Source organism: Phycisphaeraceae bacterium, assembly GCA_019636655.1.
Taxonomy (GTDB): domain Bacteria; phylum Planctomycetota; class Phycisphaerae; order Phycisphaerales; family UBA1924; genus JAHBXB01.
This window is the reverse complement of the sequence record JAHBXB010000004.1, coordinates 115,344-171,688: the sequence shown is the minus strand read 5'-3', so window position 1 is coordinate 171,688 and position 56,345 is coordinate 115,344. Positions and strand designations below refer to the sequence as shown.

Here is a 56,345-nt window from a genome sequence, read left to right as displayed (position 1 = left end):
CGCGGACGGTGTCGACGGCGGAGACGATTGATGATGTGGCCAAGGAGATCCGGGAGCAGTTCCGACTGACGCCCGAGAGCCTGGCGGCGCTCAAGAGCGCGGTGAGCGAGGCGGGGGCGCCGAGCGAGGCGTGGACGATGGCGGTCGGGCGGCTGGTCGAACGGCTGACGTGGCGGCCGCTGCTGGACCAGCAGACGTGGCAGCGCGAGACGCAGTCGTTCAACAAGATGATCGAGCTGCGCGTGAGCACGACCGACGGGCTGGAGCGGCGGCTGGTGCCCTCGAACGAGGCCGTGAACATCGACGACGGCGCGAAGCTGGCGGAGACGATGCGGGCGTTGATCCGCGAGGCGGGCTTCGCGGCGCCGGTCTCCTCGGCGGTGCTGAGCCGGCTCACGGTCCTCCCCCGGCCGACGTACCGATTCGACCAGACGGCCACGACCGCGCGGCAGAACGAGGCGGCGGCCAAGGTGGCCCCGCGGATGATCAAGCCGGCGCCGGGGCAGGTGATCTTCGCCCGAGGCGACCGGCTGACGCCCAACGCGCTCGAGTTGTACCGGGCCGAGAAGAGCGAGTACCTGGCGCGGGCGGAGCGGTGGCAAGTGTGGCTGCCGCGGCTGAGCGTGGCCGGGGCGGTGACGGCCGTCACGCTTGCCCTGGCGGGGTACGCGGCGCTGTTCTGCCCGCGGATCCGTCGCCGGCCGGGGCGCGCGGCGGGGGTCGCGGGGCTGCTCGCGGGGATGCTGCTGGTGACGTGCTGGCTCGCGGCGGCGGACCCGAGGCTGGTGATCGTCGCGGCGGTCGCGCCAACGGTGTTCGCGACGGTGCTGCTGGTGATCGCGTACGACCAGCGGGTGGCGCTGGCCTTCGGGTGCCTGCAGGGCGTGCTGGTGTGCATCGCGCTGGAGGAGCCGATCGGGACGTACGCGCTGATCGTGACGGGCATCGGCGTGTGTGTGTGGATGCTCAAGGAGGTGCGGGATCGGTCGACGCTCGTCAAGATGGGCGTGGTGACTGGCCTGACGCTGGCGGGCGGGACGATCGTGGTCAGCCTCATCGACCGGCCGATGACCACCGCGTCGCTGGAACAGACGGTGCGCGATGCGGCGCTGGCGGGGAGCGGCGGGGTGCTGGTGTCGATGCTGGTGCTGTTCATCCTGCCGTGGATCGAGCGGGCCTTCGGGGTGGCGACGAGCCTGACGCTGATCGAGCTGCGAGATCCGAAGCAGCCGCTGCTGCGCGAGCTGCAGCAGCGTGCGCCGGGGACGTACAACCACTCGCTCAACGTCGCGAGCCTGGGAGAGGCCGCGGCGGAGTCGATCAAGGCCAACGGGCTGCTGGCGTACGTGGGGGCGCTGTACCACGACGTGGGCAAGATGAACAAGCCCGAGTACTTCGTGGAGAACCAGACGCCGGGGCTGAACAAGCACGACAAGCTCAGCCCGGCGATGAGCCTGCTGGTGATCGTGGGGCACGTGAAGGACGGCATGGAGCTCGCCCGGGAGTTCAACCTGCCCAAGGGGCTGCACCACTTCATCGAGGCGCACCACGGGACCACGCTGGTGGAGTACTTCTTCAACCGGGCGAGGAAGATGGCGGCGGGCGCGCCCGGCGGGGAGACGCAGGAGCCGCCGCAGGAGATCGAGTACCGCTACCCCGGGCCCAAGCCGCGCACCAAGGAGGTCGCCATCACGATGCTCTGCGACGCCGTGGAGAGCGCGGCGCGGAGCATGCCCAACCCGACGCCCAGCCGCATCGAGGCGATCGTGCGGGCGCTGGCGACCAAGCGGCTCATGGACGGGCAGTTCGACGACAGCGACCTGACGCTGCGGGAGCTCAACACGATCGTCGAGGCGGTGACGCGCACGCTGACGTCGATCTACCACGGCCGGATCGCGTACCCCGACGGGGTGGTGCCCGGCGTGGCCACCGGCGGCGGGCCGGGAGTCGCGGGGCCCAAGACGGGCGACGTCCGCCTCCAGGAGGCCGATCAGCCGACGCGGGCAGGCGAGGCGGTCGGCCGGGCGGGGTAGGCCGTCGACTCACGCAAGTTTGACCTTGAACACCGGCGCGGAGAGCCGGTAGATTGAGGTATGCAGAGCAAAGCCGCCACCGTTTCGGACTACCTCGCCGGGCTGCCCGAGGATCGATCACAGGCAATCCAGGCGGTTCGCAAGGTGATCCTGGCCAACCTCGGGAAGGGGTACCAGGAGGGCATGCAGTACGGCATGATCGGGTACTTCGTGCCCCACAGCGTGTACCCGGCAGGGTACCACTGCGACCCGAAGCAGCCGCTGCCGTTCGCCGGGCTGGCGTCGCAGAAGAACCACATGTCGGTCTACCTCATGTGCACGTACGGCAATGTGGAGCACCTGAAGTGGTTCCACCAGGCGTGGGCGAAGACGGGGAAGAAGCTCGACATGGGCAAGTCGTGCATCCGGTTCAAACGCGTGGAGGACCTGGCGCTGGACGTGATCGGCGAGGCGATCCAGCGCGTGCCGGTTCGGGCGTTCATCGAGCATTACGAGCGGGCGATCCTGACCAGCAACAAGGCGGCCGCGGCGAAGCGGGGGACGGTCAAGAAGGCAGCCGCTGCAAAGGCGCCCGCGAAGACCGTCCGCAAGACGACGGCGAAGAAGGCCGCCAAGGCGGGGGTGAGGCGGGCGGCTTCAGCGAGGTGAGCCGGGTACGGGGTGCTCGGGCCGCGACTGCATTGGCGGATCAAACGTCGCGCGGATCAGTCGCTCGACCTGGCGAGCATCAGTGATGCCCGTCAGCGTCATCCGGGCGTGGCCGCGTTGCCCTCCCGGGTACAGCAGCACATCGCCGCGGCCATCCCCGATGTCGACCCGCCGGATCTGGAGCGGGTGATCGGGTTCGAGCGCATCGAGGATCGCCCGCTGCGGTCGCTTGACCTCGAGTTTCAGCACCCGCGTGGTGGTGAGGGCGTACACGGTCCGGCGGGCCTGCCGCGCGGAGTACCAAGGAGCGAGAGCCACGGCCAGCGAAAATAACGTGAAGAACGTTCCCAATGACGCTGACCACCACACCGCGCTGTTGGTCGGACGGTCGCCCGGTCTCGACCATTGGATGAGCGGATCAATGCCGTGCAGTTGCTGCCAACTCAAAACGCTTCCAACAAAGAGGAACACCGAGAAGGCCGAGAGCACCGCGCAAAAGAACGCCGCGGGCCCTGCGGTCGTCCAAAACGCACGCCGCGCCGAGGGTTGGCCGCACCAGCGGAGTGTCTCGCCGGGATCGATCTCGGCCAGGAGGGCCTCACGAAGGGGGGCGGGGAGGTGGGACTCGATGGGATCGCTCACGCGAGGGGCATCCGTTCCTGGGCCGGCGTCGCCCGCGCCGGCGCCACTTGCCGTTTGAGCAGTTTCTCGAACACCGCACCGAGGATGGCGTAGACGACGACCACCCCGAACTCGAGGCCGGCGGCCGGCCACCGGATCTGGTCCTCGAACTGCTCCCGGGTCAGGCCGGGATGCCGGAGCGCCCAGACAAACGCCAGGATGATCACGCTCAGGAAAACCGCGGGCCACATCGTCAGCAACAGGCCCCCAAGCAACCGGAACTTCCAACTCGCCGCGGTGGCCTTGCTCATGGGCCTTCCCATGACCAGCATGTACAACGCCACGAGCGTGATCGCAATCTCAATACCAATGATCATGGCCATCTCCGCCCGAGAGGTTTGTTTCCGGAGCGGCGAGAGTCTCGCAAGGCGGGTGGCCGCTGTCAATCAGTTCGACGCCGGTACCTTGCATCAGGCATAGCGTCCACTTCTTAGGTTCGTCCCGTCAGGAACCAGCCTAGACAGATCGCGATCACGGCAAGGGTCCCTGCCGCCGCGGCGGCGCCGGCGCGGAACAGGCCGTCGATCGCCGTCGCCGGGCCGAAGTACCGGGTCATCTCGAGCGGCGTCGCCGCCCCATTGGCGACGGTGTAGACGAACGTCTCGACGTGGTCGTCGTCGGGTCGGCGGGTGAAGGTCACGGTTTCCGCGCCGCTGGGCTCTGCGCAGGTCGACACCGAGGCCCCCCAGAAGGACTTGCCCTGCGCCGCTTCGTACGCACGGAGAGAATCCGCGGCGTTCGAGGGGGTGGTGTACGTCGGGTCGGCCTTCCGCACCCACTGTTCGCCGTCGCTCGCGGCCACCCTGATCCATTCCCCCGCGGCGATCTCCGCCGCGGTGTTCCCGAGGGCGCGATGGAGCGTCGCGACCGGGGAGCCGTCAGGGGCGTCCAGCAGCGGCACAGATTCGTGCGCGGGGTACATGAGAAAGAGAAAGCCGTCCGGGACCGGCGTCCCGTCGAGGGCGGTCCATTCCGGCCGCGGACGGGACGCGGAGAGGATGAGCCAGAGTGCCGCGGCGAAGGATGCGAGCCACGCGGCGACTAGCACCACGATCCGCGCGGCGGCGCGTTTCGGCCTGAGGATGCTCATGTTCCGCGCCTCCGGAGGTTCACGACACGGCCGGGCCGGCCCCGGCCATAGGGGCGCCGCACTCGGGACACGCAGCCGTCGTGGGCAGGCCGGTTCTTGGGTAGCCGCAGCGGGGGCAGCAGCCGCGGCGTTCAAGCCGGAGAGCCTGACGTCGGCACAGCACGGCGCCCACAGCGCCAGCAAGGGCGATCAGCCAGAGCGGGCCCACACCTGCGAGACTCCACTCGGGCCTGTTGATGTGAAGAAGGACTCCCTCGATTCCATCGGCGTTGATCAGGTGCATGCGCGTGGGGCCGACACCGACGCCGCCTCCGGCCGGGCTCAAGCCTTGGAAGAACTCTGTCCATCGCGCGACGACACACCATGCGGCGATCGAGAGCATGGCGAGGGCAGCGAAGTACCAGGAACTCCTCCGCAGCGACCCTGCCGTCCATCGGCGGCGGGGCTTGTCGCGCGTTGGCTCGGCGGTGCTGTTCGCCATCGGCTTGGAGAGTACCACACGGGCGATCGCGTTCAGGCGTCCCGGCCGCACTCCGGGCAGACGGCCGCCGCGGGGAGGCCGGTACTTGGGTAGCCGCAGCCGTGGCAGCAGCCGCGGCGGTCGCACCGGTCAAGCCAGAGGAGAAGGCCTCGACACGCCGCGGCGCCTGCCGCGTTTCCAAGGGCGATCATCCAGATCGGGAACCACACCACCGCGACTCCACCCGGGTTGGGAGCGAAAAAGTACCCCCACCACCAGCTCATCGGGGTCTCGCGGCGAACCCATTGCCACTCCCACTGGGTATCCGGAGGCTGGCCTTCCCCAGCCGCCACCTCGGTGAGCCGCCAGTAATATACGTTCCCCGACTGGAGACCTGCGCTGCCCTTGAACGAACGACCCTTGTAGCCGACCGTCCACCGCGCACTGATGCACCACGCGGCGATGGAGAGGACGGCGAGGATGGCGAAGAACCACATGCCCGCCTGGAGCGACCGAGTGGGCCATCGGTGGCGGGGCACCTCGGACGTTGTCTCGGCAGCGCTGCTCGCCATCAGGGAACAGTACCTCCCCGGCGACGATCGGTTCACGTGGGCGATTTCGCTCAGGCGTCTCGGCCGCACTCCGGGCAGACGGCCGCCGCGGGGAGGCCGGTTCTTGGGTAGCCGCAGTGGAGACAGCAGCCGCGGCGGTCGAGCCGAAGAGCCTGACGTCGGCACAGCACGGCGCCCGCAACTCCGCCAAGGGCGGTCAGCCAGAGCGGGCACGACACATCGGAGTATCCGCCCGAGAGCGAGCGGTGGTAGGTGGGCCACGACCATCCCATCGGTGTCTCGCGGCGAAGCCAATGCCACGTCCACGGGGCGTCCGGAAGCTGGTCCACGGCAAACGCGTCGAGGGGTACCCGAACGTAGAGCACGTAGCCGGCGTCGACGCCGAAGCGGTCCAAGAAGGGGTGTCCCATGTAGAAAACCGTCCACCGCACACTGACGCCCCATGCGGTGACCGAGAGCACTGTGACGATGGCGAAGAACCACATCCCCACCCGCAGCGACCGAGCGGGCCATCGGCGGCGGGGCTTCTCGGGCGCTGGCTCGGCGGTGCTGTTCGCCATCGGCTTGGAGAGTACCACACGGGCAATCGCGCTCAGGCGTCCCGGCCGCATTCCGGGCAGACGGCCGTCGCGGGCAGGCCGGTTCTTGGGTAGCCGCAGTGGAGGCAGCAGCCGCGGCGGTGAGTTGGGTCAAGCCGATGGGCCAGGCCTCCGCACAGCACGGCGCCTGCAGCTCCGCCAAGAGCGATCAGCCAAAGCGGGCAGCGCACCATCCGGTAGGCGGTCGGGCCAGACAAGACGTAGAAAGGCCCATTCCAATCCATCCGGCGCACGCGGGCCTGGGTGTACTAATTCCGATGCCATCCCGGGGACGGAGCCAACTGCCGCCGCTTGGCGTCCGACGGCCACATGATCGAAACGCTGCCCGCATGAACGCCGAAGTAGCTCCCGAACTGGCCCGTGGTATAGACCCTCCACCGCACGCTGACGCACCACGCGGCGATCGAGAGCACGGTGAAGATGGCGAAGAACCACATGCCCACCCGCAGCGACCGTGCGGGCCATCGGCGGCGGCGGGTTATCGTGGGCACTGCCGGCATCAACTCGCCTCACGCCGAGTGAGCGTCACACCACCCGGTCTTCCTTCGCGATCCCCAGCGCCGGACGCACGTCCACCTGCACCATGACCTCGCCCTGCTTCTGCCGCGCGGCGTCCGCATCGGCGTAGTCGCTGTGGCAGCCCGCCTTGCCGGCGTCGGCGCCGACGGCCTTCTTGGTCTTGCTCGCGAGCCGGTGGATCTCATCGGGCGAGAGGACGCCGCGGCGCTCGAGGATCTCCCGCTGCTCGGGCGTGAGCGCGGCGGACTTCACGGGCCTGCCCCGCTCGAACCCCTCGGCCTTGCCGCTGGCGAACTCCTGGATCTCCTTGCTGATGCGGACGCTGCACCAGTCGTGCCCGCACATGGCGCAGAAGTCGGTGTCGACGTCGAGGTCCTCATCGTGGTAGGCCCGCGCGGTGTCGGGGTCGAAGGATAGTTCGAAGTGCTTCTCCCAGTTGAGCGCGGCGCGGGCCCGCGTCAGCTCGTCGTCGCGGTCGCGCGTCCCCGGGATGCCCAGGGCGACGTCCGCCGCGTGGGCGGCGATCTTGTAGGCGATGCAGCCTTGCTTCACATCGTCCTTCTTGGGGAGCCCCAGGTGCTCCTTGGGCGTGACGTAGCAGAGCATCGCGGCGCCGTGGTAGGCCATCGAGGTCGCGCCGATGCAGCTGGTGATGTGGTCGTAGCCGGGGAACATGTCCGTCACCAGCGGGCCCAGCACGTAGAAGGGCGCCCCGTGACAGAGCGTGCGCTGCACCTTGGCGTTGTACTCGATCTGGTCGAAGGGGACGTGGCCGGGGCCCTCGATCATGACCTGCACGCCCTTGCGCCAGGCGCGCTCGGTGAGCTCGCCGAGGGTCTCGAGTTCGGCGAGCTGGGCCGCATCGGTCGCATCCGCGAGGCCGCCGGGGCGCAGGCCGTCGCCGATGGAGAAGGTCACGTCGTACTCCCGCAGGATGTCGCAGATGTCGTCCCAGCGGGTGTACATGATGTTCTCGCTGTTGTGGACGAGCATCCACTTGGCGAGCAGCGAGCCGCCGCGGCTGACGATGCCGATCAGGCGGTTACGGACGTGCTTGAGGTGCGCCCGCCGGACGCCGGCGTGGATGGTGAAGTAGTCGACCCCCTGGCGGGCCTGGTGGTGCAGCGAGGCCTCGATCGTCGGCCAGTCCAGGTCCTCGATCTTCTTCCCGATGATCATCGAGTAGATGGGGACCGTGCCGATGGGGACGGTCGAGTGCCGGCAGAAGGCCTCGCGGCAGGCGTCGATGTCGCCGCCGGTGGAGAGGTCCATCACCGTGTCGGCCCCCCACTTCACCGCCCAGTCGAGCTTCTCGAGTTCCTCGTGCGTCCCCGAGGAGACGGGCGAGGCGCCCATGTTGGCGTTGATCTTGGTGAGGCTCGCCCGCCCGATCGCCATCGGGTCGAGGCGGTGCTTGAGGTGGTTGATGTTGGCGGGGATGACCATCCGCCCCGCGGCGACCTCGTCGCGGACCGCCTCGCCGCCGCGGCTGGGGAAGAGCTCGCCAAAGTGCGGCTCGCGCTCGGCGACCCGCTTCATCTGCGGCGTCACGATCCCCAGGCGGGCGTGCTCGAGCTGGGTGATCGGGGTGAAGCCGGCCGGGAGGGTCACGCGGACGCCCTGGCCGCGGGCGGTCTCGAAGGTGGCGACCCGGCAGCCCGGGGGCGGCGCCGCATCATCAGTTCCGGCGCCCGGTGCGTGGCTGAAGGAGGCCCGCCACCCATCGGGCAGGAAGTCCCACGCGGTCTTCTCGCTGGGCGCGGGCATGCCGGGGGTATCGGGAGAGGAGAACATCAGCGGCCCGCCCACATCGGGAGCGTTGGCGAACGAGCCGGGGGTGGTGACGGCGGCGGCGCGGCCGGGGTTGCGGGCGCCGTGGAGAGGCAGGGTCGGGGATTGAGTCGCGTTCAGCGTGGTCATGGTTCAGATCCGATTCGTAGGGGGAGAGCGGGATGAGCCCGCTCGGAACGGGAGAGCGCGGCCGCCGCGGCCGGCCTCAATCCCACCAGACGGCCCACCAGCGGTACCCCGGCGGCGGCGGCGGAACGCCGACCAGCCCGCTGGTGTCCGCCTCGTACACATCATCCGGGGAAAGACGCTCGAACCACCCGGCGATCTGCTCCTGGCTCGCCGTGGAGCAGACCAGGAGCGTGTCGACGAAGGGCCAGTCGGGATCGTCCATCACCTCGCAGACCTGGGCGAGGATACCGCCGACCTCGGGGCGGGCGCGGACCTGATCGACGGTGGCGCGGAACGCATCCATGCCCGGATGCTCGGAGAGGTTGCAGCCGATGGAGGCCTCGTCGTCGTTGCCATCGAAGAAGAGCCCCGACTCGACGCACGGCACGGCCCTGGGGTCCTCGTCGGACAGGCGCTGGATCTCGGCGATCAATGCAGCGCGTTTGTTGGATTCGGCCATCGCTTCCCTCCGCCGGTACGAACCGGGTCAGGTTCTACGGGTGCTTCTCAGCGGCGACTGTGTCCCACAGCGGGAAGGCGCCGCGCCCCGAGCAATGAGCGCAGTATAGAGGGAGCGGCGCCGCGTGGAACGGGGAAACCGCGAGTCCGGCCGGGGGCAGGGTCGGGGTCGGTGAACCATGCGAGTCAGCCGCGTCAGGCCCCGGGCTGGGTGGGGGTGTAGCCCATGCCCTTGTTGTACTCGGCCGAGCCGCCCTGGGGGATCGTCAGCGTCTGCCACGGTGTACCGGCCCTCGACGCCAAGACCTTGGCCGTCTGCACGATCTGCCCCGCGTGGTAGGCGGTGTGGGACAACGACCGGGCCAGAGCGAGAGCGAGGGTGTGCGGCTGGCCGCGGATCTTCAGCGTTCGGCCGAGGTCGGCGTCGGTGATGCTCTGCAAGACGCCCTCGAGCGTCTCCCAGCCCGCGTTCCACGCGGCGAGCATCGCTTCGCGGTCGCGGAAGTCGTCGATGAACTCGCCGTCGCGGTTCCGGTCGGGCTTCTCGCCATCGGTCGTCAAGGGGTCGGTCCAGCGTGAGCGGAGGTTGCCGCCCAGGTGCTTCATCATGACGGCGATCGAGTTCACCTCCGGGTCGAGCGCGAACCGCACCTGGTCCCACGAGAGCTGTTCGGCGGCCCGCTCGGCCAGTCGGCGGTAGCGGCGGAACTCGGAGTCGAAGGCGTCGACAGTTACTCGGGTCATGTGGTCCTCACGACGGGATACGCAACGGCCGCCTGCCTCCTGCGCTCGACTCAACAGGGCGGGGGGATGGGGGGCGTTCACCCACCCGTATTCTGGCGTGCCCAGCATTCCTGGCAACCCTCGGCACGCCAGCCGGAATACGGGAGCATGGACCATCGCATCGATCGCCGGACATTCATGATGACCCAGGCCGCCGCGCTGGCGGTGATTGGCTCGGGAGTCAGCCTCGCCATGGGTCAGGCGGTGCACACCACCGAGGGGGATCAGGTGAATGCGGGCGCGTGGCCCGGATTCCCGCAGCAGGACCCGGCCCTGGTTCGCGAGATCGTCGGCGCCTCCCATGGGAACAGCACGCGGGTCGCCGAGTTGCTCCGCGCCCATCCCGCCCTGGCCAAGGCGTCGTACGACTGGGGGTACGGAGACTGGGAGTCGGCGCTCGGGGCGGCGTCGCACGTGGGAAACCGCGAGATTGCCGAGATGCTTCTCTCGCACGGGGCGAGGCTGGACCTGTTCGCGGCGGCGATGCTCGGCATGGTTGACGTGGTGAAGGCCATGGTCGACGCGAGCCCGGGGGTGGAGGGGACCGCGGGACCACACGGCATCACGCTGCTCAGCCACGCCCGGGCCGGGAAAGACGAGGCGATGATCGCATTTCTTGAGCTGCTGCCGGCCGCGGGGCAGCCGGTTCCCGCCGTGCTCTCGGAGTCGGACGTTGAGCTCTACCTGGGTGAGTACACGCAGGATGCCGGGCCACCTCTGGCGGTGGGCAGGACTCGGGCTGGAATGAGCCTGAAGGCGGGCGGCTCGGCCGAGCGCAACCTGGTCCGAGTCGTCGGGCACCAGTTTCACCCTGCCGGGGCTCCGAACGTCCGGGTGACGTTTACCGTCGAAGGCGGCACCGCGCGGCGTATCGAGATCGTCGAGGATGCCTGGTTTGTGGCGGCGGTTCGCGTGTAGGGCATTCGGTCCGCGACATGGCTGCGCATCGGGCGTCGCCGCTGCTCAAGCCGCGGCCGCTCGCGGCAACACGGGCCGCCGCACGAAGGCCGCCCCGAGCACCGTCACCGGCAGCAGCAGCACGATGAACGCCACGTGGTACCACGCGGGCATGAGGCTCCACACGCTCGCCTGCACACCGATGCCGGTGCCCACGAGCGCGACGCCAAGGCACAGCGCGGCGGCAACAGCCCGGCCTCGGGCGATCGCGCCGCACAGGATCCCGCCGACCAGCGAGCAGACGACGCTCTGCCCGAGGAGCGCCACGAGCGGCAGCGTCGCCTCGTACCGCTCCTGTCGCCCGCTCACGGCCGCGGCCGCCTCTGCAAAGAGGAAGTGGTTGCCGACGAGCCAGAGCACCGTCCAGGCCGCGTATCCGATGACGACACCGAGAGTTGCACGGAGCATGGTCGTTCCTTTCCGCGGCGTCGCCGCGATGCGCGTTCCTCGCCCTTCCTGCGAGACGAACTTCGGTCGGATCACCCGGCGACCGGCCAGTTCTCGCTCCGGCAGGCCTTGGGCGCCGGCAGGATCTTGAACAGGACATACAGCATCCTGATCCCGAACGCGGGCCTCCCCGTCTCGATGACCGACTTGAGCGTGTTCACGATCATGCGGCCGCCCGAGGTCATCTGCTTGGCCGTCTTGGTGCCGACCGGGATATCCCTGATGGTGAGCGTGAACTCGGTTCCCTCGGGGACCTCCCGCAGGTCGTAGACAACGGCGCACGGCGGGTCGTTGAGATTGGTGAAGCGGAAGGTGTGGCTGAAGCGCCGCGGCGGGTCGAACTCGAGGATCTCCCCCACCACGCCCGTGTATTTGGAGTCGGGCGTTCTCATGGCGAGCTTCGTGCCTGGCGCCAGCCCGCCGGGGCCCAGGTGCATGCGGTTGTTGAAGAAGCACGCGATCGGGGCGTCGGTGCGGGTGATCTCCCGCCAGACGTCGCGGATGGAGCCGTTGATGACGATCTTGAAAACGCTTGTGGGCTGCTCAGGCACAGTCTGCCGCCTTTCGTGATACGCGGGACTCGATGCGGTCCTTGATGTCCGCCATGCGCCCGGCCCAGAACGAGCTGTAGCGATCGGTCCACCGGTCATAGATCAACTGGATGGGGACGACGTTGAAGAACAGCCGCCGCTCCCGACCCGCCTTCTGGGAGTGCACGAGCCCGGCGTCCTCCAGCACCCGCAGGTGCTTCATCACCGCGATGCGGCTCGACTCGAACCTCGCGGCGACACCCGAGACCGTCGCCCCCGGGTGGCCGGCCAGGTGATCGAGGATGGCCCGGCGTGTCGCGTGCGCCAGGGCGTGGAAGATGGAGTCCATGTCGTCCGACTTCATTGGTAACCATATGGTTACCTTTTATTCTCCGGTTGTCAAGCCCATTCGCGAAAACTCCGGTGTTCAGGGTGCCCGCCGCGAACAATCCCCCATGGCCGATCCGCAGATCCGCGGCATCTACGAGACTGTCCTGTATGCCACGCCGACGGGGCCGACGGTGGCGTTCTACCGCGAGGTGCTGGGACTGAAGCCGATCGGCCATGGCTCGGACCTCGGCGGCGCGTTCCGACTGCCCGATGGCGGCGTCCTGCTGATCTTCGACCCGGCGCTGTCGTCCATCGCGGGCCGGCTGGTCCCCACGCACGGGCGTCCCATGGCGGCCGGGGCGGGGCACGCGGCGTTCAGCGTGGCGCCCGGCGAGTACGGCGCGTGGATCGACCGGCTGCGGCGGCACGGCGTCGTGATCGAGCACGAGCACACCTGGGCCCCCGGCGGCAGGTCGGTGTATTTCCGAGATCCCGCGGGAAACTCCGTTGAACTCGTCGACGGCCAGGTCTGGGAGACCTGACCCTACAAGCCAAGGGCGACGACGATCGCTCCGACAGGGATCCAGATCGCCAGCGACAGACCCAGCCCGATCAGGACGAGGCAGGCGAAGACCGACCAGCGATCCCGCCTGCCGATGCAGACCCACGCGATCTCTCGTCCCTTCATGGTGGCTTCTCCGGCCGACAACGCGGCACACAACGCCACCATGAGCAGGTACCGGCTCATCCCCGCGGTGCCACGGGTCCACGCGAACGTCAGGATACAGAGCACGATGAAGACCCCAGCGATGTACGGCGTCGCCTTGAACATCCGCCGGATCGCCGCGCCGTATCCGGGGAACTGCTCCAGCTTCGAGAACCACGCGGCGGGAAACGCGGCGTTGCACTCCGGGCAGCGTGTGCTGGGGCTTGTGCCGCTGATCCCGGAGAGGTCGTACCCGCAGTTCTCGCAGCGATTGGAGGGGAGGTCCGCGACGGAACGCTTCGCGAACGGGTCAAGCGTGGGGCTCTCGCACGATGGGCACGTTACGAGGCCGGATTCGTTGGGCGGGCACCCCCGGAGATCGCACCCGCAGTACGGGCACTCACCCGCGGACTTTGCCGACTTGGGGGGGCCCAGACCCGCGGGCGGTTTGAACTTGGAGCGAACGTGGTACATGGCCGTTCCGGAGTGTACCGACCGGGGGCCGCGCGGCTTCGGGATCGCTCGCTCGTCAACGGCGAAGTTCGACGATGAGCGAGCCCTTGGGCTCGTTGCCCACCGTCACGGGACCGTAGGTCTTCGGGGTTTCGGCGTTCGCCGCCGAGTAGTTGTCGATACGGGTAAACCCGGCCTGCCTCGCGAAATCGTCCATCACAGAGAACGAGTACCCGAACTTGTGCTGGCCGTCCACGAACAGGTGGTTGATGGCCTGCGCCATCGGATCCTCGAATCGGCGCGGGTAGAAGTCGGTGACCTCGCCGCGTGCGATCTTCAGGGCGTGCTCTAGGCACGGCACCGCGACCCGGGCGATCCCCTCGTCGGTCAGGACCCGCCGCATCTCGCCGAGCAGGTGCAGGGCCTCATCCGGAAAGAGGTGCTCGAGCGTGTGGCTGAGCCAGATGAACGCCACGGACTTGTCGCGGAACGGGAGGCCGTTTCGAAGGTCGAGCCAGAGATCGATCCTGCGGAAGCGGTTGCCGTCGCAGTTGATCATCCCTTCAACGTACTTGGGGCCGCAGCCGAGGTGGAGATAGTGCCCCTCCGGCCGCGCCGGTGTCCGGAACCGGAGGCGCCCGGCCCACGTCGAGGGCAGGCTTGCCCATTGGTTGAAGAAGAACAGGATGTCCTTGACCTGTTGCTTGAGCATGCGCGCGGAGTATAACCCTGGGCGGCGACGCCGCCGGTGCTCACAGTTCGGCGAACCAACCGCCCCGCTGGAGGCGATTGACGAGGGAATCCCCAGCGCACGGGCCTGTCTGCCCGATAAACCAAGGCCGTGATGAACTCCAGACCCGTCAACCTGTTCATCAACGCCGCGTTGATCGCCCTGATCGTCGTCGCGGCGGCGGTGTTCGTGTACCGGGGCCCGTACCGCGCCATGACCATCGGCAACGCCGACTTTGCGCTCGTGTACTCCTCCGCGCGGACCTGGCTGGTCGGCGGCAATCCCTACGACTCGCAGCAGATCTCGCGCGTGTGGCTTGAGGCCGGCGGCGGTGTCGACCGCAACCCGGCCGAACGCGGCAGCACCGTGCTCCTGTACCCGCCGGCCACGTTCGCCCTGCTCTCGCCCCTTGCGGCTCTGCCGTGGCGCCTCGCCGCGGCCTCGTGGGTCGCGCTCAACGTGGTCCTCTGGCTGGCGAGTGTCTGGATCGTCGGCGGCATGGCCGGGCTGAGGCCCGGTGCGAGGACGACCCGCCTCTACTGGGCGGCTGGTCTCGCGTTCGCGCCGGCGCACACCTGCATCGGGCACGGCCAGACCGCGATCCTGGCCGTCGCGCTCGCGGTCCTCGGGCTGGCACATCTCCAGCGGAACGGTGCGAATCCCCGCGGCATTCTCCCCGGCGTCCTGCTCGGGCTCGGCGCCGCCATCAAGCCGCAGGTCGCCGCGCTCTTCACGGTCTACGCAGGCGGCAGGGCCCGTTGGCGGGCGGTCGCAGGGAGCATCGCCGCCGTTGCCCTCGCGCTGGGGATCGGCGCGGCACGGATGCAGCTTTCTGGCATTCCGTGGTGGTCCAGCTGGCGGGCCAACGTCGCCGCGTTCACCCTCACCGACGATGGCGATCCCACCGCGGCCAATCCCTGGCGCTTCCAGCTCATCAACCTTCACTTCCCGCTTCACACCATCACCGACGACCGCTTGGTCGTGCGCGTGAGCGCGCTCGTGATCGTCGGCGCTCTGGCCCTGGCCTACTACCTCGTCGACCGCCGTCGGGCGACGCGACGCGCCGACCTGTGCTCGCTCGGCGTGGTCTCGGTGGTCACGCTGCTGGTGGTCTACCACCGCGCCTACGACGCCTGCGTGCTGGTCTTGCCCCTGGCCTGGGCGATTGCCACGCTGGCGGACCCATCCGAGCCACGGCGCGTGCGTCGTCTCGCCGCGGCGGCGCTCGTCTGCGTGGCCGCCTTCCTGACTCCCGGCGGACCGATGCTTGTCGTCCTCCACGAATGGGGGTGGGTGCCGGATCGTCTTGCCGCGTCGGCGCTCTGGCAGACCCTCCTCGTCCCCTACGCCACGTGGGCGCTGGTCCTCCTGGGTGTCATGCTGATCCTCGCCCGGGCCTCAACACCCCGGGACGAGCGTCCGCTGCTGTAAGGAGCTATGCCCCCGCGAGCCAATCGGGCAGCGCCGCCGGGCGCCCGGAACGATCGACGCACGCGAGCATGGACGATGCCGTCAGCAGCAACTCCGGGCCCGCGTGGTCTCCGCCGCCCCCCACCGCCCGCTGGGTGCACCAGATCTCGTACTCGTGCCTGATCTTGACGCGCGATCCGCCGATGACCCGCGTGCGCACCTCCAGCAAGTCGTCGTATCGGGCCGGCCGCTTGAACGAGCACTCGAGCTTCACGATGACGAGGAACACGCCAGCCGATTCGAGCTGGGCGTATGTCACACCAGCCTCGCGGAGCAGCTCGGTGCGCCCCATCTCGAGCCACGGGACGTACGCCGCGTGATGCACGACCCCCATCGGATCGCACTCGCAGTACCGCGGCCTGACCGCCATGACGCCGGAAGTCGGTACGGCGCGGGCTGGCACGGGGGCGGACTCGCCGGGGAATGGCCTCATCCCGGAGTGTAGGAACGCCCGGCGATACACCCTGCCAACCGGGCGGGCGCCGACGCGTATTGTTTGATCGATGCACACGGCTCAGGGCGAACGCCTCGCCAGGAAAATCCGCGTCCGACCCCTCGAACCGGAGGACTCTCTCGCCCATCTCACCGGCCTGCTGCACCGCGCGTACAAGGTGCACGCCGATGCGGGGCTCCGCGCCCTCGCCGGCTTTCAGCCCGAGGAGGTCACCAGGAAGCGGATCAGCGGCGGCCGCTGCCTCGTGGCGACATACCTCGGGCGCGTCGTCGGCACCATTCTGTTCAAGGATTCCGCGGCGACAACCGCCGCCTGGCCGGATGTCGCATGGTCGGCCTCACCGCAGCACCCCGAGCGGACCGGCGCCGTCGCGACCTTCTCGCAGTTCGCGGTCGAGCCTGATTTTCAGGGCCGAGGGATCGGCGGCGAACTCATGTTCCACGTGGAGCGCCTCGCGGCCGAATCCGGTGCGGGCGAACTCTCGCTCAGTACACCCGAGCCGGCCACCTGGCTCGTCGCGATGTACGAGCGGCACGGTTACAGGATCGTCGAGCGGATCCACTGGCCCGAGACCAACTACACCAGCGTGATCATGAGCAAGCCGCTGGCTGCGGTCGGCCGGTAACCCACCAATTCGAAGGCACCTGATCGCGATTTGCCCTGCGAGTTGCACGGGGCTTTACGTGCAATCTCGGACCACGCGCCCGCCGAGTCGTCCGAGAACGGCCCGTGGTGACCGGGCTTGCCGGTCGTGCCGGGGCCTCGCGCCGAGGGCGGCCGTGACGTCCGTCAAGTTGGGCAAACTGGGCGACGATGACGCGGATGTTCCTTGGAGGTAGGCAGGGGAAACCTTGCCGCCGGCGCGATACGCGGCCGGTCGATCGTGGGCCAATGGTCCGGTTTCTCCGGGCCGCGGGGCAGTTGCCATGGATGTGCAAAACGGGACAAGCAAGTGGGCCGAGAAGAAGATCTTCACCACCGGCGAAGCCGCGGAGATCTGCAAGGTCAGCCAGCAGACGATCATCCGCTGCTTTGACGGCGGGCGGCTTGGCGGGTTCCGGGTGCCGGGGTCCAAGTTCCGGCGCATCCCGCGGGCCGAACTGATCAAGTTCATGCGGGCCAACGGGATCCCCACGGAGATCCTCGAGAGCGGTCCCAAGCGCGTGCTGGTCGTCGATGACGATCCCCAGATCCTCGACATGTTCACCGACCTGCTCGGTCGCGACGGCCAGATGGAGGTCCGCACGGCCTCGACCGGGTACGACGCGGGCCTGCTGACCGAGTCGTTCAGGCCGCACCTGATCATCCTCGACTACCTCCTTCCCGACATCAACGGCGACCTCGTCTGCCGACGCCTTCGCGAGCGGGAAGAGACCCGCGATGTACGCGTCCTCTTCGTCAGCGGCGTCGTGGGCGAGAGCGAGGTCGGCAAACTCAGAGAAGCAGGGGCCGACGGCTTCCTCCACAAGCCCTTCGATCTCGCGGCCCTGACCACGCAGATCCAGTCGCTGCTGCACGCCTGAGCGGTCGCCCGACCACCGAGGATGCGATGAACTCGGATCACAGGCCGCTCCACACCGATCCCGCCGTCCCGCCCTCGGCCGAGGGCGGCGATCGCCTTCGGGCGCAGGTCGATCTGATCCTCCGCGAACTGGACGCCCTGCCGACGCTGCCGGCCATCGCCACCCGCCTGCTGAGCCTCACCAGCTCCAACGACGGTGACTTTCACGAGGTCGTCCGCCTGATCGAGAGCGACCCCTCGATGACGGCCAAGGTCCTCTCCCTCTGCTCCAAGGCGTCGATGGGCGTCGGGCAGTCGGTCGCCACGGTCGAGCGCGCGGTGTCACTCCTCGGATTCGACGCCGTACGCGCCGCGGTGCTCAGCGTGCAGGTCGCCGACTGGGTCCGATCGGTCGGCCGGAAGCGACCGGCCGGCGGCACGGCGCCGGCCCGGCGCGCCTCGGACCGCCGCGAGCGCGAGGCCTCCGGCTTTGACGCTGACGGGTTCTGGCGCCACTCGATCGCGGTCGCCTGCGCGGCGGAACTCATCGCCCGCGGAAATCACCGCCTGGGCGTCACCCCGGGCGAGGCCTTTGTCGCCGGCCTGGTCCACGACCTGGGCAAGCCGGCCCTCGAGCTGGCCCTGCCCCGGGCCTACTCGCGGGTCGTCGAACTAGCCGACCAGCGGTCCGGCGACATCGCCCAGCACGAACGCACCATCTTCGGCCTCGACCACCACACGGCGGGCAAGCGACTCGCCGAGCGATGGGGGCTCCCGGGGTCGCTTCGCGACGCGATGTGGCTCCACGGCCAGCGCTTCGACGCGATCCCCGACGCGGCGAACAAGTCGCTCGTCGGCGTCGTCGCCGCGGCCGACGGTCTCTGCCGCAGGCTGCACCTTGGCTGGTCCGGGAACCACCTGAACTGGGACGCGACCGGCGCCATCGCGGGGCTGGGCCTCTCGCACGACAGCCTCGACGACATGGCGCCGGCGGTTGCGGATGAACTGGTCCGGCGCGCCGAGGACCTCGGCCTCGCCGGCGAGGTGCGCGACCACGTGCTGCTCGAGAGCGTTCTCGCCGCCAACCGCCAACTGGGCCGGCTCTCGCAGTCGATGCGGAATCGGTCCGGCGCCGCCGAACGGCGCGCCACGGTTCTCGCCGAGATCGAGGTCTTTCTCCGAGACCACGACCCACGATCGGGTGTCGTTGAGGTCCTCGCGCAGATCGGCCGATCGGCCGCCCGCCTGCTCTCGCCGGGAACCCTCGCCGCCCTGTACCAGTCCGGCACCCAGGGTGACTGGGTTGCGGTCCGCTTCGGCGTCGATGGAGAGATGAGCGGCAGCGAGACTGTCGAGGCCGACGACGGCGGGCTCGACGGCGCCACCGGCGTGATCCGGGCGGCCGGCGGTGGGGGCTCGGCGGCGCTCGGCCGGTGGGTGATGGACCGGCTCGGGCGCGGCGTCGAGGGCGCACGCCTGCGTGTCATGCCCATCGGGGCCTCCGCGGTGCTCGTGCACGACCGCGAGGACTCGCTCACCGGTCCGAACGGCATCGGCAGAGAGATGGCGGCGCTCGCTGCGGTATGGGCCTCGTCGATCGGCGCGGCGGCCGAGCAGGAGCGCTCCGGCGTTCTCGGCGAGCAACTGGCCCAGTCGAACCTCGACCTTGCCCGGGCCCAGGAGGAACTCGCCCGCGCCCAGTCGATGGCCCGCCTCGGCGAACTCACCGCCGGCGCGGCCCACGAGATGAACAACCCGCTGACCGTGATCAGCGGCCGGGCCCAGACCCTCGCCGCCCGTCTCACCGCCGAGTCGGACCGGGCCGCGGCCCACGCGATCGTCGAGGCGTCGCACCGGCTCAGCAACCTCATCACCCGCCTCAACCTGATCGCGGCGCCCCCGGCCCCGGTCATCGCGGGCGCAAGCCTCGCCGACCTTCTCGCGCTCGTCGTACGGGACGCGAAGGACCGCGCCACGACGAGAGGGGCGCGGGCTCCGATGACCGGCGTCCGGGTCGTCATCGAGTCGCCCGTCCCGCCGGTCCGGATGGACCGCGACCTGATGCACTCGGCCCTGATCGAGATCGTCGCCAACGCGATCGAGTCCGGCCCGCGCGAGCCCATCGAGATCCGCGTCGAGCCACCGGACGGGCTGGTCCCCGAGGAGAGCGACGCGGATGTGCTCGTGGTCCGCATCATCGACACCGGCAGCGGCATGGACGCCCACGCCCTCGAGCACGCCTTCGACCCGTTCTTCTCGAGCAAGTCCGCGGGGCGACAGCCCGGGCTGGGCCTCGCGACCGCCCGCCGCCTTCTCGAGCTGCACGGCGGCCGAATCCGCCTCGCCAGCACCCCGGGAGTGGGGACCACCGCGGAGATCACCCTTCCCCGCTGGCGCTGGAGGGGCGAGGCCGAGGCTCCTTTGCGGGAAAAGCGGGCCGCCTAGCCCGCTCCGACTGAACTGAGCCCAAGGGAGCGCCGATAACCCTCCGCCCCATCGGTTCTCGGGGCTTGACGGAGATACGGCACATGCTTCTTCGGCAGCCAGGCGGAGATCACGCGGACGACGATGCCCTCCGGGGCCGCTCCCCCTTGCACCCGGCGGCCCGTCCGCCCCACTCCGAGCCCCCGCACGGCCACGACCGGGCGGCGCGGCTCCTCATCGTCTCCTCCGACCTAGCGTGGGTGACACGCATCATGGGCCTTGCTTCCACGTCCGGGATCCGCGCGATCGCCGCGGCCACCGCGTCGACGGCCATATCGAGGCTTGCGGAGGCCCGGCGGCTTGGGCGCGTGGTCCCATTCGATGTGGCCCTGGTGGACGGCACTCTGGTCGACGGCTGCGGGATCGAGGTCATCGAGGCGCTGGCCAGCGCCGGCACGTACGTCGCCGTCTCGGAGGGGCACGGGACCGGCCGCGGGCCCGGCGCCGCGGCCCGGGCCGGCGCGTGCGCATCGATCGATCGCGGCGACAGCGGGCCTCGGATTATCGAACTGTTGGATGAGCTTGTCGGACGTTGCCGCCCGGAATGGTGCAAGCGGCAACACCTTGCACACTTGTGTGGGCTGTGCGGGGGCGCGACCGCGAGTGAGGTCGCAACAGGGGCTCAGCGTCGCTTGCTTTTCGACGATCAACTCCGGGGCACACCGGAGCGTCAAGAGCAGATGAACCAACTCACGATCGCCAACGAGTTCGGCGGGCTCATCCGGCATGAGCTTGACATCGAGTCGCTCCTGCGGACCACGCTCGAGTTCGTCCTCGCCAAGTGCGGCCCGACGAACGCCGCGGTCTTCCTCCCCACCACCTCCGGGGACTACTCCCTTGGGGCCTATGTCAACTACGACTGCATCAAGGAGACGGTCGACGTCCTGCTCGACCACCTGGCCAACTCGGTCGCGCCCAAGTTCGAGAACCGGATCGGCATCGCTCACCTCACGACCCGCGAGGCCATGGCCCAGGCCATCGGCCACGACGCGGGCTGGCTGGACGAGTCCGAGGTCGTCGCGTTCTGCTGCCGGCACGATGGCGAGGTGCTCGCGATCTGCCTGCTGTTCCGCGACCGCCACTCGCCGTTCACCCCGGCGCTGCTCTCCCAGCTCCAGACGGTCGGCGAGCTCTTCGCCGACCAGCTCGCCCGGGTCATCCGCATCCACCATCGCCACCTGCCCAAGGAGAAGTGGGGCGCGATCGGGGATGCGGACGACGTCGACGGCTCGGACGAGGGCGACCTGGCCGCTTGACCGGACCCAATTCCCACCGTGGTAGACTCGGGGCATGTCGCTCCCGGCGATCACGTGGCTGTGCTACGCCGTGCCGGCGTACCTGCTCTGGCCGGTGGTGTTCCGCTTCCGGTACGGCCGCTCACCGCTGGCCGACCGCTTCCCGCCGCGGGACCTGTACTCGACCGTCGACTTCCTCCTCGCGCTGTGCCTGATCGGGTACTCGGCGTGGATCGTCCTCGGCCCCCCTCCGGCGCCCATCTCCACGGCAACGGGGCTTGGCCTCTTCGGAACCGGGTTCCTGCTGCGGGTCTGGGCCGTGATCTCGCTGGGCCCCCACTGGCGGATCGGCCAGGACACGCACGACGCGACGACCTCGTTCGTCTCGACCGGTCCGTACCGCTTCCTCGATCATCCGATCAACACTGCGCTCATCCTGGTCGCCATCGGGCAGTCGCTCATGACCGGCCTCGACGCCCGCGCGATGTTCCTGCTCGCGTTCTCGGTGGTGTACTTCTTCGCCCAGGCCGGAGCCGAATCCCGCTACTGGGCCCAGCGCCGCCGGTCGCGGGCCGGGCGTGCGGACGGTCCGTAGCCGCGGCGGGCTACCAGATGAACCGGAGTCTGCCGAAGTCCGGCACCGGCACAATGCCCCGCTTGATCATCGCCGGGAAATACACGAAGAACGCCTTGCCGATCATCAGGTCGCGGTGCACGACCCCGACCTTAGGGTCGACGATCGCGGCCCACGGGTCCACCGTGTCCCACAACCGACCGTCGCGGCTCTGCGGCGAGTTGTCGCCGAGCACGAAGAACTCGTCCGGCGAGAGGTCCAGTTGCGATTCGGGATTGGGGCTCGTCGCCAATGCGGCCTGCCCCCCGAGCGTCCCGGGCCCGTACATCGCCGGCTGGTAGTACAGGTCGCGATCGAGCCCGACGCGGTGCATCCGGACTCCGCCGCCGCGGAACGACCACGACACCCGCGGCCGGGAGTACAGCGAGGTGTCCGCGAAGATGTTCCGACCGCCCGCGCGCCCCTCATCCAGCAACTGCTCGATGGAACGGCCGGTGGCGTATTGGATCCGCTCGGCGGGGGTCCAGTTGTACGTCGCCGCGGTGACCCGCTTCCCGCCGACCCACAGCTCGAGGGCCTGATCGACGTGGCAGAACGCCACGTCGGTCACGGCCCCCGGGGCCAGGGGTTCGATGGTGGCCGTGGCGAGGGTCGCCCACGCCTGCTCGCCGACGCCGGGCTGGGCGCGCTTGCGGATGCTTGCCGAGGTTCCCTCGATCGATGCCTCGAACTCGTGCCCGCGGGTCCCGAGCACCACGCGCATGCTGAGCCCGGCCGCCAACGGCTCGATCCCGGCTCGGATCCGCACGTCGCTCACCGGAAATCGCTCCGACCACGAGGGGTTCGGCGCCTCGTCATAGGGGTAGCGGTCGTCGATGTCCCAGAGTTCGGTCCGGTTCCCCCATGGGGCGCGGGAGGTCGTGTAGCGGACCTGCTGGCTGTCCCACTTCAGTTCCGCCGGAGACTGCCCGGTGTACTCATACACCGCGCCGCCGACGGTCCACCCCGATCCGACCCACGGCGGGTTGTACCAGCGGCGGCCATCCCTCATCGGGTTCAGCGGCGCATAGCGGCTGTCGAACACAGCCTGCCACACGGTGTTCTGCACGCGGCCGGGCTTGCGGGCGATCGTCCAGCCGGGCTGCGACCACGCGTTCACCCCGGGGATCGTCGGCGTCGCGCCCGATCGCACGAACACATCGCCGTCCACCAGGGCCACCTGCTCGCCGGGAAGCCCGACAAGCCGCTTGATGAAGTTCGTCGCCGGGAGGTAGGGGCACTTGAAGACCACGACGTCGAATCGCTGCGGTTCGTTCACCAGGTACAGAAACTTGAGCACCAGGATCCGGTCGCCCGACAGTCGTGGCGTCTGGGCCAGTTCGATCTGCTCGCCGGTCATCGGGTCGTGCACGGTGACGTTGGTCTGCACCGGCTGGTATTCGTTCTCGTGCCCGGGAAGGACGTGCCACGGGCCGACGTCCCAGGTGTACCCCGACTGGGGGGCCCGCATGCTCATGTGCGCCCCATCGAGGGTCGGGGCCATCGACCCGGTCGGAATCACGAACGCCTCGACGACGAAGCCGCGGAATACAAACGCGAGCACGAACGCGATCAGGATGGAGATCAACGTCTCCTTGACCGTTTCCTTGGTGTGGTGGTGCTCGGCGTGGGTTGTCGCGGTGCTTGGCATGGGTCCCTGAGGATAGTGACGTGTCGCGGCCGGTTCAGGCCGACGGCGGAGCACCCGAGGGGCCGTCGCCCTGACCGCCGGGCGGCCCTCCGCCGGAACCATCGCCATCGGGGCGACGCCGGCGACGGCGACGGCGGCGGCGCTTCCCGCCGCCTCCGGGCTGGTCGGCCCCCTGGGGGCCACCGGGCTCAGAGGGCCGCGGACCCGCGCCACCGGCGGGCGCGGAGCCCGAACCCGAAGGTCCCCGCCGATCGGGGTTCTCGGCCTGATCCTCAATTTCATCATCGACCTGATCGTCGGATTCGACGTCATCCGGCCGTGGCGTCGGACCGGGGGCCGAACGGTCGCGGCGTCCGGGATCGGCCGGAGGTGGACCTCCGGGGCGACGCGCCTCCCGCGCCCCCCCACCCCCGCCACCACCACCACCGCCGCCCGAACCCCCGCCGGGACCAAGCACGGTGAGTTCTTCCAGCGGGTACGCCGACTCCGTGCCGTCGCGATCCAGTTTGACCAGCACCAGTTGGGTCAGGATCTGGGTATCGAGAACGATGCCGGGGCCGTCGACCGACTCCACCCGCCACTTCTTCTTGGGGAGCCGTTTCTGAAGCTCCGTGTACGTCTGGTCTTCGTAGCGGAGGCAGCACATCAGGCGGCCGCACCGTCCGGAGATCTTGAGCGGGTCGAGCGTGGCCTTCTGGACCTTGGCGCTCCGCATCGACACCGGCTTGAGCACCTTGAGGAACTGGCGACAGCAGCAGTGCTGCCCGCAGCGCTCGTAGTCGGCGACCAGCCGGGCCTCGTCGCGGGCGCCGATCTGCCGCATCTCGATGCGGGCCTTGCACACGCCGGCCAGGCGCGTCACGAGTTCACGGAAATCCACGCGGTCCTCGGACCCGTAGTAAAAGGTCACGCGATCGCCGCCGAGAATGGTCTCGACCTCCACGATCTTGAGGCGCAGGTTCAGTTCCTTGGCGGCGTTGCGGGCCTGGTTGAGCAGGTCCTGTCGGGTCGAATCGTGCCGGGCCTGCAGGGCAAGATCTTCCGGCGTGGCCACGCGCAGCACGCGGCCCTGGTTGAAGAAGGGGTAGTCGCGCCCTCCGGAGTTCTCGATGTACTCGAGCATCTCCTTGCGGGTCACCGACTTGGAGCAGCCGGCGTTGGGGCAGGTGGAGGTCAGCATCTCGCCCAGTTCGACGCCGCGATGCGTGCGGACGACCATCTTCGAACCGCACCCCGGCTTGGCAGAGCCGTCGTACGGGAACTCGCCAATCATCCGCATCACGCCGAAACGCACGACGATGCTGGTCGGGGGCTTGAGGGCCTCGTAGATCCGCCGATCCTCGGCGAGGTCGGCTTCAAACTGGGGAAGGGGGTGGATGGGCATGCGGGCTCTCAACCTCTTCGCGTCCGCCGTGGAACGCGGGTACTCGGCAGCACGTCACAGCCGCGCGTCAACCGTCATCGGCGCGCCGCGTCGCGGGCCATCATGACCGGTGTGTCGCTCGGGCTGTCGCTGGGGTCGATTCTTCCCGGCGCTCCGCCCAGCACGGGCCGCCGGTCCATAACGCAAGTCCCCCCACCGCCCTTCCCCCGTCGAACTCCCCTTCACTCGCTACCTCGGCCCGCGACCCGAACCGAGCGCCCGGGCGTCGGCGAAGATCTGTCGCAGCGATTCCCGACCTATGAGCTCGATCCGCTGGCCGTTCTTGATGGTGTAGACCAGCACGTCCTCGCCACGGGAATCGAGCACGATGGTGAGGTCTTCGGACCCGGAGATCTCGACCGTAGCGATCGCGTACTGCCCGATCTGGCTGACGACATCCGCCCGGGCCTGGCTCTCCAGCAGGCTGGCCGGGTCAAACCCCGGGCTGGAGAACGCAGGAAGCAGCCTGCTCGCCTGGACGACCACCAGGGCCGCGAGCACCATGGCGCTCGCCCACAGGGCGATCGTCGCGTTCAACGTCGTGCCCGTCTTGACTGACTGATTGGTCGCCTCGCTGGCGGGGACCTGGGTCTGTGTTTCAGTGCTCATGGTCGTGCTCCTCGCGGCAAAGCCCTAGCGACCACCCGCGGAGGTCTTGGCGTCCTGGGCCAGGTCCCGGTAGCCGATGCCGCCGAGTCGCTTGGTGGTTCGGTCCCACGCGAGGGCGACCATCTCCTGGTTCGATGCGTCGAGGATGTACACCGCGTGGACGCTCATCCCGAGCATCCGGCCGGAGACCAGCGTGTACTCGCCGCGTGCCCGGCCGGCCCCCGGCTGGGGCGACGGCTGCGAGGCGCCGGCGAGCGTCACCGCCACGAGGCCGGCGAGCAGAAGGACGTTGGCCGCGATGAGGCGGCGGGCCGTTCGCTGCTGGTTCATACGGATGCTCCTGGGCCAACGGCCTCGCGGCACTTGGCGGTAGGCGTGGTCAATCCTGGTGGCCACGCTTGCTGGGGATCATGCTCACGCCGACAAGGATGGCGAGGATGGCGACCGCCACGCTCATCTGCAGGGGCGCGGACGGAGGCTCGGTTGGCGCGGGCGGGATCGGGGGGGTGAGTTCCTTCTTGGCCGCGGGACGGTTCCCAATCGGCTGGGCAAGGCTCACGGCCGGCAGCCCGACCAGCGCCGCGGCCACCACTCCCGCGGCCACGGCCCGCACTCCCCGGCCAAGTCTCAGTCTGGTCAGCATTTGGGTCATTGCTCAAATCGTACAGGGGTGCCACGATGCTGTAAAGGCTCACGCACTGCGGGCCGCCGGGACCGGCAGGCCGGGGCCCCCGGTCCCTATGAATCGCCACAGGGGCTCGTGGATTGCCTCGAACGTCCGGCCGGGGAGGTCGACCGTCCCCCACCGGGGCGATCGGGGCCGCATGCTCGCGGCGTAGTCACGGAGGGTGACCAGCGTCGGCGCGTACCACCGGCCGCGGTGCGTGAAGACATCGTCAAACAGGGCGTCGGGGGGCTGGCTCTCGCACCAGTACACAAAGACGAACGCCGCCCCGAACCCGGCGCCGAACAGGCCCTCCCACTGCTGGAGGGCGTGGACGTCCTCCTGGGTCACCCATGACTCCAGACGCCCCGCCGCGCCGGAGTTCAGTCGCCGCGGGACCCGTCGCCCCTTGATGTCGACGATGATGTTCGGAGCGTGCGGGCGGTAGACGACGAAATCGAACGATTTGATCGCCACCGCCGCGGCGACGCCGGACTCGCCCGGCAGCAGCGCTTTGCGGGCTTCGTCGACGGCCACATAGGGGATGCGGTTGGCGCGCAGGTACTCTTCGAACGCGCTCTCATAGTGAAGCGAGCGGCGGGCCATGGGATGGAGTCTATCAGACCCGTCAGGGAGCGGGGGCAGACGCGGGCGGTGGAGGCGGCGACTGGGGTAGGGGACGGGCGAGGCGGTCGAGGATCACCGGGACCGCCGGGGCTGTTGCGTCGGGGTCCGCGAGACCCGCCGCCTTGATCAGGTCAAACTGCCGGAGCACCGACTGGTGGTTCGCCCGGACCGTGACCACATCCTCCACGCCCGGCAGCTGGGCGGACGCGGCCGTAACGCAACCGTCGCCGAGCATCTGCGACAGTTTTTCGATTGTTTCGTTCAACGTCCTCATCCCGGATTCACCAATGGCCGCCCGCAAGCGCGGCGTTTCCATGGTCTGCCGGATCGAGTCTCGCAGGTCCTCGCCCGCGATCGCGACAATGCAGGTGATCGAGACGCCGTCGGGCGCCGGGCGGGCGTTCAGGTCAGCCAGGAACGGCGAACCAGGGAGCAGGTCGGCGCCGGCATCACCGCCGCCATCCTTAAGGAACCCCATCAGCAGGGCCGGATCGTGCCCCTCTGTTCCAATCCACCGCACGAACTGCTCGCGGAGGTCGCCCACCGGCTGCAGCCGCGCGACTTCCGAGCCCGCGTTGGGGGTGGCCACGAGGATGAGCCGAGGCACATCCGGCAGGTCGGCGTGCGAGCCGGCGCGACCCGCGTACCCGCCGGCCCGAGTGAGAGCGTCGCGGGCGACGAGGCCACCCATGGAGTGGCAGACGAGATCGACCCGTTCCACGCCGCGGGCCTTCAGGTCGCGGAGCGCCGCCAGCAGCAGGTCCGTCGAGCGGGGAATCGCCTGGTCGTTCGGGTAGACGATTGAGGCAAAGCCGTACCCGGCCTTCGCGAGCGCGGGAGAGAGTTCGTCCCAGATGAACCCCGGCTCATCGAGCCCGTGAACCAGCAGAACGAGGCGGTCTGGGAGTTGGGGCGCTCCCGGCGCGTCCGCCGCGGGGAGCGGGGTCCATCCGGGGGTGCTCCCGGCTGGCGTCGGCAGGTAGAGCCCGGGTTCGTGGTTGGCCGCCGCGCGCTCCTCGGCCGCCGCGATTGCGCCCCGGATCGACTCTTCCTGCTCCCGAAGCCATGCCTCGGCGGTCTGACGAAGCGACTCGGCGCGAGCCCGGACCTTCTCGACGGTCTTCTGCAACTTCGACTCGGGCTCGGGTGGCTCCGTGCGGGCCGCCGCGAGACAGGGCGAGAGCGCCGCGCCCGTCAGGACCGACAGGAACGCCCCGATGATCGCGGCGGGCCGCGAACGTCGCGCGAGCCCGCGGCTGTCGCGAGGATGCGTGGTACCCATGAGTGATTCTTGGGACCGCAACGGCGGGCGTTGCGGGTTCCGGGCTACTTCTCGAGTTTGAGGAGGAAGTTCTTCTCGGCGGCCTTGTAGGTGCGGAAGGCGGCCTCGATATCGGCCACCATGGCCTTGATGGTGGCCTCCCCGGCCACGTCCCCGCCCGCAGTGGTCGACTGAAGCGCCTCGCTGGCCGCGCGGAGGTTGCTCACGGCCACGGCGTACGCGCGGGCCGACTCGAAGAGGGCCTCGTTCTCAAGGTCCTTCCGCCCGGTGACCGGGGCGAGCAGCTTCCACGGTGCGGCGCGGACCTCCGCGGTCGTCAGTTTCAACTGGTCGGAGGCAAGCCTCGCGTTGGCCACGACGGTCCTGAGTTCCGGCAGTTCCTGCCTGACGAACACGGCGGCCTTCTCCGCGATGTCGGCGAAGTCGTCGAGCCCCTTGCGGCCCTTCTCAAGGATCGCCTGCAGATCCTCCCACCCCTTGGTATTGAACTTCTGGGCGAGTTCCTGGACGTTCTTGACGGCATCGTCCACGCGCGGACGGTTGTCCTCGATCATCGCCTTGGCGTCGGCTACCGCAACCTTGACGTCGTCGACGATCGGACCGAACTTGCCGGCGGCATCAAAGGCCGTGTCGATCTTGCCCCGCCATTCGGGCCACCGCTCGCGGACGTCGGCGGTGACGGTGCGCACGTCGTCGAGCACCCCGCTGATCTTCGGGTCCCAGTTCTCCTCGACGCTCACCGTGATCCGCTGCACGCGGGCGATGATGTCCTGAACCTGGCTCGCCTGCTCAGGGCCGTAACCCGCCTGGGCCAGGAATGCGGGCGGTGCCATCATGCCCTTGATCATCCCGTTCGGGGGCACCGGCTCTCCGGTCCCCAGCGACTCGAAGTTGATGGCCGCGCCAGAACCGAGCAAGGGCAACACCAGGAAGGCCATCGCCTCTGTGCGAGGCTTGATGTCGGACCGCATCTCGATGGTCACAAGGACGCCCGTCGGGTCGTCCTTGGGGGACTTGCGATCAAAGGCCCACGCGAGCACGGTCCCCACCTGCTGCCCACCGACTCGTACCTGCGAGCCGGCCTGCAGCCCGCCCGCCCCCACCTCCAACGGGAAGCGCACCTGATACTTGGTCGAGGCCTGGAACCACGCACTGATATCGGAGAGCGCCACGGCGGTCGCGACAGCCAGCAGGATGCTCGTCAGGACGAACACGCCCGCCAGGATGTTGTTCTTTGAAGATCGTGTCGCCATCGTGGTGCAATCCGGCCCGCGCCAGGGGCTCGACGCGGGGTGTCGCCAAGGACCGACAGTATGACGCCTGACGGCCCGTGTGTCACCTGGCGGTCTGGCGCGTGGTCTCGACGCTCGGTCCACCGCCGCCCATGGAGGGCTCCGAGGGGGTGCCAAGGAGGTCTTCGGCGTAGTTGGTCATGGCGCGCCGGCGGGTGATGGGGCCGTCGGCATCGCCGCGGAGGAACTGGCGGATCAACTGCATGTCCTCGGGGAGGGCCCGCGCCTGCTCGGCGGGGAGCTGGCGGAGAGAGTCGAACCACTCCCTGGTATTGGTGGCCAGGGCGCGCCCTTTGTCGAGCATGACCATGCGGTCGGCGATGGTGAACGCCGAGTCCATCTCGTGGGTGACGACGACGCTGGTGACGCCCAGTTTTCGCGTCAGGTCGACGATCAGCCGGTCGATCTCGGCACTGGTCACCGGATCGAGCCCGGCCGACGGCTCGTCGTAGAACAAGATCCGCGGGTCCAGCGAGAGGGCACGGGCCAGCCCGGCCCGCTTCTTCATGCCGCCGGAGATCTGCGCCGGGTACTTGTCCGCGTGCTCGCGGAGGCCGACCAGTTCCAGCTTGATCTTGACCTGGATATCGATGATCTCGTGATCAAGGTCCGTGTGCTCGTGCAGGGGGAGCGCCACGTTCTCGGCGATGGTCATCGAGTTGAAGAGCGCGCCGGACTGAAAGAGGATTCCGAACTTCTTCTTGACCTCGTCGAGGGCCCTGTCGCGGAGGCCCATGATCGACTGCCCGAAGAGCCTGATGTCGCCGCGTTCGGGGCGGAACGAGCCGATCATGCACCGCAGCAGCGTCGACTTGCCGCACCCCGATCCCCCCATCACCACCATGGTCTCGCCGGGGTAAACCTCAAGGTTGATCCCGGAGAGGACCTCGCGGCCCTCGAACTCCTTGACCAGATCGCGGATCGCGATGATGGGCTCACCGCGAGCATCAGGGCGTACGGGTGTGTCTGGTTGTGTTGGCTGGGCCACGCCCAAATATACCATTGCCGTGCCGCCGACACCTTGCAGCATGCTCGGCTCGTGCGAAGAGCCGCGCAGGAATCCACCAACTCCGGGTTCTCAGACGCTCACCCGCCGGATGGGGGAGTCTGCTCGGGCTGCGGCGCATCGCCTGGCGCCATGCCGGGCGGGAGCCCCTGCGGCACACCCGGCACAACACCCGGGGTCTGTGGGAGCAACCAGAACTCCTGGCCCGAAGGAGCCCAGACTCCGATGTTGGTGACAGGCATCCCTGTGGACCTTGCGGGCTTGTTGGGGTTCATCTCGACAAGGATGAGCGCCCAACCCTTGTCGAATGACGCGGGAACGGGCATGACGTGCTGCGAGCCCGGCTGGTACGACTGCATCTGCTGCCCAACGGTCGTGTAGGCCGCCACGAGGTCCCACATGGAAGTCGGCATGCTCTTGAACGACCCCAGTTCGGCCGAATAGGCCTTGCGGAACGCCTTGACCTGGTCCTCGGTCACCGCCGGCATCGCGAAGCCAGACGCCGCCGTGTTCACCTTGTCGGCATCGCCGGTCTCGATCTCCGTGACAACCGCGGCGATGGGCTGCATCATCGCCTTGTCGAACATCTTCAGCCCCGAACTGATGGTCACGAAGCCGATGATCCAGATCGCCGTTGCCACCAGCCCGAGGACAATTCCCGTGACCGCCATCCCCGTCCCGCGCAAACGCCCGCGGGCCGAGTTGATCGCCACGAGCGACGCGCCGCCCAGGATCGCCCCGATCGCGCCGGTTCCCGGGATGCAGCAGAGCAGCGAGAAGACCAGCGAGAACACGGCCAGGAGGCTCGTGCGCTGGTCGATGGGATCAACGGCAAAGGGGTCGCGGCCGTCCGCGAATCCGCCCATCTGTGCGTAGGGGTTCTGGGTCATCATGGCAATCTATCGTTGGCGGACCGAGACCGCCAGTTTCGCGGTCAGCGATTCCGGGCGACACCCTCGGTCGCCAGCCCCCAAACCACCCCCTCCAGCAGCCTCGCGGCGGCTCTTTCATAGGTGTACTGCCGTTCGACGCGGGCGCGGATGCCCGCCGCGGCGTCGGCACGCCACCGCGGGCTCTCGACCGCCTGTATCAGGACACGCTCCAGGCCCGCTTCGTCGGCGTAGGTCGTCTGGGCCCAATCACCGAGCAGCCACGCCGCGTCGGATGGGGCCGGCCCCCCGTGCCAGGCCTCGAGGCACTCTCTCGCCCACGACCCCGGGATGTACATCCGCGAGCGGTTGGCCCGCGGGTGCTCGAGCCGCTGCAACAGAGCCGCGAGCCTCGCCGACTCGGGGTGGCTGATCACGTCGTAGACCAGCGGTCGATCCGGGGTGAGCATCGTGGCCACGGGCGAGGCCTCCCGCGTGACGTGGTTGACCACATGGGCCTCGAGCAGCGCCAGGTCGTCTCCCTTGCGCCGGCACAGCGGCAGTCCGCCGGCGAGGGCGCACTCCATCACTCGCTGGTGGTACATCCAGTGAACCGAGACGTGCAGGTGGGCCGCCGCGCACTGGTACGAGGCCCGCAGCGCGTCGTCGTGCGGCAGTTCTCCCGCGGCGAACTCGGCGAGGGCGGCGTCGGCCTCCGGATCGTCCCAGCCCCGGCCGTGGATCATGAACCGCCAGCCGCGCCGACGGGCGATGCTCGCGGTCCAGGCGAGCGTCTGGTGTCGCAGGAGCCGGTCGGCGAGCGGCATCGCGTAGTTGTTGATCAGGCGCGCGCGCAGACGCGGATCGGGCGCCGGGCCCGAGAGCCGCGTCACGGCCCCCTCGACGGCTCCGCGGATCTCCGGTTGCAGCAGGTGCCAGCCGGACCGTGCGACGATGCCGGCAATCTGCGGGTAGAGATCCTCCAGCGCACGAGCGACGCCCGGATGGCCCGCTTCCGCGACCAGTCGCCGGTGAAGCCGGTCGGGTGTCTCGCTGTGGTGGCTCGCGTACGCGACCTCGCACTCCAGCCGCTTGCGGAGCATGGGCTCGACAGGGCCGGCGTGGAACTTCGTGCCGCTGGCCACGACCGGCGTGGGGATCATCCGCTCGCTCGGGTACCCGAACTCCCTCGACAGCACCGCCGGCGCGTGCCCGGCGATGAAGTCCAGCGGTCCCTGCGCCCTGCCGGTCGCCGCGTCGTACAGGTGCGGCATTGCGTCCTGGATCCAGCAGACGCAAGGCACGCCATCGGGAATGGCCCCGGCGAGGTTCGCCCGTGTGTAGTTCATCAGCACGACCAGGTCCGGCCTGAATCGGTCGAACGCTTCCAGATAGGCAACCGTGCTCAGGAGGCTCGCCGAATCCGGCTCGATCAGGACCTCGACCTCACAGCCGCGGGACCGCAGGGCTTCCGCGAGGTCCGCGGCGGAGTGGCGGACAAAGGTCGAGTGGAGCGTGGTCGGCAGGAGCACCCGCAGGGGCCTATCGGAGCCGGCGGCGTGCGAACCGCCGCGGAAGCGTACGGTCCACGAGTTCCGGTCGAGCCCCGCATAGTGACTCCGCACTCGCCCGGTGAGTTGGTCGAGCAGTCGCGCCTGCCGCCGAAGCGCTTCGTCGATGGTCTCGCCGACGGGCGGATCGACAGGCGTCCGCTGGGTGCCGCCGCTTACCACCGGCCCGGCGATCATCAGGTGCAGCCGCCCAGTGAGGTCCGCGGCAAACCGCGCCCCCGCATCGGGGCCGACGAAGAGCCTGACACGCTCCTGCGAGAGGACCCCCGACAGATCGCACACCGAGAGCACATCGAGAAACTCGGCCTCGTCGGCCTGGACGATGTTGATCCGCGGCTGGTACCCATCCGACCGAGCCGGCGTGAGTTCCGAGAGCCGGAGAAGAAGCCAGAGTGAGCCGATCCCGTCGAGCGTGACCGGTCCTTGAACCCCTCCCGCGTCGAGCGCTGGGAATTGAAACGCCCGGGCAGTGCCGAGGTCATCCTCGAACCTCAACCACTGGCCATCGCGGCGGCGCAGCACGTTGCCATCCGAAGCGCGGAAGACCTCCTCCAGCCCCACCTGCGATGGGTCAGGTTCTCCCGGCGGGTCCACGTCAACGCTGATGCCGCGAGCGCGGAGCGCCCGCAAGTTGTGGTCCAGGGTCGCGTGAAGGGCACTCTCCCGGACCAGATCGTCCGGCATCTGACGGGCCGCCCGCAGGAGGGCCTCAACACCGGGGTCGGCCTGGACAACGACCGGGAGCGCCGCGATCTGCTCGCCCGCAGGAGTCCGAAGCCCGAGGCGGACGTACGCGGCGGCCAGCAGGAGCCGCACCTGAACGTCATCGGGGTGGCCAGCAAGCGCACGGATCGCCAGGGGCACGAACCGGTAGCCACCGGTGGGAGACGATGCCGCCGCCCGCCCAAGGGCGATGAGTTGATCGCGCGTGATCGTTGCCGGCGACGGGCGGGGCTGGGGCGGAGAGATGACGGAGGCTCGCGCGGCGGTGAACACGTCCACGTATCGACCCGGAAACCCGTGCCGGGCGAGAACCGGGGAGAGCGAAGCGCAAGAACTGCGCACCGAACCGGTTCTCCCTGACGGCATGCGACCCGGCGCCGCTCCCAGCCGATAACACCCCCATGTCGTACCCCGCCCCGGCCCCGTCGAACCCATCACGCCGATCACCCGGCCACCGACCGCCCGCGGCGGTGGACAAGATCCTGTCGCGGGAACGGCTGATGGCCCTGCGGCAGGAACTGCGGCGAGACGGCGCCTCGCTGGTGCACTGCCACGGCTGCTTCGACATCGTTCACCCGGGCCACATCCGCCACCTGCGGCAGGCCCGTTCCCAGGGTGATGCGCTGCTGGTCTCGATCACTGGCGACGCCGAGATGCGCAAGGGAACCGGCCGGCCGCTCATCCCCGAGGAACTCAGGGCCGAGGGGCTCGCGGCGCTGGACTGCGTGGACTACGTGTACATCGAGCAGCGCCCCACCGCGGCCGAGTTGCTCGACGAGGTGCGGCCGGATGTCTATGTCAAGGGCAAGGAGTACGAACTCAACAGCGACCCCCGCTTCAAGGCCGAACGAAACGCGGTGGAGCGCCACGGCGGGCGGGTGGTCTTCTCCTCCGGCGACGTGGTCTTCTCCTCCACCGCGCTGATCGCCGCGATGGAGGAGTCGACTGACCCCTACCACGCCCGGCTGATGCAGCTGCTCCGCGACCCAATGCTCGACGGCGCGCGCCTGACCGGCCTGGTCTCATCGTTTCGCGGCAAGCGCATCCTGGTGGTCGGCGAGCCGATCATCGACACCTACGTGCTCTGCGACACCCCGTCGGTCGCCGGCGAGAGCCCGGTGATGACGCTCCGGCCGGTGGAGCGGCGGAGCTACGACGGCGGCTCGGCCGTGATCGCGCGCCACCTGGCCGCCATGGGCGCCGCGCCGGTGCTCGTGTGCGCGATGCCGGACGATGCCCCCGCCGCGGCGCTGCGGCACCGGCTGCAGGCCGACGGCGTGGAGGTGCGCTCGGTCGAGGCGCCCGGGATGCTCCCCGAGAAGCAGCGGTTCCTCGTCGGCGCCCAGAAGGTCATGAAGGTGGACCTGGTCGATCCGCTGGTGCTCGATGCGCGGAGCCAGGACGAGCTGGTCGGGCTCGCGGGGGAATCGGCGGCCGGGTGCGACGGGGCGATCCTGGCCGACTTTGGTCTGGGGCTGTTCTCGGCCGGCACGCACGCGCGGCTCGGAGCCTCGGTCCGGCGCGAGGTCGGCGTGTTGTGCGGAGACGTGAGCGGCGGCCGGTCCAACCTCCGGCTGATGCGCGAGATGGACCTGCTGTGCCCGAGCGAGTCCGAACTCCGCGACGCCTACCGCGATTTCGACGAGAGCCTCCCGTCGGTCGTGTGGAACCTGCTGCACGACACGGGCTCACGCCACGCCATCATCACGATGGGCGCCGACGGCCTGGTCGCGTTCGATCGACTGCCCGGCGCCGAATCGATGGCGCCGGTGCCCGAGGGCGACGGCTTCCGATCCCGCCTTCGGGGCGACCACTTCCCCGCCTTGTGCGGGCACGCGATCGACCCGCTGGGCTGCGGCGACGCCCTGCTCGCGACCGCGACGCTCGCGCTCGCCTCGGGAGCACCCCTGCTGGGCGCCGCGTTCCTCGGGGCGGTCGCCGCGGCGGCGCAGGCTCAGCGGCTTGGCAACTCTGTCATCTCGGCCTCGGACCTGCGGCACGGAATCGTCCGGGCGCACGCGGCGCACCTGACGTGCACGCCGGGCCAATCGCCGCGACCGGGCCCGCGTCTTACGGTCCCGCTCACCGCCTAGCGGCCACGCACGGCACGATGATCACCTATGTCATTCCAACCCGCGACAGGTCTCCGCGGCTGTGTGAAACGCTGCTCGCGATCGATTCGCTCGGGCCGCACGCTGCGGAGATCCTCGTGGTCGACAACGCGTCGGCCGTAGCGGCGGTCGCGCCGCCCATGCCCGGCAGCGGTGTTCCCGTTCGTGTGATACGTCTCGACCGCAACCACGGCGCCGCGGCGCGCAACCACGCCGCCCGCGCGGCGGATCCCTCGAGCGAGTGGCTCGTCATGCTCGACGATGACTCCCACCCGGTTGACCTGGGCCTGCTGGACGCGGTCGCCTCGGCGGACTCGGACGTCTCGGCCATCGGCGCGGAGATCTCGCTCCCTTCGCAGGGGCGGCGCGAAGCGGGCGGGCTGCCGGAGGTCTTCATCGGCTGCGGCGTGGCGATCCGCCGGAGCGCGTTCCTCGATGCCGGCGGGTACGACGCCGCGTTCGACTACTACGCCGAGGAGTACGACCTCGCCGCGAGGCTGCTGCTCGCCGGATCTCGCATCACGCTGGACCGGCGCTTCCGCGTGGCCCATCACAAGGTCTCGCAGGGCCGGAGCATGGGCCGCATCCTCCGCCGGCTCGTGCGCAACAACGCCTGGGTCAACCAGCGGTACGCCCCCGAATCGCTCCGGTGGGGGGCCGTGCGCGAGACCCTCACCCGCTACGGCCGGATCGCTGCAAAGGAGCACGCGGTGCCGGGCTACCTGCTCGGCGCGGTCGAAGCCCTGGCGACGCTGCACCGCCAATCGCGCCGCCCGATGCCCGCGGCGATCTACGACCGGTTTACCGGCCTCGCCGCGGCCCGTGCGGCGCTCTACGCCGCGCATTCCACGGAGCCGTTCCACACCGCAGCGATCGTCGAACCGGGCAAGAACGCCGGCATCATCGCGCTCGCGGCCAAGGAGTTGGGGATCCGTCTCGTCAATGCCTCGGAGGCCTGCGAAGCTCGCATCATCGGCACGCTCTCGCCGGGGCCGATGCTCGATGCCTGGGATCGCCTCCACCGGACGGCCGGCCCGCGCCTCATCGCCCCGTGGATGTTACAGCCCGCCGAGACCATCTCAGATGGTCAAGGGATGAACACCGTTCCCGCCGCCGCCTGAAGTGCGAGCCGCATCCGGCGCCGCGCGGGGACGGGGCGGGATCTGGCTGATCCGCAGCGCCTCGCGCGCCAGCGAACCGGGCCGCAGCAGGTGCTCGACGATCTCGCCACACGCGGCGATCTGTCCCGGCCACATGAACCGCCGCCACACCTCGGACCACGAGACCCACCGGAACTCGCTGTGCTCCTCGTTGAGCCGCGGGGTCCACGCCGCACTCACCTGGGCCACCAGCCTCGGGCTGAGCACGATCGAATCGATCGCCGCGATGTAGAACGGGTGCACCTGCTCGAGGGCCCACAGCGCGACCAGGCCCGACTCGGCGGTCAGCCCCAGTTCCTCTTCCATCTCGCGGACGGCGGCCTGGACTGCCGACTCGCCCGCCTCGATGTGGCCCATCACCGGCTGCCACGTCCCGGCGAGCGGATCGCCGATGCGGTGGAGTTGGAGGAACTCCACCCCGTGCACCTGCGACGCCTCGCCGGTCTCTTCCGACTCGACCACCAGCGGCGCCCGGCCGTCGCCGGTCGCGATCGCGCGGAAGACATACACGTCCACGATATCTGTGCGCACCGTCACGCCCCCAAGGGGCTGCGGCCGGTAGCCTGTTTCAGCACTCATGTCGGCACCCCTGGCCCGCCCTCCCGTCCTGCGAATCGGCGGATCACACCGGCCTTGGCCAGCGTTTCTTCCCATTCGCTCCTCGGGTCGCTCTGTACCACGATACCCGCGCCGACGCCGTAGTCGAGCACGCCGCCGCGGATCGCGTCCTGCGCGTCGCCAGGGGCCGGATTTCCCGTGATGACCGCCGTACGGATCGCGACATTCATCGCCGCGCCGCCGCCGTCGCTCACGTACCCGATCGCGCCGCAGTACGGCCCCCGAGCGACCGGCTCCAGATCGCGGATGATCTGCATCGCGCGGATCTTCGGCGCGCCGGTGATCGATCCCGCAGGGAACGCCGCACCGAGCAGGTCCGCGAGCCCCGCACCCGCGCGGAGCTCCCCCGACACCGTCGCCACCCCATGATGCACCCCCCCCATTCCCCCGCGACCACTACCACCAACGCCACCGTGCGTTTCAATGGTGCGCGCCTCGTCGACCAGGATGCTCCCGAAGCGGCAGACGCGGCCGAGGTCGTTGCGCATCAGGTCGATGATCATGTTGAGTTCCGCCTGGTCCTTGGCGCTCGCCGCGAGGACCGCGGGTTCGGTCCCCGCCGGACGGGTCCCCTTGATCGGCCGGGTCACCACGCGCCCATCGGCCCCGACATCGAGGAACAGCTCCGGGCTGATCGATGCGATGATGCGGCGATGCTCGGCGGGCCCCCGGCCGGGCGGCTCGATGTACGCGCCGTAGCGCGGCCGGGCCGCGGCGGCTAGCGCGAGGAACAGCGCCCGCGCCGAGCCGTCGAAGGCCGCGGAGAGGCGGTGCGTGAGGTTCGCTTGGTAGATGTCACCTGCGCGGATGTACTCGACGATCCGCGCGACATCATCCGCATAGCGCCCCCCCCTCCCTCCCCTTCCCCCCGTCCCCGCCCCGGGGGGCGCATCGATCTCGCCAAGCCGCCAGCCGCGGGGCGCGGGCGCGGGGAGCGCGGATCCGCCGATCCGCGGCAGCGCGGCGATCGCGGCGGGCTCGCCCGCAGCGCACCAGCGGCCGGTGCGGTGGTTGTAGAGGTACGCGGCGGGGCAGCGGTACCACTGGGCGAGGGGCCAGCCGCGGTCGTTCGCCCGCATCGGGGCTCCGCCGGCCGCGACCGCCGGCTCCAGCAGTTCACCGAACTCGTACCCCAGCCAGCCGATCCACCCCCCCACGAACGGAGGGGCATCGGGACCCATCTCATCGCCGTCCGCAACGCGCACGGTGGAGTCCCACGCGGCCCGCAGATCCTGCAGCGGCTGGGGAACGGTTGTTGAGCGCGAGTGGGACAGGCCCAGCGGAGGGACGGTGAGGGACTGGGAGAGGGGGGAGGGGGGGGAGAGGATGGTCCACCCGCCGCGGGCCCGATCGCCGGGCCCCGCCGGACCGCTCCCCCACCCCCCCCACTTCGAGGCACTTCCCGCGGCCTCATCGCCGGACCACAGCACCGCGACCGGCCGGTCGAGGGGCCAGCGGGCGAGGGCCTCACCGGGGTCCAGGCTCCAATCAAGGGGCTCGATCAAGGCCCCACTTTAACCCAGCGCCCGGCGGAGGACGGTCGGGCGAGGCCGTGCGAGGAGGGGCGGGGGGCGAGGGGGCAAGATCAATCGGTGGCGAGACAGGAGTTGTCTGGGCCACAACAAGAGTTGTCTGGGCACCAACAGGAGTTGTTCGGCCAGCAACAGGAGTTGTTTGGGCCGCAACAGGAGTTGTTCGGACCGGAACAGGAGCTACTTCGGCCGGAACAACTCCTGTTCCGGCCGGAACAAGAGCCGACACGGCCCATATCAGACGTTGCGCGGGTCCCTCGCGCCGCCGGGTCGAAAGCCTCTCCGGCCGCTTCTACACTTCTTTTCCAGTGTCGCCGGAGCGCTCCGGCGCCGGTCGGGTTTCCGCCTGTTCGGAACCAACCGCCTTCCCTACTCACCGCATCTTTCCCGTACAGGTCACCCGATGGCGACAAAGACGACCAAGAAGAAGAGGCCTTCCCCTGCCGCACACGTCAACGGCGCCGCCGGCGGCCCGCTGATGCGCCGCAAGCCCGGGCGCATGGTCTACTACTTCGGCAAGAGCCGCACCGAGGGGGATGCGACGATGAAGCTCCTGCTCGGCGGCAAGGGGGCCAACCTCGCCGACATGACCTCGATCGGCCTGCCGGTCCCCGCCGGCTTCACCATCACCACCGACACCTGCGCGGCGTATTACAAGAACGGCCAGCGCCTGCCGCACGGCCTGATGAACGAGGTCCACAAGAACATCAGCATGCTGGAAAAGGAGACCGGCAAGGTCTTCGGCACCACCGACAACCCGCTGCTGGTCTCGGTCCGCTCGGGCGCGGCGGTCTCCATGCCGGGCATGATGGACACCATCTTGAACCTGGGCCTGACCGACACCTCCGTCGACGGCCTGGCGAAGGTGACCGGCAACCGGCGCTTCGCGTACGACGCCTACCGGCGGCTGATCAACATGTTCGGCGACGTGGTCATGGGCGTCGACCACCACCACTTCGAGCAGGAGTTCGACCGGCTCAAGGCCAAGTGCAAGGCCATCGACGACACCGACGTGCCCGAGGAGGGGATCGTCGAGCTCGCGGCGAGGTACAAGGAGGTCTACCGCATCCAGGTCGGCGACGAGTTCCCGCAGAACCCGTTCAAGCAGCTGGAGCTGGCGATCGAGGCGGTCTTCAAGTCGTGGAACTCCGACCGGGCCCAGTCCTACCGGCGCATCCAGGGGATCGGCGGGCTCAACGGCACCGCCGTCAACGTCCAGTCGATGGTCTTCGGCAACATGGGCGACGACTCGGGCACCGGCGTCGCCTTCACGCGCAACCCCTCGACGGGCGAGAACAAGTTCTACGGTGAGTTCCTCGTCAACGCCCAGGGCGAGGACGTGGTCGCCGGCATCCGCACGCCCCGGCCCGTCGCCGAGATGCCCAAGTGGAACAAGCGCGTCCACGACCAGCTGATGCAGATCAAGACCAAGCTGGAGAAGCACTACCGCGAGATGCAGGACATCGAGTTCACCATCGAGCGCGGCACGCTGTTCATGCTCCAGACCCGCACCGGCAAGCGCACCGGCCAGGCCGCCGTCCGCATCGCCTGCGACATGGTCCGCGAGCGGCTGATCGAGGAGAAGCAGGCCGTGCTGCGGATCCCCGCCGGGGACCTGACGCAGCTGCTGCTCCCCTCCTTCGACACGCAGAAGCGGGCGATCTCCACGGTGCTCGCCACCGGCCTGCCCGCCTCCCCCGGGGCGGCCGTCGGCAAGCCGGCGTTCACCGCCGACGAGGCCGTCACCCGCACCCGGGCCGGCGAGAAGGTCATCCTCGTCCGCAAGGAGACCAGCCCCGAGGACGTCGAGGGGATGCACTCGGCCGTGGGCATCCTCACCTCCACCGGCGGCATGACCAGCCACGCGGCGGTCGTGGCCCGCGGCTGGGGCAAGTGCTGCGTCGTCGGCGCCGCCGCGATGCACATCGACGCCAAGTCCGGCACCTTCACCGTCAACGGGAAGACGATCACGCGCGACGACATGATCTCGCTCGACGGCACCACCGGCCAGGTCATCTCCGGCGCGATCCCGACGGTCGAACCCAAGCTCTCGGGCGACTTCTCGACGGTCATGCGCTGGGCCGACAAGTACCGCACCCTGGGCGTCCGCACCAACGCGGACACCCCCAAGGACGCCCAGCGGGCCCGCGACTTCGGCGCCGAGGGGATCGGCCTGTGCCGCACCGAGCACATGTTCTTCGAGGGCCCGCGCATCCTCGCGATGCGCGAGATGATCCTCGCCGAGAGCAGGGAGCAGCGCGAGAAGGCCCTGGCGAAGCTCCTCCCCTACCAGCGGGACGACTTCGTCGGCATCCTAAGCGCGATGAAGGGCCTGCCGGTCACCATCCGCCTGCTCGACCCGCCGCTGCACGAGTTCCTCCCGCACGATGAGCCCGGCCAGCAGGCCATCGCCAAGAGCCTGGGGCTCACGCTCGACAAGGTCCGTCGGCGCGTCGCCATGCTGCACGAGGCCAACCCGATGCTCGGGCACCGCGGCTGCCGCCTTGCCGTCACGTACCCCGAGATCCTCGTGATGCAGGTCACCGCGATCGTCGAGGCGACGATCGAGTGCCTCCGCTCCAACATCAAGGCTCAGCCGGAGATCATGATCCCGCTCGTGGGCACGCAGAGGGAACTGGCCTACCTCCGCACGCTCACCGAGGAGACCATCCAGAAGGTCCGCGCCGAGCAGGACTTCGCCAAGCGGCTGGACATCAAGATCGGAACGATGATCGAGGTGCCCCGCGCCGCCGTCACCGCCGACGAGATCGCCCGGTCCGCCGACTTCTTCTCCTTCGGCACCAACGACCTCACGCAGATGACCTTCGGCTACTCCCGCGACGACATCAACTCGTTCCTCCCCGACTACCTCTCGCGCGAGCTGCTCGACCGCGACCCCTTCCAGGCCCTCGACCAGGTCGGCGTGGGCCAGCTCGTCCGCATGGGCGTCGAGAAGGGACGCGAGACCAACGACCAGCTCAAGATCGGCATCTGCGGCGAGCACGGCGGCGACCCGTCCAGCGTCCACTTCTTCCACAAGGTGGGGATGGACTACGTCTCGGCCTCGCCCTTCCGCGTGCCGATCGCCCGGCTCGCGGCGGCGCAGGCGGCGCTGATGAAGTAGTCTCGCAAACCGTACTGCTATTCCACGCAAGGGCCCCGGCATGTGCTGGGGCCCTTTTTCGCGCATTCATCGCTCCGCAGCCGAAGATGCGAACCCGTAAACTTGCATCATGGCCGGCTCCCAAGCCCATCCAATGCCCGCGGCTCGTTCGCGCAAGATCCTCCGCATCGTGTCGCTCGCCCTGCTCATGCTGGCCGCGATCCCCTGCCTGCTCAGGATCTCGTGGATCCGCATCGACTCGACGGGCTACCGGCAGGCCACCTTCGAGTACGGCTGCCTCGCCGTCAACTTCACCCCGCAAACCGTGCCCGGCGCTCCGACGCAGAACATCCTCAACCGCCAGATTGAGATCGGGTTCCGGCCGCGGCTCCGGTGGAAGAGGTTGGTGCCGTTGCCGGGCTACTTCTTCGAAGTACCGGTCTCACTGGTGCTGGGTGGCGCCGGCGTAGTCCTGTTCGCGCTGAGCCTCAGACGGCGGCACGCCCCGGGCTACTGCCTGTGCGGCTACCCCCTCGCCGGGCTCACCGGCTCGGTGTGCCCCGAGTGCGGGCGGAATGCCCCCTCCGGCGCTCCCGGCGGGCCACCGACCGCATAATCGCGACCAAGACCCCCACCGCCGCCCCTTCAGTTCGCTCCGCCCAGCAGTACACTGCAGAGGACCCCGGCGACCACACAGGAGGCGATCCATGCAACCGCGGATGACCACGTCGGCCGCAGCGTCGATTCTGCTCGGTGCGGCATGTCTTGTTGCCGGTCTCGCCGGCGGGTGCTCGACCTACACGACGCCCGGGAAGGCGGCTGATTTCGCCGCCCTTGGCATCACCAAGGACCAGCAGGCGGGCCTGACCGACGCCGATATCGCCGTGCGTCTGAGCCGCAAGCCCGCGGCGAGTTTCCCCGCCTCCATCGCCGCCGTCCGCATCCAGGACCAGAACTACAGCTCGTACACCTACGGCGGGTCCCGCAACCGCGGCACGTTCAGCGTCGTCACGCTCCGAGAGGTCGAGACCACGGAACAGCTCCAGCGGCTCGAGAGCCTGCCGATGGTCCGCGGCGTGGCGCCGGTCAACCGTCTGGTCATCAACGACCGCATCAGTTCCGAGCGGGACCTCCGCGCGGCCGCGGCGGACCTGCACGCCGACATCGTCTTTGTCTACACCTTCGACACCGTCTTCGGATCGGAGACGGTGATCCCGGCTCTGGGCGTCTTCACCCTCGGCTTGTTTCCCGACAAGGAGGCCCAGGTGACGTCGACCGCGTCGGCGTCGCTCATCGACACCCGCACGGGCTACATCTACGGACTGGCCGAGGCCACGGCGAAGACCACGCAGGCCGCCAACGCCTGGACCAGCCGCGAGGCGGTCGACCAGTCGCGACGGCGCGCTGAGGCCGAGGCGTTCGAGAAGCTCGTCGGCGAGGTGGAGACGACGTGGCGCCAGGTCGCGGCGACGTACGGTCCGGCCGCGCCACCCGCCGCCGGCTCCACGGCCGCCGAGGTGATCGTCGAGACGGCGAAGCAATAGCGGCAGCACGAGCCGGTGGGGCGCCGGACGGCCACCCCGCCGCGCTACGCTTTCGCCCCTATGGCCCAGACCAAGCCCCGCATCCTCACCGGCGACACGCCCACCCACACCGGCCTGCACCTGGGCCACTGGGTCGGCTCGCTGGAGAACCGCGTCCGCCTGCAGGACGAGTACGACTGCTACTTCCTGCTGGCGAACATGCACGCGTTCACCACGCTGGCGGACAAGCCGGCTGACATCCGCGCCAACACCATCGGCATCGTGAAGGACTGGCTCGCCGCGGGCATTGATCCCGAACGGTCGACGATCGTGCTGCAGACGGAGGTGCCGGCGATCGCCGAGCTGTCGTGGTTCTTCGCGATGCTGCTGCCGTTCAACAAGGTGATGCGCAACCCGACGCTCAAGACCGAGATCGAGACCAAGGGGCTCGGGGACTCCTATTCGTTCGGGTTCCCGATGTACGCGGTGGGCCAGTGCGCCGACATCCTGGCATTCCGCCCGGAGCTGGTCCCGGTGGGCGAGGACCAGGAGGCGCACATCGAGATGTGCCGCGATGTCGCGGGGAAGTTCAACCAGATGTACTGCGGCGTGGGCAACCGAGTGCCGCCCGAGGAGCACGTCAAGGCCGGCGGGGTCTTCCCGATCCCGCGGGCCAAGATCGGCAGGGTGGCCCGGCTGGTCGGCACCGACGGCGTCAACAAGATGTCCAAGAGCCTGGGCAACGCGATCTTCCTGACGGACTCGCCGAAGGAGATCCAGAAGAAGATCAACCGGATCACCACCGGCCGTCAATCCCCGACCGAGCCGGGAAAGCCCGACAACGTGCTGATGCAGTACGTCGACGCCTTCATCCCCGCCGACCGGGCCGCGGAGATCAAGCGGCGCTACACCACCGGGGACAACATCGGCGATGGTCACGTCAAGGCCGAACTCGGCGAGGCGATCGCCGCGCTGATCGAGCCGATGCGCGAGCGCCGCGCGAAACTCGACGAACCCGGCGGCGACGACATCGCCCTTGATGTCATCCGCACGGGCACGGCGCGAGCGAACAGGGTCGCGGAAGAGACGCTGTACATGGCGAAGCAGGCGATGAAGCTCGACTTTGGCAGTCGTTCACTCCGCGCCGGCGGGTGAGTCACGGCTGCCTCGCCTCCCCAACACCTCGCCGGACCTGTCCCGCGCGAGCGTTGACGTACTGCAGCAGTGCTGCGCGTCGGGGCGATGACGCGAAAGGCGGGACCGACGCCGCCGCCCACTCCTCCAAGTACCTGCACACCGCCGCGCAATCCGCCCGCGACGCCACCATCCACAGCCGCACCCCGGCATCGCCGCTCGCGTCCGGCGCCGAGGCGACCTCCGCCAGCGGCCCCGCGCCGAGCACGCCCGCCGCCCTTGCCGCGGCATCGAGAGCGGCAAGCACCCCGGCCGCCGGCCCTACGCCGCCCTCCCACTCCTTCTGCGCCGCTTCGCCCTCGGTCGATTTCACATCGAACGCCGCCGCGACCGCCTTCTCGGAGATCCGCTGCGCTTCCACGGCCAGCGTGTTGAGGGCCATCGGCGACAACTCCCAACCGGGCCACGACTGGACGCCCGAGCGATCGCCCGCCACCGCCGCATCCCTCAAGCGGAACACCACCGCCGCGGTGGCCACCATGGACATCGCGCTGCGCAGCCGGTCGAGCCGCTCGGCCGCCGCCGCGGCCTCCGCGCCGCGTCCCCACGCCTCGATCCACTCGCTCCTGGCCTCATCGATTGCCGCCGCCAACTCGGCCGCCTTGTCGCCGCTTACTGCCTTCCACGCGGCGGCCCCCTCTCCGTCGGCGTTCGCCGCCATCCTCGCCTCGGCCTCGCCGGGAACCGCCGCGATGCGGGCCACCACCGCGATGCTCTCCAGCAGTTCATCGTTCGCCGCGGCGGCCGTCGGCGGCTTCGTCATGGCCTGCCCGATCCGCAGCAACCGCAGCCTGGCCAAGCGGATGCCCGCCGGAGAGGCCGCGAACGGCCCCTTGGGCTCGAGGGTCAACGCCCGGCTCGTTGCGCGCAGGTCGGCCAGGTTCGCGTTGTCTCGCTGAACGCTCGCGAGCACCGCGACGATCGACGGATCGGTCCCCATGTCCGCGGGCGACATCAGTTTGCTCCCGATCCCCGCCAGCATCTCCCATAACTCGGTCTCGTCCCGGCGCGACACCTGTTCCAGCACGCGCCACGCCGGGCGGGCCTCGCGGATCACGCCGACCGATCCGCCCAGCGACCGCCGCTGTGCCAGGAGTTCCAGCGCCCGCTCGAAGACCCCGACCGCATCGCCCCGCCCTCGCTGGCCCGCCGCGACCAGCGAATCCCGGGCGTTCCGCACCGCCCTGTCGCTGCCGCCGGTGCGCGATCGGGCCAGGTCGATCAGGGTCGCGGTAAGGTCCCCGCGTTCCCACCTCCCGACCCACAGCGCGTTGGGACCGGACTCCCAAGCGGCGTCCACCAATGGCGAGAGCAACTCCCACAGCCATGCATCAAGTTCCGGCTGGGTTGCGGGAACGGCAAGCCTGGTGGTGGCGTTGAACAGTGTCTCGGCCACAGCCCGCCGCGCCTCGTCGCCATCGGCCCCGAGCCAGGCCGCGATCGCATCGACCTCGACCAACCGGTTCGTCAGCGTGCGCGCGGCGAGCAAATGGGCGGAGCCGGCCTCGCCCAGGGCCTCACCCTTGATCGCGAGCGCCGCGATCAACCGCCGGACCGAGACCCCGACCCGCGCGCCGATGACGTCCCCTTCTATCTCTTCCGTCGCCACCGCCAGCCGATCGTTGATCTCCCGCCGCATCTGCGCGCGGAGCGCGATCGCCGCCCGACCCTCGCCCGGCGCCGGCGCTGCGGGCGAGTTCAGGTTCAGCAACTGGGCCGGTGCCGAAGCGGCGGCGCCCGCCAGCACGAGCGTCGCGGCCCAGGCCGCCCGCCTCGCGCCGGGACCCATCATCCGGCGCCGCCCTTCACCGCGTCCGCCGCGGATCGCCCCTCGAGGCCCGCGCGATAGACCAGTTCCAGATCGTCCACCATGGTCGCAGCAGAGAACTTCACCCGGCATTCTTCCCGCCCGCGGGCCGCGAGCGCGGCGCGTTCGTCCGGATGCTCGGCCATCCAGTCGATCGCGAGTTCCAGCCCCTCGATGTCTCCGCAATCCACCAGCAGCCCGGTCTCGTCGTCGCGGCAGATCTCGCCCGTGCCGTCGACGTCGTACGCGACCACCGGCACGCCGCACAGCAGCCCCTGCGGCACGGTCCGCGGCAGGCCCTCGCGATAACTCGGGTGCACCAGCACATCCATCGCCCGCATCATCGCCGGGACCCGCTCGCTGGGGACCAGGCCCGTGACGATCACCTGCCCCGGCCCGGTCTGTCCTCGGTCGCGCTCGACGACTCCCAGTCCCATACCGCGGGCCCGGCTCAGCAGCCGGTCGCGCCACCATCCGTTGCCCACCCACAGCAGTTTCCAACGTGGGTTCTGCTTGAGCTTCTCGCCGAGGGCCTCGAGCAGGTCGTCGTGCCCCTTGAGTTCGGCCAGGCGGGCCACGGTGCCCAGCACGAGATCCGCCGGGTGCAGCCCGAGTTCGCGGCGCATCGACTCGCGGTCCTCCCCGGGCGCAGCGTCGAGGTACTTCTCGACCTCCATGCCTGAGTAGACCGTGACGTACTGCCCGTCGCGACCGATCTTCGCGGCTCGGAACTGGTCCGTCATGGCGTCCGCCACGCTCACGATCACGTGGCACCGCCTCGCTGCCCAGCGCTCCGCCGCGATGTAGATCGCGTTCTTCATCGCCGACTGATAGCGATGGAACGGCGGCCCGTGGATCGTGTGCACGACCAGCGGCTTCCCGGCGCCCGAGGACTTCATCACCGACCACGCAGACAGCCGCCCGAGGATCCCGGCCTTGCTCGAGTGCGTGTGCACGACATCAGGGCCAAGACTCGTGACCAGCCGCTTGAGTTCCCCGTGGCACGCGAGGTCGGCCCGCGGCCGGATCTCGCGCTCAAGGTGCGAAACGACGTGGATCCCGATCGGCCGGCATGCTTCGCCGAAGCACGTCCGCTCGGCCCCGTGCGTGCAGCGGGCGTTGAAGCCCTCGACCCTTGCCAGCAACGACCCCTCGGGCCCGTAGATCGGGCCGAACGCCAAGTGCACCTCGTGCCCAAGACGGGCCTGCCCCTCGCACGACAGGACGGTGTTCTCCTGCGAACCGCCGAGGATGAGCCGGGTTGAGATGTGGAGGATTCGCACGTGTGGACCGGTTGATGCTGCAGGAGGCTCCGTGGATCAGCAGGTAGCATCGACGCCGCAGGGTAACGACCTCTCTGCCCGCCCGCACTCCGGGCAGATGCCGCTCGGCAAGCCTTGCGTGTCGTAGCCGCAGGAGCGGCAGCGACCCCCGCGCGCGATCCCGAGCCGACGGTTGGCCCACACGACGATGGGAACGGTCGGTATTGCCAGCGCCCACAGCGGAATGACAACCCTGCTGTCCTGCACCGAGAAGTGCCCCTCGAACCACCAGCCAAACGGTCCCGCAGCAAAGCCGAGTTCATCGCTCCGCGGATAGAGCATCCAGCCAGGCAGCGGACCTCCTCCGAGAACTTGAGTGGAGCGCCCGACGGTGAGAGTCCCCTCCGCCACCATGACCGTGATGCAGGCGCCGGCCAGTTGTCCGGACCAGACCACCGAGTATCGCAACCGAAGCAGATACACAACGCCGATCAGCGCAATCCATATCGCGCACACAGCAAGAGCACTCGGCGCGGCCCTACTCATACTTCACCCACTCCAGGCACAGCCCGCACGCCGGCAGCGTCGGCCCAGCCTTGCGCCGGTCGCCGGTGGCGAGCGCTTCGCGCACCTGCGCCACATCCACCTTCCCCCGTCCAACCTCGTGCAGCGTCCCCGCGATGATCCTGACCATGTTCCACAGGAACCCGCTGCCACTGATGGAGATCACCACCCGCTGCTCCCCCGGCGCCTGCAGCGGCGAAGGAGTCTCCCGGACAGAGCAGTCGAAGACCCGCCGCACCGTTGTCTTGCGCCCGTGGCCCGCCGCGGCGAAGCCAGCAAAGTCGTGCTCGCCCACGAGCACCGCGGCGGCCTCCTGCATCCGCCCGACATCCAGCGGCGCCCAGACGTGGTGCACCCACCGCCGCTCCCACAGCGGACGGTTCGGCGAAACCAGCATCGAGTAGGTGTACCCCTTCGCGGTGCAGTCCCCGATCGGATCGAAGCCCGCGGGCACGATGTCCGCCCCAACGACGACGACATCCGGCGGCAGCCTCGAGTTGATCGCCCGCACCAGCGGCTCCGTGCCTCGATCGGCCGGCCAGCCGCGCCCGCGTTCCCCGGTCAGCCCCGCCGTAAACGCCGCGACCTGCCCGCGGGCGTGGACGCCCGAGTCGGTCCGGCTCGATCCGAGGATGACCACAGGCTCGCGGACCACCTCGCGGACCGCCCGCTGGAGGACGCCCTGCACGGTCCTGAGTTCCGGTTTCGCCGGTTCGCTCTCGCCGGTTGTTGGCGGGGCCAGATCAGGCCCGGCATCGTCGGTCCCGCCGGACTCCGAAGGCTCATCGACCCGCGCGTGCGGGTGATGCGGGTTGGCCACGGCCTGCCGCTGCCAGCCGCAGAACTCGGTCCCCTCGTAGGCCACCCGCAGCCGGTACCGGGTCGGCGTGGATGTGGCCGCCGCCTCGCCGGGCGCGGAGTGGATCGAGGCGGGATCCGCTCCCGAGTCGGCAGGCTCGTGCTGATCGTTCGGGTGGCTCACGCCGGTGAGCGTACGCGGCCTAGGGGCCCTTCTCGTGCGGGGCCGCATCGCCGCTGCGACGGATGACCACGACCTCTTCGTCACCCGAACCCGCGGCAGTCTTCCTGCCGCGTGCCGGGCTTTCATCTTTGTACGGGGCCATCCTCGCCGCGATCTTCCACCACAGCACGGCCATGCCGCTGCCGATCAGCAGCACGGCGACGATCACTCCGATGACGATGGTCCAATCCATGGACTGCCACTGTAGGTCCAGAGCAGCGGGCGCCGGTCGTGGTGAAGCCCAAAACGAAAGCCGGCGCGGCCTCGGGGCCGCGCCGGCGACTTCGTTGCTGCAACGCTCTGGATCGATCAGGAGCAGTTGCCGGACTGCAGGTCCGCCAGCCACTGGCTGATGAACTGGGCGATGTCGGACGGATCGACCGTGCCGGTGTTGTCAAAGTCGCCCAGCAGCGTGCCGGCGCCCACCGAACCGGACCAGTCGTTGATGTACACGGCGATGTCCGCCGGGTCGATCACGCCGTTCCCGTCCCAATCGGCACGGCAGTGCGCCACGCACGATGCGGTGATCGTGCCCGTCCCCGTCGCTGAGCCCACGCCGCCGATACGGATCGTGTAGTTCCGGCCCTGGACGATGTTGATCTTGATCTGCGAAGCGCCCGACGGGCAGGCACCGCCGGCGTTGTCGTTGCAGGTGATCAGTCTGGTGGCGAGATTCGTGCAGCCGGCGTTGGCGTACACGGCCATCACGGTGTTGAACGACGGCGCCGGGGTGCAGAGGCTCAGCGTGAGCTGGCCGGTGCACTGGGCCGGGTGGTTGTACCAGATGTCCTGGCCGATCTGGCCGCAGAAAGTCGACGGCCCGTCGGTCGTCGCGTTGGCCGTGCTGAACGCCTGCGTGCCCAGGCCAAGCCCAATCCTGTTGGCGCAGTCATTGTTCGTCGGCGCTACCGGGCACGTGGGACCGGTGATCACGAGGTTGCCCGTACCGGTCGCGGCGTTGTAGCCGCCGACACGGATCAGGTAGGTCGTCCCTGCGACGGCCGTGAAACTGACCGATGCACGGGTGGTCTGGCAACTGGGGCCGTTGTCATCGTTGCACGCGATCTGCGTGCCGCTGGAGACGGGACAGGAGTTAGGATAGATGCCCAGCTTGGTGTCGTAGCTGGCGCCGCAGGTGCTGACCGTGACGGTCCCCGAGGCGCAGGGCGTGATGCGGTACCAGATGTCCGAGCCGATCTGGTTGTCGTTGCAGCAGAACCCACACCCGCTCTCGGCCGGCCCGTCAGTGGTGGCGCCCGCCGTGGAGAACGCGGTGGTGCTCGGGTACGCGATTGTGGTTGCGTTGGCGCAGTCATTGTTTACCGGGCCGCCGCCGCCGCCGGTCGGGGCGGTAATGGTCAGTGTGCCGGCCCCGAACAGGGCCTGGTAGCCGCCGACGCGGATCAGGTACGTCTGGCCGGCCGTGGTCGCGACCACGAGGTTGGACTGCAGCGAGTTGGTACCGCACGTGTTGCTGTCGTCGTTGCAGGCGATCGCCGTGTTCACCCCGGCCGGGCACGATGCGCCGGCGTAGATCGCAATGCGCGTGTCGTACGAGGAGCCGCACAGGCTGAACGTCGTGCTGCCGGTACCAGTGGCGACGTACTTGAACCAGATGTCCTGGCCGATCTGGTCGCTGCTCGAGACATTGCACAGAGTCTCGGCCGGGCCGTCCGTCGTCGCGGCCGTGGTATCGAACGACGTGGTGCCGTTGCTGACCGTGAGGTTGTTTGCGCAGTTGTCATTCGACGGAGGAGGCAGAGGGCCGCCGCCGGGGATAATCGCCAGACCTGCGCCCGACGCGGGGCTCCCGGACTTGAACAGGCCGATCGTCGCCCCGCCGCTGCCCGGCGCAACGTTGCAGTCGAAGCGGAAGTTGTAGATCGTGTCCCAGCGCAGCGCGTTGGCGTTGGCGTTCTGGGCGAACGTCTGGGTGGACCAGGTGATCGCCGACGAGGTCACCGCGGGGGACCAGTCCGTTCCCGAGTACGGCTCGCCCGAGTGGTAGTCGACGTCGTGGAACCCGGTGTTCGACACCACCGCCCCCGACGGCAGCGGGATCGAGAACGACTGCCCGCTCCGGTCGGAGTTCAGGTTCATCACGGCGTACTCGTACCGGTACTGGCCGCCGCCCAGGCTGGTCGCCTTGCTGCCGATGATGAAGCGACCGTCGCCCGCGATGTCCACGTTCGTCAGCGTGACCGAGGCGTCCATGTCCTTCCAGGCCTGGATGCCCGGCTTCATGCGCTGGGTGGCGCCGGTCAGCGACATCGTGTAGTTGGGCGCGCCGCCGATGGTCACCTGCCGGTACGACTCGTTGTTGTTGTCGTTGCCCGCGAGCGCATCTTGCGGCTGCACGTACATGCTCGAAACAAAGTACTGCGCGCCGGCGAGACCGAGGTCGGAGTCGTTCGCCTGGAGCCGCTTGAAGAGCGTCCCCGAACCCGAGCCGTTGTTGATCCACGGATAGGGGAAGAACCCGGTCGCCGCGTTCACCTCGCTCTTGGGGCCCAGGCCGCTCTGCGTGCCGTTCAGGCCCGAGCTGTACGGGTCTGAGCAGTTGGTGCCCAGCCCGTTGCAGCCGTTGCCGTCGCCGTTGCACGTGTTGCACACGTTCCCCTGCAGCGAGCAGAAGCCGTGCTTGAGCCAAGCCTGGCCGATCTGTTCAAACCGCCCGTTCATCAGCCGGTATAGGTTCTGGGAGATCACCGGGTGCTGGTTCGTCCCGGAGTACCAGTCGAGCACCTGGTCGCCGATATTGCAGGAGGTGGTCCCGACCGCGTATGCGTGCTTGCCACCCGATCCGCCGTAGTTCTGCAGATCCGGCAACTCGCCGACGATGACGTCCGGTCCGGCCATGGCGACGCCCGCCGCCGACGCAATGATCGCAGCCGCGGCAGCCCCGCGAGCACAAGAACGGCTCTTCATTCTTTTTGCTCCTCCGTTGAACCCCACCATGGGGCGCACGATTCACCACCGCCGGCCGCGAATGCGTCCGGCCCCCCTTTGACCCACACCCTGCTCTCTGTACCTTACCATCGTCACCCACGATTGCAACGTCAATAACCAGAGGCACTTGGAGCAACCAGGGTTCCTGCTCCACGCGAACATGCCATGAACATCGACGCGCGCTAGCCTTGTCCTGCGCTCACAAGTCCCGTGCTGCCAAACCCTCCCGCGCCGCGCACGGTCACTTCAAGTTCGTCAACCTCGGCGATCCGCGCGTGCTCGACCCGTGCAATCACCATCTGAGCGATCCGGACACCGTGCCCGACCACGAACTCCGCCGGACCCAGGTTGATCAAGGGAACCATCACCTCTCCCCGGTAGTCCGCATCGATCGTTCCGGGCGCGTTGGGCATCGTCACCCCGAACTTGGTTGCGAGCCCCGAGCGGGGCCGGACCTGGGCTTCGAACCCCCCCGGCAGAGCCATGGCGAATCCGCATCGGATGAGGACCGGTCGTCCTCCCGCGGCGACTGGCGTCAGCACGATCCCACCTGCCGCCTCCTCCTCGGCGGACAGGCACGCGGCCAAGTCCATCCCCGCCGCGAGGGCTGAGTGGTACGCAGGAAGCGTCGCTCGATCTGAGATCCGCTTGATCCGCAAGGTCGCTGCCGGGGCCACATGGTTGATGGAGTCGTTCATGCCCCCAGCCTAGGACAACGCGTAGACGATCAGACTGTGACCGGGTCAACGAATAGACCGGCCCGAGGGCCGGTCCGGTTGGTACACCCCATCGATCATCAATCTCCGAGGTCAGGCTCCGGCGCGGTACAGGTCGGCTGGGCGAAACCGGCCAACCGTGACCTCGACCGCCGCCACGACATCGCGCATGTCCCCGGCCCCGAACTCACCCGCCATGGCCATCTCCCCCCGGAGTTCGCTGATCTGCCGCTCCAGCACGTCCATCGTCCGCCGGGCCTCATCAATCGCCCGGTCGATCGCAGACTGGCCGGTCACGCTCTTGACGGCGTCGGTCCGGCCCGACTTCCGGAGCAACTCCTCACACTCGGACCGGGACTTGGCCAGATCCAACAGCAACGACTCTGCACGTGCCCGGGCCTCGATCGCCTCGTTCAGCACCCGCTGCCTGCCGTTCGTGTCCATGCCGCGTGTTCTCCTCACGAGCCACCCCACCCACACCGTCGCCTTCCTGGGCGCCGGCTCCGAGACTCCGCTCGAACTTTCACCGCCTGACTCAGACGGTTAAGGCTCCATGAATGGATCGGCACATTCTACCGCTTCCCCACTGTTCTCTTGCAAGAACCAAACACAATCCTATCATTACTGGCCGCCCGGGAGTCCGGGAATGTACCGGCGGATCGCGGCGAGCACTTCGGCCCGGTCAGAGCAGGTCCGGACGGCTGATAACTCATCGATCATCGCCGAATCCGCATCGAGTCCCCCGGAGGCCTCGGGCGCCGGTCCGGCCCACGTGTTGATCCCGGGGTACTGCGTTCGCTGCAGGGCCTCGGCGGCGTAGGCGAGTTCTTCATGGAGTTTCTCGCCCGGGCGCGTGCCTGTGAAGACGACTTCCACGACTTCGCCTGGATCTGTAACCTCCGAATCTCCATGCACTTGTGGAACGAGACCCGACGCCCGGATGTACCGTCTGGCGAGATCGACGATGCTGATTGGGGCTCCCATGTCCAGGACGTACACAGGGGCGAGGAGGGGATCGTGGTCGATCGCCGCGGACTGGATGACCAGCGTCGCCGCCTCGGGGATGGTCATAAAGTAGCGGGTCATCCGCGGATCGGTCACGGTCAGCGGTCCGCCCTCGGCAAGCTGGGTCGCCCAGATGTTGAGAACGCTGCACGCCGAACCCAGGACATTGCCGAACCGGACCATACTGAACCGTCCGGTTGGCTTCGGGCCTGCGCGACCGGCGGCAAGGGAACGGACATAGATCTCCGCAAGGCGCTTGGTCGCCCCCATCACCGACCGCGGGTTGACCGCCTTGTCTGAGGAGATCATGACGAACCGCTCGGTCCCGACCTCGGCCGCGGCGTCGGCGATGGACTTGGTGCCGAACAGGTTGTTGGTGACGGCGTGACCCGGGTGGTCCTCCATCAGGGGGACGTGCTTGTGGGCGGCCGCGTGGAAGACCACTTCGGGACGGATCTCGCTGAGCAGCCGGCGGGTGCCGGCCTCATCGACCACATCGTGGAGCACCGCCCGTCGGGGCACATTGGGGTGCCGCTCCCCCATCGTCCGGTCAATCTCGAAGAGGGCGTTCTCCGCCCGTTCCATCAGAACCAGTTGAGAGGGTTCGAAGGCCGCGGCCACTCGGGCCAAGTGGGACCCGATGCTGCCGCCCGCGCCCGTAATAAGGATCCGCTTTCCGGCCAGGGTGCGGCGGACCGATTGCTCATCCAGCCCATAGGGCTCGCGGCCGACCAGTTTCGCCAGGTCCAACGGAGGAGGCGGGCGGTACCTCCGGGCCCGGTCCGTCGTGGCAGCCCCAGGGGGCCCCCCCCCCTCCCCCGGTCCCCCCCCATCCGCAACTGCGCGGGGTCCGGCGGCCCGGAGGATCTCTTCCAGCGCCGGGACCACCTTGATGTCAACCCCGATGGTCCGGAAGACACCTCGGAGCCGGGTTTCCAGTTCTTGGGTCATCCCGGGCAGACAGATGAGCGCCACGGTGAGGCGGTAGCGGGCATGGATCGACGGCAGGTCCTCGAGGCGGCCAAGCGCGGGCAGGCCCGCGATCTCAGTGTGGCCATCCACCCCGATCGGGACGCAGCCGGCAACAACCGGCTCGGGATCAAGATGCCCCAACTGCAGCCTGAGGCTGGCAATGGTCGCCTCGGTTCCGACCAGCAGCACGCCGGTGCGGGGAAGCACCCCCTCCCGCGCGGGCACGAGCCTGAGGCGCGTTCGCCCGATCCCCGGAGGAGCGGGTGGAGGATTGTGAATCGGGGCGAGATTTCCGGTACTGCCTGGTATCGCGGTCATCGTGCCAATCCTGCCCCCCTCCGGCGGGTAGTCATCGACCCACGCGGGATGCGCACCCGAATCGGGCCGTCCAGCGCAAGTTCTGCGCCAGGCTCCCCGGCTGCATCAGGCTGGTACCCTGACCCCACCATGATCCTCCGCCTTACCGGCCTGCTTGAGTCGATCGACGACCACTCCGCAACCGTTGTGCCGCTCCATGCCGACGGCGCGCCGGGGCCGATCGCCTACCAGGTGCTGCTGCCGCACTACCTTGCCGTTCGCCTGACTGGCGACGGCGCCATCGGGCGGCCGATCACGCTGCACACACTGCAGTACCTGGAATCGCCGGACCAGGGATCTTCGTTTGCGCCTCGCCTGCTGGGGTTCGCCACGCCGCGGGAACGAGAGTTCTTTGAACTGTTCACAACCGTAAAGGGGCTGGGGACCAAGCGGGCGCTCAACGCGATGGCCTTGGAGCCGGGGGCGATCGCCGCGGCGATCACCAACCGGGATGCCCGGTCGCTCAAGGAGCTGCCGAAGATCGGGCCGCGGCTTGCGGAGACGATCATCGCCGAGTTGCACGGCAAGGCCGATGGGTTTGCCGACCTGGACTCGGTGCCGGGCGCGGGCACCGGCCGGCGGGCGGGGGGCGGAAGCAGCGCCTTGTCGCCGGCCGCGGAAGAGGCGGTCGGGGCCCTGGTGTCGCTTGGCGAGACCCGCGTTGATGCAGAGCGCCTCGTGATCCGGGTGATGACCAAGCGAACGGACCTGGCGGAGACGGGGGCGATTCTGCAGGCCGCGCTGGGGAGCCGGTAGCGCTAGACCGGGCTCGGGTTGCGCTCGGCGAATCCTCGCTGGTGCCAGTAGGGGTACGCGCGGTCCGTGGCGCTCGCGGCGTCCAGCCTCGCCACCTGCTCGGGCGTGAGGTTCCACCCGACGGCGCCGAGGTTCTGCCTGAGTTGCTCCTCGTTGCGCGCGCCGATGATGATCGTCGCGACGGTGGGGCGCTGGAGCAGCCAGTTGAGGGCGATCTGGGCGACGGTCTTCCCGCCGCCGAGTTCCGCGGCGACCTCGTCGATCG

Annotated in this window: 55 protein-coding genes and 1 riboswitch (2 of these 56 cut by a window edge); of the genes, 17 read left to right on the top strand and 38 right to left on the bottom strand. The window is 69.1% G+C overall.

From position 1 onward, the window contains the following. A protein-coding gene (locus KF745_12365) for an HDIG domain-containing protein (protein MBX3359208.1) crosses the window boundary here: on the top strand, window positions 1-2,033 show its 3' portion. 361 nt of this gene lie to the left of the window's left edge; the window shows 2,033 of its 2,394 coding nt (coding positions 362-2,394); the start codon falls outside the window, past its left edge; its stop codon occupies window positions 2,031-2,033. A gap of 60 nt (window positions 2,034-2,093) precedes the next feature. Beyond that, window positions 2,094-2,681 carry a DUF1801 domain-containing protein gene (locus KF745_12360; protein MBX3359207.1) on the top strand — a complete coding sequence of 196 codons (588 nt, stop codon included), beginning with the start codon at window positions 2,094-2,096 and terminating at the stop codon, window positions 2,679-2,681. On the opposite strand, the gene KF745_12355 is transcribed toward KF745_12360, so the two are convergent. The 10 genes from KF745_12355 to KF745_12310 form a co-directional block, all read right to left on the bottom strand. Continuing rightward, a complete protein-coding gene (locus tag KF745_12355; protein MBX3359206.1) occupies window positions 2,670-3,323 on the bottom strand; it encodes a hypothetical protein in 654 nt (217 codons plus the stop codon). The two genes, KF745_12360 and KF745_12355, sit on opposite strands and share 12 nt — an antisense overlap. Beyond that, on the bottom strand, window positions 3,320-3,679 hold the full coding sequence (locus tag KF745_12350; protein ID MBX3359205.1) for a hypothetical protein: 360 nt from the start codon (window positions 3,677-3,679) through the stop codon (window positions 3,320-3,322). Before KF745_12350 ends, KF745_12355 begins: the two co-directional genes overlap by 4 nt. 113 nt (window positions 3,680-3,792) lie before the next feature. Further along, on the bottom strand, window positions 3,793-4,452 hold the full coding sequence (locus tag KF745_12345; protein MBX3359204.1) for a hypothetical protein: 660 nt from the start codon (window positions 4,450-4,452) through the stop codon (window positions 3,793-3,795). A 19-nt stretch (window positions 4,453-4,471) separates the two neighbouring features. After that, window positions 4,472-4,933 carry a hypothetical protein gene (locus KF745_12340; protein ID MBX3359203.1) on the bottom strand — a complete coding sequence of 154 codons (462 nt, stop codon included), beginning with the start codon at window positions 4,931-4,933 and terminating at the stop codon, window positions 4,472-4,474. 32 nt (window positions 4,934-4,965) lie between these two features. Next, window positions 4,966-5,484, bottom strand: a complete 519-nt coding sequence (locus KF745_12335; GenBank protein ID MBX3359202.1) for a hypothetical protein — start codon at window positions 5,482-5,484, stop codon at window positions 4,966-4,968. 50 nt (window positions 5,485-5,534) lie between these two features. Then, window positions 5,535-6,044, bottom strand: a complete 510-nt coding sequence (locus KF745_12330) for a hypothetical protein (protein MBX3359201.1) — start codon at window positions 6,042-6,044, stop codon at window positions 5,535-5,537. Between the two features lie 287 nt (window positions 6,045-6,331). After that, entirely contained in the window at window positions 6,332-6,574 is a 243-nt protein-coding gene (locus tag KF745_12325) for a hypothetical protein (GenBank protein ID MBX3359200.1), read from the bottom strand. A gap of 34 nt (window positions 6,575-6,608) precedes the next feature. Then, window positions 6,609-8,369, bottom strand: coding sequence for a phosphomethylpyrimidine synthase (gene thiC / locus KF745_12320; protein MBX3359199.1), 1,761 nt, complete (start codon window positions 8,367-8,369; stop codon window positions 6,609-6,611). Between the two features lie 229 nt (window positions 8,370-8,598). Next, a complete protein-coding gene (locus KF745_12315; protein ID MBX3359198.1) occupies window positions 8,599-9,021 on the bottom strand; it encodes a hypothetical protein in 423 nt (140 codons plus the stop codon). Next, a riboswitch (TPP riboswitch) is annotated at window positions 9,009-9,121 on the bottom strand. It overlaps the preceding gene by 13 nt. 94 nt (window positions 9,122-9,215) lie before the next feature. Continuing rightward, window positions 9,216-9,764 (bottom strand): DUF1572 family protein, encoded by a 549-nt coding sequence (locus tag KF745_12310; GenBank protein MBX3359197.1) that lies wholly within the window; start codon window positions 9,762-9,764, stop codon window positions 9,216-9,218. Between the two features lie 147 nt (window positions 9,765-9,911). Here KF745_12310 and KF745_12305 point away from each other — a divergent pair, with 147 nt between their 5' ends. Further along, the gene (locus KF745_12305; protein MBX3359196.1) at window positions 9,912-10,721 is read left to right on the top strand and encodes a hypothetical protein; all 810 of its coding nucleotides are present in this window, start codon (window positions 9,912-9,914) and stop codon (window positions 10,719-10,721) included. A 45-nt stretch (window positions 10,722-10,766) separates the two neighbouring features. Here the strand turns inward: KF745_12305 and KF745_12300 are convergent, their stop codons facing one another. The 3 genes from KF745_12300 to KF745_12290 all read right to left on the bottom strand — a co-directional run bounded on the left by KF745_12300 (window position 10,767) and on the right by KF745_12290 (window position 12,101). After that, window positions 10,767-11,168: a hypothetical protein gene (locus KF745_12300; protein MBX3359195.1), complete on the bottom strand. Its 402-nt coding sequence runs from the start codon at window positions 11,166-11,168 to the stop codon at window positions 10,767-10,769. A 71-nt stretch (window positions 11,169-11,239) separates the two neighbouring features. Continuing rightward, window positions 11,240-11,758 (bottom strand): SRPBCC domain-containing protein, encoded by a 519-nt coding sequence (locus KF745_12295; GenBank protein ID MBX3359194.1) that lies wholly within the window; start codon window positions 11,756-11,758, stop codon window positions 11,240-11,242. Continuing rightward, window positions 11,751-12,101 (bottom strand): helix-turn-helix transcriptional regulator, encoded by a 351-nt coding sequence (locus tag KF745_12290; protein MBX3359193.1) that lies wholly within the window; start codon window positions 12,099-12,101, stop codon window positions 11,751-11,753. The genes KF745_12295 and KF745_12290 overlap by 8 nt, the downstream gene beginning before the upstream one ends. A gap of 91 nt (window positions 12,102-12,192) precedes the next feature. Here KF745_12290 and KF745_12285 point away from each other — a divergent pair, with 91 nt between their 5' ends. After that, complete coding sequence (locus KF745_12285) at window positions 12,193-12,609, top strand: VOC family protein (GenBank protein MBX3359192.1); 417 nt, start codon at window positions 12,193-12,195, stop codon at window positions 12,607-12,609. Between the two features lie 2 nt (window positions 12,610-12,611). Here the strand turns inward: KF745_12285 and KF745_12280 are convergent, their stop codons facing one another. Both KF745_12280 and KF745_12275 read right to left on the bottom strand, forming a co-directional pair. After that, the gene (locus tag KF745_12280; protein ID MBX3359191.1) at window positions 12,612-13,247 is read right to left on the bottom strand and encodes a hypothetical protein; all 636 of its coding nucleotides are present in this window, start codon (window positions 13,245-13,247) and stop codon (window positions 12,612-12,614) included. Window positions 13,248-13,302: 55 nt separating this feature from the next. Continuing rightward, on the bottom strand, window positions 13,303-13,938 hold the full coding sequence (locus KF745_12275; protein MBX3359190.1) for a methyltransferase domain-containing protein: 636 nt from the start codon (window positions 13,936-13,938) through the stop codon (window positions 13,303-13,305). Between the two features lie 132 nt (window positions 13,939-14,070). On the opposite strand from KF745_12275, the gene KF745_12270 reads away from it, so the two are divergent. Further along, entirely contained in the window at window positions 14,071-15,387 is a 1,317-nt protein-coding gene (locus tag KF745_12270) for a DUF2029 domain-containing protein (protein MBX3359189.1), read from the top strand. A 4-nt stretch (window positions 15,388-15,391) separates the two neighbouring features. On the opposite strand, the gene KF745_12265 is transcribed toward KF745_12270, so the two are convergent. Next, complete coding sequence (locus KF745_12265) at window positions 15,392-15,859, bottom strand: acyl-CoA thioesterase (protein MBX3359188.1); 468 nt, start codon at window positions 15,857-15,859, stop codon at window positions 15,392-15,394. Between the two features lie 70 nt (window positions 15,860-15,929). On the opposite strand from KF745_12265, the gene KF745_12260 reads away from it, so the two are divergent. The 5 genes from KF745_12260 (at window position 15,930) to KF745_12240 (ending at window position 21,695) form a co-directional block, all read left to right on the top strand. After that, complete coding sequence (locus KF745_12260; GenBank protein MBX3359187.1) at window positions 15,930-16,505, top strand: GNAT family N-acetyltransferase; 576 nt, start codon at window positions 15,930-15,932, stop codon at window positions 16,503-16,505. A 301-nt stretch (window positions 16,506-16,806) separates the two neighbouring features. Continuing rightward, window positions 16,807-17,403, top strand: coding sequence for a response regulator (locus KF745_12255; GenBank protein MBX3359186.1), 597 nt, complete (start codon window positions 16,807-16,809; stop codon window positions 17,401-17,403). Window positions 17,404-17,429: 26 nt separating this feature from the next. Beyond that, window positions 17,430-19,826: an HDOD domain-containing protein gene (locus KF745_12250; GenBank protein MBX3359185.1), complete on the top strand. Its 2,397-nt coding sequence runs from the start codon at window positions 17,430-17,432 to the stop codon at window positions 19,824-19,826. A gap of 83 nt (window positions 19,827-19,909) precedes the next feature. Further along, the gene (locus KF745_12245; GenBank protein ID MBX3359184.1) at window positions 19,910-21,121 is read left to right on the top strand and encodes a hypothetical protein; all 1,212 of its coding nucleotides are present in this window, start codon (window positions 19,910-19,912) and stop codon (window positions 21,119-21,121) included. 34 nt (window positions 21,122-21,155) lie between these two features. After that, the gene (locus KF745_12240) at window positions 21,156-21,695 is read left to right on the top strand and encodes a hypothetical protein (GenBank protein MBX3359183.1); all 540 of its coding nucleotides are present in this window, start codon (window positions 21,156-21,158) and stop codon (window positions 21,693-21,695) included. Between the two features lie 10 nt (window positions 21,696-21,705). Here KF745_12240 and lepB read toward each other — a convergent pair whose 3' ends face one another. From lepB to KF745_12185, 11 genes are all read right to left on the bottom strand, one after another. Beyond that, entirely contained in the window at window positions 21,706-23,364 is a 1,659-nt protein-coding gene (gene lepB, locus KF745_12235) for a signal peptidase I (protein MBX3359182.1), read from the bottom strand. 34 nt (window positions 23,365-23,398) lie between these two features. Continuing rightward, window positions 23,399-24,748, bottom strand: coding sequence for a hypothetical protein (locus tag KF745_12230; GenBank protein MBX3359181.1), 1,350 nt, complete (start codon window positions 24,746-24,748; stop codon window positions 23,399-23,401). Window positions 24,749-24,976: 228 nt separating this feature from the next. Beyond that, a complete protein-coding gene (locus KF745_12225) occupies window positions 24,977-25,396 on the bottom strand; it encodes a hypothetical protein (GenBank protein MBX3359180.1) in 420 nt (139 codons plus the stop codon). A gap of 24 nt (window positions 25,397-25,420) precedes the next feature. Continuing rightward, window positions 25,421-25,726 (bottom strand): hypothetical protein, encoded by a 306-nt coding sequence (locus KF745_12220; GenBank protein MBX3359179.1) that lies wholly within the window; start codon window positions 25,724-25,726, stop codon window positions 25,421-25,423. A 49-nt stretch (window positions 25,727-25,775) separates the two neighbouring features. Further along, window positions 25,776-26,048, bottom strand: a complete 273-nt coding sequence (locus KF745_12215) for a hypothetical protein (protein MBX3359178.1) — start codon at window positions 26,046-26,048, stop codon at window positions 25,776-25,778. Between the two features lie 39 nt (window positions 26,049-26,087). After that, window positions 26,088-26,666, bottom strand: a complete 579-nt coding sequence (locus KF745_12210; protein MBX3359177.1) for an HYExAFE family protein — start codon at window positions 26,664-26,666, stop codon at window positions 26,088-26,090. Between the two features lie 22 nt (window positions 26,667-26,688). Further along, complete coding sequence (locus KF745_12205; protein MBX3359176.1) at window positions 26,689-27,969, bottom strand: hypothetical protein; 1,281 nt, start codon at window positions 27,967-27,969, stop codon at window positions 26,689-26,691. Between the two features lie 44 nt (window positions 27,970-28,013). Then, a complete protein-coding gene (locus tag KF745_12200; GenBank protein ID MBX3359175.1) occupies window positions 28,014-29,222 on the bottom strand; it encodes a hypothetical protein in 1,209 nt (402 codons plus the stop codon). 82 nt (window positions 29,223-29,304) lie between these two features. After that, on the bottom strand, window positions 29,305-30,249 hold the full coding sequence (locus KF745_12195) for an ABC transporter ATP-binding protein (GenBank protein ID MBX3359174.1): 945 nt from the start codon (window positions 30,247-30,249) through the stop codon (window positions 29,305-29,307). A gap of 98 nt (window positions 30,250-30,347) precedes the next feature. Beyond that, a complete protein-coding gene (locus tag KF745_12190) occupies window positions 30,348-31,160 on the bottom strand; it encodes a hypothetical protein (GenBank protein MBX3359173.1) in 813 nt (270 codons plus the stop codon). Window positions 31,161-31,201: 41 nt separating this feature from the next. Beyond that, window positions 31,202-33,772, bottom strand: coding sequence for a hypothetical protein (locus tag KF745_12185; protein MBX3359172.1), 2,571 nt, complete (start codon window positions 33,770-33,772; stop codon window positions 31,202-31,204). 59 nt (window positions 33,773-33,831) lie between these two features. On the opposite strand from KF745_12185, the gene KF745_12180 reads away from it, so the two are divergent. Both KF745_12180 and KF745_12175 read left to right on the top strand, forming a co-directional pair. Continuing rightward, window positions 33,832-35,523 carry an adenylyltransferase/cytidyltransferase family protein gene (locus KF745_12180; GenBank protein ID MBX3359171.1) on the top strand — a complete coding sequence of 564 codons (1,692 nt, stop codon included), beginning with the start codon at window positions 33,832-33,834 and terminating at the stop codon, window positions 35,521-35,523. A gap of 17 nt (window positions 35,524-35,540) precedes the next feature. Continuing rightward, complete coding sequence (locus KF745_12175; GenBank protein MBX3359170.1) at window positions 35,541-36,662, top strand: glycosyltransferase; 1,122 nt, start codon at window positions 35,541-35,543, stop codon at window positions 36,660-36,662. Here KF745_12175 and KF745_12170 read toward each other — a convergent pair. Both KF745_12170 and KF745_12165 read right to left on the bottom strand, forming a co-directional pair. Beyond that, entirely contained in the window at window positions 36,621-37,280 is a 660-nt protein-coding gene (locus KF745_12170) for an NUDIX domain-containing protein (protein ID MBX3359169.1), read from the bottom strand. The genes KF745_12175 and KF745_12170 overlap by 42 nt on opposite strands. Further along, complete coding sequence (locus tag KF745_12165) at window positions 37,277-38,824, bottom strand: anthranilate synthase component I family protein (GenBank protein ID MBX3359168.1); 1,548 nt, start codon at window positions 38,822-38,824, stop codon at window positions 37,277-37,279. Before KF745_12165 ends, KF745_12170 begins: the two co-directional genes overlap by 4 nt. A gap of 430 nt (window positions 38,825-39,254) precedes the next feature. Between KF745_12165 and ppdK the strand changes: the two genes are divergently transcribed. The 4 genes from ppdK to trpS all read left to right on the top strand — a co-directional run bounded on the left by ppdK (window position 39,255) and on the right by trpS (window position 44,632). Further along, window positions 39,255-41,975: a pyruvate, phosphate dikinase gene (gene ppdK, locus KF745_12160; GenBank protein ID MBX3359167.1), complete on the top strand. Its 2,721-nt coding sequence runs from the start codon at window positions 39,255-39,257 to the stop codon at window positions 41,973-41,975. Between the two features lie 109 nt (window positions 41,976-42,084). Further along, complete coding sequence (locus KF745_12155) at window positions 42,085-42,570, top strand: hypothetical protein (protein MBX3359166.1); 486 nt, start codon at window positions 42,085-42,087, stop codon at window positions 42,568-42,570. Between the two features lie 91 nt (window positions 42,571-42,661). Beyond that, complete coding sequence (locus KF745_12150) at window positions 42,662-43,498, top strand: hypothetical protein (GenBank protein ID MBX3359165.1); 837 nt, start codon at window positions 42,662-42,664, stop codon at window positions 43,496-43,498. 60 nt (window positions 43,499-43,558) lie between these two features. Beyond that, window positions 43,559-44,632, top strand: a complete 1,074-nt coding sequence (trpS, locus tag KF745_12145; protein MBX3359164.1) for a tryptophan--tRNA ligase — start codon at window positions 43,559-43,561, stop codon at window positions 44,630-44,632. Window position 44,633: 1 nt separating this feature from the next. Here the strand turns inward: trpS and KF745_12140 are convergent, their stop codons facing one another. The 8 genes from KF745_12140 to KF745_12105 all read right to left on the bottom strand — a co-directional run bounded on the left by KF745_12140 (window position 44,634) and on the right by KF745_12105 (window position 55,174). Beyond that, window positions 44,634-46,463, bottom strand: coding sequence for a hypothetical protein (locus tag KF745_12140; GenBank protein ID MBX3359163.1), 1,830 nt, complete (start codon window positions 46,461-46,463; stop codon window positions 44,634-44,636). Continuing rightward, window positions 46,460-47,761 (bottom strand): glycosyltransferase, encoded by a 1,302-nt coding sequence (locus KF745_12135; GenBank protein MBX3359162.1) that lies wholly within the window; start codon window positions 47,759-47,761, stop codon window positions 46,460-46,462. Before KF745_12135 ends, KF745_12140 begins: the two co-directional genes overlap by 4 nt. Window positions 47,762-48,278: 517 nt before the next feature. Continuing rightward, complete coding sequence (locus KF745_12130) at window positions 48,279-49,286, bottom strand: tRNA pseudouridine synthase A (GenBank protein ID MBX3359161.1); 1,008 nt, start codon at window positions 49,284-49,286, stop codon at window positions 48,279-48,281. A 19-nt stretch (window positions 49,287-49,305) separates the two neighbouring features. Then, window positions 49,306-49,518: a hypothetical protein gene (locus KF745_12125; protein MBX3359160.1), complete on the bottom strand. Its 213-nt coding sequence runs from the start codon at window positions 49,516-49,518 to the stop codon at window positions 49,306-49,308. A 116-nt stretch (window positions 49,519-49,634) separates the two neighbouring features. Further along, on the bottom strand, window positions 49,635-52,253 hold the full coding sequence (locus KF745_12120) for a hypothetical protein (protein ID MBX3359159.1): 2,619 nt from the start codon (window positions 52,251-52,253) through the stop codon (window positions 49,635-49,637). A 203-nt stretch (window positions 52,254-52,456) separates the two neighbouring features. Beyond that, window positions 52,457-52,972: a dUTP diphosphatase gene (dut, locus tag KF745_12115; GenBank protein MBX3359158.1), complete on the bottom strand. Its 516-nt coding sequence runs from the start codon at window positions 52,970-52,972 to the stop codon at window positions 52,457-52,459. A gap of 111 nt (window positions 52,973-53,083) precedes the next feature. Continuing rightward, window positions 53,084-53,434: a hypothetical protein gene (locus tag KF745_12110; GenBank protein MBX3359157.1), complete on the bottom strand. Its 351-nt coding sequence runs from the start codon at window positions 53,432-53,434 to the stop codon at window positions 53,084-53,086. A gap of 177 nt (window positions 53,435-53,611) precedes the next feature. After that, entirely contained in the window at window positions 53,612-55,174 is a 1,563-nt protein-coding gene (locus tag KF745_12105; protein ID MBX3359156.1) for a polysaccharide biosynthesis protein, read from the bottom strand. A gap of 240 nt (window positions 55,175-55,414) precedes the next feature. Here KF745_12105 and KF745_12100 point away from each other — a divergent pair, with 240 nt between their 5' ends. Continuing rightward, complete coding sequence (locus tag KF745_12100) at window positions 55,415-56,080, top strand: hypothetical protein (protein MBX3359155.1); 666 nt, start codon at window positions 55,415-55,417, stop codon at window positions 56,078-56,080. Window positions 56,081-56,082: 2 nt separating this feature from the next. Here the strand turns inward: KF745_12100 and KF745_12095 are convergent, their stop codons facing one another. After that, window positions 56,083-56,345 carry the end of an aldo/keto reductase gene (locus KF745_12095; protein ID MBX3359154.1) on the bottom strand. The gene runs 775 nt beyond the window's last position, so only the last 263 of its 1,038 coding nucleotides appear in the window; the start codon falls outside the window, past its right edge — the gene reads right to left on this strand; the stop codon is at window positions 56,083-56,085.

What these genes read in the sequence shown, in the direction of transcription:
- KF745_12120 (MBX3359159.1), bottom strand. Translation starts at nt 52,253, where the DNA reads ATGAAGAGCCGTTCTTGTGCTCGCGGGGCTGCCGCGGCTGCGATCATT.
- KF745_12275 (MBX3359190.1), bottom strand. Translation starts at nt 13,938, where the DNA reads ATGCTCAAGCAACAGGTCAAGGACATCCTGTTCTTCTTCAACCAATGG.
- trpS (MBX3359164.1), top strand. Translation starts at nt 43,559, where the DNA reads ATGGCCCAGACCAAGCCCCGCATCCTCACCGGCGACACGCCCACCCAC.
- KF745_12345 (MBX3359204.1), bottom strand. Translation starts at nt 4,452, where the DNA reads ATGAGCATCCTCAGGCCGAAACGCGCCGCCGCGCGGATCGTGGTGCTA.
- thiC (MBX3359199.1), bottom strand. Translation starts at nt 8,369, where the DNA reads ATGCCCGCGCCCAGCGAGAAGACCGCGTGGGACTTCCTGCCCGATGGG.
- KF745_12140 (MBX3359163.1), bottom strand. Translation starts at nt 46,463, where the DNA reads ATGATGGGTCCCGGCGCGAGGCGGGCGGCCTGGGCCGCGACGCTCGTG.
- KF745_12245 (MBX3359184.1), top strand. Translation starts at nt 19,910, where the DNA reads ATGCTTCTTCGGCAGCCAGGCGGAGATCACGCGGACGACGATGCCCTC.
- KF745_12360 (MBX3359207.1), top strand. Translation starts at nt 2,094, where the DNA reads ATGCAGAGCAAAGCCGCCACCGTTTCGGACTACCTCGCCGGGCTGCCC.
- KF745_12100 (MBX3359155.1), top strand. Translation starts at nt 55,415, where the DNA reads ATGATCCTCCGCCTTACCGGCCTGCTTGAGTCGATCGACGACCACTCC.
- KF745_12180 (MBX3359171.1), top strand. Translation starts at nt 33,832, where the DNA reads ATGTCGTACCCCGCCCCGGCCCCGTCGAACCCATCACGCCGATCACCC.
- KF745_12150 (MBX3359165.1), top strand. Translation starts at nt 42,662, where the DNA reads ATGCAACCGCGGATGACCACGTCGGCCGCAGCGTCGATTCTGCTCGGT.
- KF745_12190 (MBX3359173.1), bottom strand. Translation starts at nt 31,160, where the DNA reads ATGATGACCCAGAACCCCTACGCACAGATGGGCGGATTCGCGGACGGC.
- KF745_12340 (MBX3359203.1), bottom strand. Translation starts at nt 4,933, where the DNA reads ATGGCGAACAGCACCGCCGAGCCAACGCGCGACAAGCCCCGCCGCCGA.
- KF745_12125 (MBX3359160.1), bottom strand. Translation starts at nt 49,518, where the DNA reads ATGGATTGGACCATCGTCATCGGAGTGATCGTCGCCGTGCTGCTGATC.
- lepB (MBX3359182.1), bottom strand. Translation starts at nt 23,364, where the DNA reads ATGCCAAGCACCGCGACAACCCACGCCGAGCACCACCACACCAAGGAA.
- KF745_12265 (MBX3359188.1), bottom strand. Translation starts at nt 15,859, where the DNA reads ATGAGGCCATTCCCCGGCGAGTCCGCCCCCGTGCCAGCCCGCGCCGTA.
- KF745_12210 (MBX3359177.1), bottom strand. Translation starts at nt 26,666, where the DNA reads ATGGCCCGCCGCTCGCTTCACTATGAGAGCGCGTTCGAAGAGTACCTG.
- KF745_12240 (MBX3359183.1), top strand. Translation starts at nt 21,156, where the DNA reads ATGTCGCTCCCGGCGATCACGTGGCTGTGCTACGCCGTGCCGGCGTAC.
- ppdK (MBX3359167.1), top strand. Translation starts at nt 39,255, where the DNA reads ATGGCGACAAAGACGACCAAGAAGAAGAGGCCTTCCCCTGCCGCACAC.
- KF745_12215 (MBX3359178.1), bottom strand. Translation starts at nt 26,048, where the DNA reads ATGACCCAAATGCTGACCAGACTGAGACTTGGCCGGGGAGTGCGGGCC.
- KF745_12175 (MBX3359170.1), top strand. Translation starts at nt 35,541, where the DNA reads ATGATCACCTATGTCATTCCAACCCGCGACAGGTCTCCGCGGCTGTGT.
- KF745_12270 (MBX3359189.1), top strand. Translation starts at nt 14,071, where the DNA reads ATGAACTCCAGACCCGTCAACCTGTTCATCAACGCCGCGTTGATCGCC.
- dut (MBX3359158.1), bottom strand. Translation starts at nt 52,972, where the DNA reads ATGAACGACTCCATCAACCATGTGGCCCCGGCAGCGACCTTGCGGATC.
- KF745_12260 (MBX3359187.1), top strand. Translation starts at nt 15,930, where the DNA reads ATGCACACGGCTCAGGGCGAACGCCTCGCCAGGAAAATCCGCGTCCGA.
- KF745_12300 (MBX3359195.1), bottom strand. Translation starts at nt 11,168, where the DNA reads ATGCTCCGTGCAACTCTCGGTGTCGTCATCGGATACGCGGCCTGGACG.
- KF745_12315 (MBX3359198.1), bottom strand. Translation starts at nt 9,021, where the DNA reads ATGGCCGAATCCAACAAACGCGCTGCATTGATCGCCGAGATCCAGCGC.
- KF745_12205 (MBX3359176.1), bottom strand. Translation starts at nt 27,969, where the DNA reads ATGGGTACCACGCATCCTCGCGACAGCCGCGGGCTCGCGCGACGTTCG.
- KF745_12310 (MBX3359197.1), bottom strand. Translation starts at nt 9,764, where the DNA reads ATGACCCGAGTAACTGTCGACGCCTTCGACTCCGAGTTCCGCCGCTAC.
- KF745_12230 (MBX3359181.1), bottom strand. Translation starts at nt 24,748, where the DNA reads ATGCCCATCCACCCCCTTCCCCAGTTTGAAGCCGACCTCGCCGAGGAT.
- KF745_12330 (MBX3359201.1), bottom strand. Translation starts at nt 6,044, where the DNA reads ATGGCGAACAGCACCGCCGAGCCAGCGCCCGAGAAGCCCCGCCGCCGA.
- KF745_12225 (MBX3359180.1), bottom strand. Translation starts at nt 25,396, where the DNA reads ATGAGCACTGAAACACAGACCCAGGTCCCCGCCAGCGAGGCGACCAAT.
- KF745_12350 (MBX3359205.1), bottom strand. Translation starts at nt 3,679, where the DNA reads ATGATCATTGGTATTGAGATTGCGATCACGCTCGTGGCGTTGTACATG.
- KF745_12305 (MBX3359196.1), top strand. Translation starts at nt 9,912, where the DNA reads ATGGACCATCGCATCGATCGCCGGACATTCATGATGACCCAGGCCGCC.
- KF745_12110 (MBX3359157.1), bottom strand. Translation starts at nt 53,434, where the DNA reads ATGGACACGAACGGCAGGCAGCGGGTGCTGAACGAGGCGATCGAGGCC.
- KF745_12285 (MBX3359192.1), top strand. Translation starts at nt 12,193, where the DNA reads ATGGCCGATCCGCAGATCCGCGGCATCTACGAGACTGTCCTGTATGCC.
- KF745_12170 (MBX3359169.1), bottom strand. Translation starts at nt 37,280, where the DNA reads ATGAGTGCTGAAACAGGCTACCGGCCGCAGCCCCTTGGGGGCGTGACG.
- KF745_12335 (MBX3359202.1), bottom strand. Translation starts at nt 5,484, where the DNA reads ATGGCGAGCAGCGCTGCCGAGACAACGTCCGAGGTGCCCCGCCACCGA.
- KF745_12155 (MBX3359166.1), top strand. Translation starts at nt 42,085, where the DNA reads ATGGCCGGCTCCCAAGCCCATCCAATGCCCGCGGCTCGTTCGCGCAAG.
- KF745_12250 (MBX3359185.1), top strand. Translation starts at nt 17,430, where the DNA reads ATGAACTCGGATCACAGGCCGCTCCACACCGATCCCGCCGTCCCGCCC.
- KF745_12280 (MBX3359191.1), bottom strand. Translation starts at nt 13,247, where the DNA reads ATGTACCACGTTCGCTCCAAGTTCAAACCGCCCGCGGGTCTGGGCCCC.
- KF745_12220 (MBX3359179.1), bottom strand. Translation starts at nt 25,726, where the DNA reads ATGAACCAGCAGCGAACGGCCCGCCGCCTCATCGCGGCCAACGTCCTT.
- KF745_12290 (MBX3359193.1), bottom strand. Translation starts at nt 12,101, where the DNA reads ATGAAGTCGGACGACATGGACTCCATCTTCCACGCCCTGGCGCACGCG.
- KF745_12200 (MBX3359175.1), bottom strand. Translation starts at nt 29,222, where the DNA reads ATGGCGACACGATCTTCAAAGAACAACATCCTGGCGGGCGTGTTCGTC.
- KF745_12255 (MBX3359186.1), top strand. Translation starts at nt 16,807, where the DNA reads ATGGATGTGCAAAACGGGACAAGCAAGTGGGCCGAGAAGAAGATCTTC.